Annotated in this window: 29 protein-coding genes and 1 pseudogene; 22 read left to right on the top strand and 8 right to left on the bottom strand. The window is 67.0% G+C overall.

The features are described from left to right. Positions 1-291: 291 nt before the first annotated feature. Positions 292-2,307, bottom strand: coding sequence for a TonB-dependent receptor domain-containing protein (locus AB6730_RS18090; protein WP_371024987.1), 2,016 nt, complete (start codon positions 2,305-2,307; stop codon positions 292-294). 85 nt (positions 2,308-2,392) lie between these two features. On the opposite strand from AB6730_RS18090, the gene AB6730_RS18085 reads away from it, so the two are divergent. The 3 genes and pseudogenes from AB6730_RS18085 to AB6730_RS18075 all read left to right on the top strand — a co-directional run. Beyond that, the gene (locus AB6730_RS18085) at positions 2,393-2,839 is read left to right on the top strand and encodes a MerC domain-containing protein (protein ID WP_371024986.1); all 447 of its coding nucleotides are present in this window, start codon (positions 2,393-2,395) and stop codon (positions 2,837-2,839) included. Positions 2,840-2,876: 37 nt separating this feature from the next. Next, positions 2,877-3,836: a cation diffusion facilitator family transporter gene (locus tag AB6730_RS18080; protein WP_371024985.1), complete on the top strand. Its 960-nt coding sequence runs from the start codon at positions 2,877-2,879 to the stop codon at positions 3,834-3,836. A gap of 81 nt (positions 3,837-3,917) precedes the next feature. Beyond that, positions 3,918-3,986: pseudogene (locus AB6730_RS18075) on the top strand (30S ribosomal protein THX); the annotation flags it as partial. Between the two features lie 144 nt (positions 3,987-4,130). Here the strand turns inward: AB6730_RS18075 and AB6730_RS18070 are convergent. From AB6730_RS18070 to AB6730_RS18050, 5 genes are all read right to left on the bottom strand, one after another. Beyond that, on the bottom strand, positions 4,131-4,886 hold the full coding sequence (locus AB6730_RS18070) for a hypothetical protein (RefSeq protein ID WP_371024984.1): 756 nt from the start codon (positions 4,884-4,886) through the stop codon (positions 4,131-4,133). Positions 4,887-4,902: 16 nt separating this feature from the next. Next, on the bottom strand, positions 4,903-6,615 hold the full coding sequence (locus AB6730_RS18065) for a hypothetical protein (RefSeq protein WP_371024983.1): 1,713 nt from the start codon (positions 6,613-6,615) through the stop codon (positions 4,903-4,905). A gap of 144 nt (positions 6,616-6,759) precedes the next feature. Next, entirely contained in the window at positions 6,760-7,998 is a 1,239-nt protein-coding gene (gene hutI / locus AB6730_RS18060) for an imidazolonepropionase (protein ID WP_371024982.1), read from the bottom strand. Beyond that, positions 7,995-9,428: a chloride channel protein gene (locus AB6730_RS18055; protein WP_371024981.1), complete on the bottom strand. Its 1,434-nt coding sequence runs from the start codon at positions 9,426-9,428 to the stop codon at positions 7,995-7,997. Before AB6730_RS18055 ends, hutI begins: the two co-directional genes overlap by 4 nt. Beyond that, entirely contained in the window at positions 9,425-10,996 is a 1,572-nt protein-coding gene (locus AB6730_RS18050) for a GNAT family N-acetyltransferase (protein ID WP_371024980.1), read from the bottom strand. Before AB6730_RS18050 ends, AB6730_RS18055 begins: the two co-directional genes overlap by 4 nt. 88 nt (positions 10,997-11,084) lie before the next feature. Here AB6730_RS18050 and AB6730_RS18045 point away from each other — a divergent pair, with 88 nt between their 5' ends. Next, positions 11,085-12,440 (top strand): formimidoylglutamate deiminase, encoded by a 1,356-nt coding sequence (locus tag AB6730_RS18045; protein ID WP_371024979.1) that lies wholly within the window; start codon positions 11,085-11,087, stop codon positions 12,438-12,440. On the opposite strand, the gene AB6730_RS18040 is transcribed toward AB6730_RS18045, so the two are convergent. After that, on the bottom strand, positions 12,404-12,832 hold the full coding sequence (locus AB6730_RS18040) for a hypothetical protein (RefSeq protein ID WP_371024978.1): 429 nt from the start codon (positions 12,830-12,832) through the stop codon (positions 12,404-12,406). The two genes, AB6730_RS18045 and AB6730_RS18040, sit on opposite strands and share 37 nt — an antisense overlap. A 361-nt stretch (positions 12,833-13,193) precedes the next feature. Here AB6730_RS18040 and asnB point away from each other — a divergent pair, with 361 nt between their 5' ends. The 15 genes from asnB to treY all read left to right on the top strand — a co-directional run bounded on the left by asnB (position 13,194) and on the right by treY (position 41,380). Then, positions 13,194-14,864 (top strand): asparagine synthase B, encoded by a 1,671-nt coding sequence (gene asnB / locus AB6730_RS18035; protein ID WP_371024977.1) that lies wholly within the window; start codon positions 13,194-13,196, stop codon positions 14,862-14,864. 164 nt (positions 14,865-15,028) lie between these two features. Next, a protein-coding gene (prfB, locus tag AB6730_RS18030; protein WP_371024976.1) for a peptide chain release factor 2 occupies positions 15,029-16,154 on the top strand; the annotation gives its coding sequence in 2 pieces (ribosomal slippage) (positions 15,029-15,103 and positions 15,105-16,154; 1,125 coding nt in all). Between the two features lie 59 nt (positions 16,155-16,213). Next, positions 16,214-17,746 carry a lysine--tRNA ligase gene (gene lysS / locus AB6730_RS18025; protein WP_371024975.1) on the top strand — a complete coding sequence of 511 codons (1,533 nt, stop codon included), beginning with the start codon at positions 16,214-16,216 and terminating at the stop codon, positions 17,744-17,746. 26 nt (positions 17,747-17,772) lie between these two features. Further along, positions 17,773-18,072, top strand: coding sequence for a YciI family protein (locus AB6730_RS18020; RefSeq protein WP_371024974.1), 300 nt, complete (start codon positions 17,773-17,775; stop codon positions 18,070-18,072). Positions 18,073-18,074: 2 nt separating this feature from the next. Further along, entirely contained in the window at positions 18,075-18,335 is a 261-nt protein-coding gene (locus AB6730_RS18015) for a BolA family transcriptional regulator (RefSeq protein ID WP_306847959.1), read from the top strand. Positions 18,336-18,699: 364 nt separating this feature from the next. Beyond that, positions 18,700-22,200: a chromosome segregation protein SMC gene (smc, locus tag AB6730_RS18010; RefSeq protein WP_371024973.1), complete on the top strand. Its 3,501-nt coding sequence runs from the start codon at positions 18,700-18,702 to the stop codon at positions 22,198-22,200. A 23-nt stretch (positions 22,201-22,223) separates the two neighbouring features. Then, positions 22,224-23,225 carry a cell division protein ZipA gene (gene zipA, locus AB6730_RS18005; protein ID WP_371024972.1) on the top strand — a complete coding sequence of 334 codons (1,002 nt, stop codon included), beginning with the start codon at positions 22,224-22,226 and terminating at the stop codon, positions 23,223-23,225. Between the two features lie 2 nt (positions 23,226-23,227). Beyond that, positions 23,228-23,863 carry an FMN-binding negative transcriptional regulator gene (locus tag AB6730_RS18000; RefSeq protein WP_371024971.1) on the top strand — a complete coding sequence of 212 codons (636 nt, stop codon included), beginning with the start codon at positions 23,228-23,230 and terminating at the stop codon, positions 23,861-23,863. Positions 23,864-24,023: 160 nt separating this feature from the next. Beyond that, positions 24,024-27,296: a maltotransferase domain-containing protein gene (locus AB6730_RS17995; RefSeq protein ID WP_371024970.1), complete on the top strand. Its 3,273-nt coding sequence runs from the start codon at positions 24,024-24,026 to the stop codon at positions 27,294-27,296. A 3-nt stretch (positions 27,297-27,299) separates the two neighbouring features. Next, a complete protein-coding gene (treS, locus tag AB6730_RS17990) occupies positions 27,300-30,617 on the top strand; it encodes a maltose alpha-D-glucosyltransferase (RefSeq protein WP_371024969.1) in 3,318 nt (1,105 codons plus the stop codon). Continuing rightward, on the top strand, positions 30,539-32,797 hold the full coding sequence (gene glgB / locus AB6730_RS17985; protein WP_371024968.1) for a 1,4-alpha-glucan branching protein GlgB: 2,259 nt from the start codon (positions 30,539-30,541) through the stop codon (positions 32,795-32,797). The genes treS and glgB overlap by 79 nt, the downstream gene beginning before the upstream one ends. Positions 32,798-32,808: 11 nt before the next feature. After that, entirely contained in the window at positions 32,809-34,917 is a 2,109-nt protein-coding gene (gene glgX / locus AB6730_RS17980) for a glycogen debranching protein GlgX (RefSeq protein ID WP_371024967.1), read from the top strand. Next, on the top strand, positions 34,914-36,665 hold the full coding sequence (gene treZ, locus AB6730_RS17975; protein ID WP_371024966.1) for a malto-oligosyltrehalose trehalohydrolase: 1,752 nt from the start codon (positions 34,914-34,916) through the stop codon (positions 36,663-36,665). Before glgX ends, treZ begins: the two co-directional genes overlap by 4 nt. Before the next feature lie 3 nt (positions 36,666-36,668). Next, positions 36,669-38,747, top strand: coding sequence for a 4-alpha-glucanotransferase (gene malQ, locus AB6730_RS17970; RefSeq protein WP_371024965.1), 2,079 nt, complete (start codon positions 36,669-36,671; stop codon positions 38,745-38,747). Beyond that, a complete protein-coding gene (gene treY / locus AB6730_RS17965; protein ID WP_371024964.1) occupies positions 38,744-41,380 on the top strand; it encodes a malto-oligosyltrehalose synthase in 2,637 nt (878 codons plus the stop codon). The genes malQ and treY overlap by 4 nt, the downstream gene beginning before the upstream one ends. Positions 41,381-41,726: 346 nt before the next feature. On the opposite strand, the gene AB6730_RS17960 is transcribed toward treY, so the two are convergent. Beyond that, positions 41,727-41,987: an acyl-CoA-binding protein gene (locus AB6730_RS17960; protein WP_371024963.1), complete on the bottom strand. Its 261-nt coding sequence runs from the start codon at positions 41,985-41,987 to the stop codon at positions 41,727-41,729. A gap of 125 nt (positions 41,988-42,112) precedes the next feature. Between AB6730_RS17960 and cmk the strand changes: the two genes are divergently transcribed. From cmk to AB6730_RS17945, 3 genes are all read left to right on the top strand, one after another. Next, a complete protein-coding gene (cmk, locus tag AB6730_RS17955) occupies positions 42,113-42,793 on the top strand; it encodes a (d)CMP kinase (protein WP_371024962.1) in 681 nt (226 codons plus the stop codon). A 173-nt stretch (positions 42,794-42,966) separates the two neighbouring features. Then, positions 42,967-44,640 carry a 30S ribosomal protein S1 gene (gene rpsA / locus AB6730_RS17950; RefSeq protein ID WP_371024961.1) on the top strand — a complete coding sequence of 558 codons (1,674 nt, stop codon included), beginning with the start codon at positions 42,967-42,969 and terminating at the stop codon, positions 44,638-44,640. Positions 44,641-44,721: 81 nt separating this feature from the next. Continuing rightward, positions 44,722-45,024 carry an integration host factor subunit beta gene (locus AB6730_RS17945; RefSeq protein WP_306847660.1) on the top strand — a complete coding sequence of 101 codons (303 nt, stop codon included), beginning with the start codon at positions 44,722-44,724 and terminating at the stop codon, positions 45,022-45,024. Positions 45,025-45,295: the final 271 nt, after the last annotated feature.

Raw genomic sequence — 45,295 nt, 5'->3', positions numbered from 1 at the left:
GCCGGGTGCGGGGGTCTCACATGAAGGCGGCTTTCCTTTCCCGAGCGACGGTGTAACCGGAGCGACGAGGGTGGCGGTCGACGGCTCTGCCTCGCACCGCCAAGCGCGAGGGCGACGCCGAGCCGTGCAGAAGATACTGGCCCGCTGCCGCGGGATGGCCGCTGAAGCGGCTCCCACCAGGGGCGGCTCCGCCGGGTCGGCTACCACGAGAAAACGTGGGGCGCCCGGGTGGGCGCCCCACTTCGCTACCGGCCGCCCCGGGGAGGGAGGAGGGGCAGGGAGGCCGGGAACTCAGAAGTAGGCGCGGACGCCTACCGAAACGTTGCGACCGGGGAGCGGCGCGACGTCCTTGAACAACGACGTGGCGGGGCGCGCGGTCTGGTTGGTGAGGTTGTTGCCGTCGACGAAGGCTTCCCACTGGCTGCGGTCGTCGTTGACGAAGGTCCAGGCGAAGTGCGCGTTGACCAGCGTGTAGCCCGCCGTGTCCGTTTCGAACGCGGCGATCTTGTCCTGCTTCATGTAACGCACCGCGCCGAGGCTGGCGCGCAGGCTGTCGGCGCTCCAGCTCAGCGTGGAGCCGACGCGGCCGGCCGGGATGCGCGGCACGTTGCCGCCGCCGTCCGCGAGCGTCGCGCGCACGGTGTCGCCGAAGACGCGCAGGTCCCAGTTGCCGGAGGTGCCTTTCGACAAGTGGAAGGTGGCCTCGGCTTCCGCACCGCGGAACGTCGCATCGTTCTGCGACCAGAGGCGCACGGGCAGATCGTCTTCCACGTCGCCCGTGTCGGCCAGGTAGATGAAGTTCTTGTACTTGTTGTAGTACACGGCGACCTTGCCTTCGACGACATCGCCATGGAAGTGCAGGCCGAGTTCCGCCTGGTTGGACTTTTCCTTGCCGAGGTCGCTGCCGATCTCGAACGTATTGGATGCCGCGTGCGGCCCGTTGGCGAAGAGTTCTTCCTCGGACGGTGCGCGCTCGGCGTGGTCGAGGTTCAACGACAGGTGCCACTGTTCGGCGAAACGCCAGGCGACGCCGGCGGAGAAACTGTTCGGACTGAAGTCGCGCTTCGGCCCGTTCTCCGGATCGACGCTCTGTTTGTCGTGGCGCGCACCGAGTTCGATCTTCACCGGGCCGAACTCGCGTTGTTCGGTGAGGAAGACGCCGACGCCATCGGTGACCGTGGGCGGGACGAAGGTTTCCTCGCCGACGGCGGAGAATTGCCGGTGCTGGGTCTGCACGCCGAACGCGCCTTCCCATCCGCCGAGTGGATCGTGCGTGACGACGAGACGACCCTGGTTGCTGTCGGTCGAAAACGTGGTGCCCGGCACGTCGCCTTCGAATTCCACGTGCTGGTAGGCGCCGTGGCCGAGACTGAATTCGACCTTGCTGATGCCATCGATGGGCTGCACGAGGCCACCTTTCAGGGTGTAGTTCGTCTGCGCCATCTTGATGTGGACGGGATCTTCGCCTTCGGCCGGATCGCCCGGTTCGGCGGGGCTGCCGTAAAGATCCATGAAGCGCGAGACGGACAGGCCGACGTAACCCCACGAGCCGAGCAAGGATGCGCCGACCGAGCCGGAGGTGGTCTTCACCGCGCTATTGGCGAGGGTGCCGCCGGGGATGTCGTAATCCTCGTTGTCCCGGCGCATGCCGTCGACATGGATGGCGAAGGTGTCGTTGCCCGCATCGAGGCGGAGCAGACCGGTATGACCATCGGAGACGGAGTCGTGGCGCACTTCGGCGCGGCCCGCGAAACCATTGTCCGGCGCCTTCTCCGGAATGCGGCCATCGACGACGTTCACGACGCCGCCGATCGCGCCCGAGCCGTAGAGCAGGGTGGCGGGGCCTTTCAGCACCTCGATCTGGTCGGCGAGGAACGGTTCCAGTGTCACCGCGTGGTCCTGGCTCACGTTGGAGACGTCCTGCGACGACAGGCCGTTCTCGAGAACCGCGACGCGAGGGCCGTCCAGGCCACGGATCACCGGGCGGCCCACGGCCGTTCCCAGCGCGGAACTCTGCACGCCCGGAATGGAGGAAACCGTTTCGCCCAGCGAGACACCCTTGGCGTCGTCGAGCGCCGAACCCGCCAGCACGGCCACGGGCGCCACGATCTGGTCCGCGTTCTGGCCCAGCGGCACGGCGTTGACCACGATGCCGTCGAGCTTCTCGGCGTTCTTGCGGCTCTTGCCCGGGGCCTCCTTGGCGTCCGCGGCGGGGGCCGTGGCGTCCTGGGTCGTGTCGTCGGCCATGGCGGGCAGGGCCGCACCGCAGGTGGCGGCGATGGTCAGGGCGAGGAAGGTTCGGCGCATCGGGTGGAACTCCGTTTGGGTTTCGCAATGTTATAAAGTATCATCGCTTGCCTCGACCTGTGCAACTAGTCACGCTATGTCCCCCATGACCGATCCGTCCGTCACCCCTGAAGTCCCCCGCCGTTGGTGGCACGCCGCCGATCGCCTCGGCGCGACGGCCTCTTTCCTCTGCGCGATCCATTGCGCGGCGCTGCCCTTCGTCATCGCGTTGCTGCCGGTGCTGGGGCTGTCGTTCCTGGCCGACCATCGCTTCGAAGCGGGCTTCGTCGTCTTCGCCTGCCTGCTGGCCAGCGTGGCGCTCGTTTCCGGATTTCGCCGCCATCGCCGGCGCTTGCCGCTGGTCCTGGCCGTGCCGGGTCTCGTGCTCCTGCTGCTCGGTGTCACGTTCCTGCATGGCAATTCGTTGTTCGTGCACAGCGTGCTGGTGACCTGCGGCGGGTTCCTCGTCGCCGCCGCGCATTTCGTCAACCTGAAGGTCGATCGCAGTGGCCATGCGGGGCACATCCATGGGCCGTCCTGCGCGCACCCGTGATTGTGTAACCGCCGCCGGATTACCTAGCCTTCGCCCCATGTCACACGACCACGCCCATTCGCACGTCCATGCCCATGGACACGTGCACGATCACGCCGAGGGCGGGAACGAGCGCAAGCTGCTGTTCGCCTTCGTACTGACCACCGTGATGCTGATCGCCGAGGCGGTCGGCGGCGTGTGGTCGGGTTCACTGGCGCTGCTGGCGGATTCCGGACACATGCTGGTCGACGCGCTGGCGCTGTTGCTGGCCTTCCTCGGTGCCAGGTTCGCGGCGCGCCCGGCCGATGCGCGCCGTACCTACGGTTACGGGCGCATCGAGGTGCTGGCCGGCTTCGTCAACGCGCTCACCCAGTTCGCCCTGGTCGCCTTCATCGTGTTCGAAGCGATCCAGCGGTTGTTTTCGCCGCAGCCGATCCTGTCCGGCGTGATGCTGGTGGTGGCCGTGTTGGGCCTGGTCGCCAACGTCGTGGTGTTGCGCACCTTGCATGGCCACGATCCGGACGACGTGAACATCGCCGGCGCCAGCCTGCACGTGCTGGGCGACCTGCTCGGCTCGGTGGCCGCGGTACTGGCCGCGCTGGCGGTGCGTTGGCTCGACTGGAACTGGGCGGACCCGCTGCTTTCGGTACTCGTTTCGCTCCTGATCCTTCGCAGCGCGTGGTCGTTGGTGCGCCGTTCGGGACATATCCTGCTGGAGGGCATTCCCGAGGGCATCGATCTTGCCGATGTGCAGCGCGAGTTGCATTCGGCCGATCCGGGCATCGTCAACATCCACCACCTGCACGTCTGGCAGGTGACCGCCGGTTCGCGCATGGCCACCTTGCACGCGGAACTGACGCCCGGAACCGGCCAGTCCGACCAGGCCCGGGTGCTGGGCGCGATCAAGGCCATGCTCAGCGAGCGCTGGCGCGTCGAACACGCCACCGTCCAGTTCGATCCGGGTCCCTGTCCCGACGAGCGGGAAGGATGCGGCAAGGGCGGCCGCCACGTTCACTGAACGGGCACCCTTGCGCTTTACGCGGCCGCTGCTACGATGATCGGCCGTTTCTCTCCCTCATTACGAATCAAGGAGTTTCCCATGGGCAAGGGCGACCGCCGCACCCGTCGCGGCAAGATCTACCGTTCCAGCTATGGCAAAGCCCGTCCGCACGTCGATGTCGTGACTGGCGTCGCCGTGGCCAAGCCGGCCGCTGCCAAGCCCGCCGCCGCCAAGAAGGCCGCGCCGCGCAAGAAGGCCTGAGTCTTCGGTAGCGTGAGACGAGAAGCCCCGCCATGCGGGGCTTTTTCGTCGTTACAGTTCCAGCCGTTCCGCGAACTCGAAGCGGCTGTCGGCCGGTGCGGCTACGACGTTCTGCTGGACCAGGCCCGGGAAGATGTTCGCATCCACGCCGGCATGGTTGTCCGCATTGTACAGGTAGGGCACGTGCGACCACGCGCGGTAACCCAGCGCCTTGATCGCCGCGACTTCGGCCTCGGCGGTGTCCATGCCTGAAAGGCGTGCATAGACCAGCGGGCGATGCGTGCGCAGCGTCTCGGTGGCGCCCGCGAGGACGTCGGCCAAAGCGTTTGGCTGGTTCACCTTGAGCAGGTGCAGCGCGTCGAGCCGCAGGCTGTCGATGGTCGCCATGCGAACCTTTTCGTCGGCGTCCTTGCGTGTGCCGGGCACCAGGCTGCCCAGCGACGACGACCCTTTGCCACGGCCCAGCCACACCGCGTGGGTGAAGACGTTGTCGAGGCCGTTGATCGCCACGTTCGCGCAAACCTGCTGGAAGTGGATGCGGCGTGGTTCCGCTACGTGCACCTGGCCGAGCGGACCGACCGCCTGCGCCATCCACAACGCGTGCGCGGCGAAGTCGCCGCCGAATTCGAGCACCGTCTGGCCTTCCTCGATCAGCCCGCTCAGCAGCATGGCCTCGTGTTCGGCCCATTCACCGTAGAGCTGCAGCGATCGTGCCACCGCGTTGTTCGCCGTGACCGCGGTGGCGAGGCCGTAGCGGGTCTGCCAGAAAGGCAGGATCGGGTCGTTCGTGGCGTGCTTCATGCTCATGGGGACTCGTGTGGATTCAGAGGGTGGAACGGGCGATGGCCAATTGGCGAAGCGACTGCGCGAGCGCGGCGGCGTCATGGTCGAGGTCGTCGGCCCAGCGGCGGCAGGCGTCTTGCCAGAGCCGGACGACACGATCCTCGGCGGCATCCGCGCGGCAGATGGCCTCGCACCACGCGGCGGCGCCGGCGTGGTCGCCGCCGCGCAACCGTGCTTCGGCGACGGCGGTGCGCGCGGTCGAGGGCACGGGCCCCGCGGCTTCGAGGCTAAGGCCGAGTGCGGCGGTGACGCTTGCCTGCGCGGCGTGTTCGGGCAGGGCGTCATAGGTCAGCTGGATGTCCAGGCGGCAGGCCAGCGCGTCGACGCGCCACGCCGGGTCGTGTTCCGCCAGGAAGGCGTGGAGCAGGGCGTGCGAACAGGCCGCGGCCGCTTCCTCCGCGACAAGCAGGCGCGCCCGTTGTTGCGCGGTGCGCGCGACGAGCAAGGCGGTTTCCGCTTCGGCACGACGCGCATGCGCGTCGTCGAGCAATGATTGCGCGCGTTCGAGGTCGGGCAGGCGCTCCGCGGGCTTGCGTGTGCTCGCGCGGTGCAGCCATGTCTCGCCGCGCCGGCGCAGAGCGCGCATCGCCGCATCCGGGCCGATGGCGGCGAGACGGTCGCAATAGCGTTCGGCTTCGTCGAGGCGCGTTGCCGCGGCCGCGCCGAACAGCCACGACGCCCAGGCGAGTTGGACGTCGATGCAGGCATCGAGGGCCAGCGGATGATCGCAGCGGGGATCGTGTGCGAGGCGCGCCAGCAGGTCTCGCGAGGCGAACAGGCGGTTGGCGCCGGACAGGCGTCCGATGCATGCCAACCGGAACCGGATCGAGCGCGCGAAGCCATGCGGTTCTTCCCCGGCGTCTTTCTCGATCGTGATAAGCAGGCGTTCCGCGTCGCGCTGTGGCAAGTCGCGTGCACGATGCATGCGCAAGGCGGGGAGCAACCAGCGCGCCAGCCGCGCGTCCTCGTCGTCATGGTGTGCCTGGGCAACGAGGATGTCTTCCCAGGCTTGCTCCGCGACGCTCGTCGTTCCGCTGCAACGGAGGTCGGGAAAGCGCTCGTCGCCCACCAGGTGCAACGTGGCCAGCGGGTCCGCTGTGGAGAGCCGTTCGCGCAAATCACCTCGTGGACCGATGGATGCGGGCATCGGGGCGTCGATGGCCGGGCCGTCATCTGGCGGAGGCGGCACGAGCAGGTCCACCGGTTGGCCGGTCATGTGCAGGTCCGGCGTTTCATACGCGGATCGCTTGTACACCCAAGCCGGCGACGCGGGCGGACGGTCGGCGAAATGGTCGGCTATGGACGGAGCATCCTCGACGGTACGTCGCCGTGCGCGCCGTCGCGACATGGTCAGCAACAGCATGGCGGCCGTGCCGGTGCCCACCCCGCCGAGGGCGATGAATGGCCAGCCGGCGATGGCCCAGGCGGCGGGGGCAGGGGGTTCGGTGTGCACGTACGGCGTCGCGATGCGCCGGGTGGTCTTCGGACGGTCGGGGGCGGGTGCCTCCATGATCGTCGCAAAATCGACCGGTTGGGATGCTTCCATGGCATCGAGCATGCGCGCGACGTCGCGCATCTGCCGCGCATGCCGGGAACGCTGTTCTTCCTCTTCGCGCGTGTCGCCACAGGCACCGGTGACGGATGCCAGGAGCACGAGGCATGCGATGCGCGCGACGACGAGGCGATCCCGCAAGCGGGATGACGGTGAACCCTTCAACGATGTTCCTGACAATCCTTGGATGCCCGCGCGGCTAGCGCCAAGGCAACATCGATGATAGGTGCCGGGTCCTTCCGGCGCGATGGAAGTTTTCGGAAACTTGCGACGAATGTGCGCCGGCTATCCGCGTGTGCTGCGTTCGCCGGCGATCCATGTCTCCCTGAGGAGGCCTCCGCCGATCCAGTAGCACAATTCGGCGAGGTGGCCGATGTTCCATATAGCGAGATCGGCGCGCTGTCCCACCGCGAGGCGGCCTCGATCGTCGAGGCCGAGGGCACGCGCGGCGTTCACGGTCGCACCGCGCAGTGCCTCCTCCGGCGTGAGGCGGAAGAGGGTGCAGGCCATCCCCATCGCCATGCGCAGCGAAAGAAGCGGCGAGGTCCCGGGGTTGAGGTCGGTGGCGACGGCCATGGCCACGCCATGGTGGCGGAAGGCGTCGATCGGTGGTGGGCGGGTGTCGCGCAAGGCGTAATACGCGCCGGGCAGCAGCACGGCCACGGTGCCGGCATCGGCCATGGCACGCACGCCGTCTTCGCTGATCCATTCGAGGTGGTCGGCGGAAAGTCCTCCGTGGCGTGCGACCAGCGCCGCGCCGCCGAGGTCGGATAGCTGCTCGGCGTGCAGCTTCACCGGCAAACCGAGTGCCGTGGCTTTCTCGAACAGCCGCCGCGTTTCCTCATGGGTGAAACCGATGCCCTCGCAGAAGGCGTCCACGGCATCGACCAATTCCTCTTCGGCGAGCGAAGGCAGCATGATGTCGCAGACCAGCGCGACGTATTCGTCGCGGCGGCCGGCGTACTCCGGCGGCAACGCGTGCAGGCCGAGGAAGCTGGTGCGCACATCCACGCCGAGTGCCTCGCCGATGCGCCGGGCCACGCGGAGCATGCGCCGCTCGGTCTCGGGCTCCAGGCCGTAGCCGGATTTGATCTCCAGCGTGGTGACCCCGTCGGCCAGCAGCGCGCGCGCCCTGGGCAGCGACTGGCGCAGCAGGTCGTCCTCGCTGGCGGCGCGTGTGGCGCGCACGCTGGAGACGATGCCACCACCGGCGCGCGCGATCTCTTCATAGGTCGCGCCTTCCAATCGCCGTTCGAATTCTTGCGCGCGGTCACCGCCGAACACGAGGTGCGTGTGGCAGTCGATGAGCCCGGGAGTCACCCACGTCCCGGGCAAGGATTCCACGCGGTGCGCGAGGGCGTGCGGCTCGCCCGGCAGATCCTGGCGCGGGCCGGCGAAAACGATCCGGCCGTCGTGCCAGGCGATGGCACCGTTGTCGATGGCGCCATAGGGCACGCCGTTATCGGCCAGCGTGGCGAGGCCGACATCGAGCAGGAGATGGTCCCAACGGTGATCGGGCGTCATGGCGTGTGCGGTTCCACGGGAAGGGGCTCGACGTCGGCGGTCGCTGCCTTCGGGAGGGGGGCGTCCCGTCGCATCCGTTCTTCCTCGTATTGCGCGATGAGGTTCTCGGCGAGCGCCTTGTAGACCGGCACCCTGCACACGAGGCTGGAGAGCGCGCGGGCGAGCAGGCACGCGGCCATGATCGGCAAGGCCATCTGCCGGTTGGCGGTCAGTTCCAGGGAGATGACCGCCGCGGTGAGCGGTGCCTGGGTCACGCCGGCCAGATAGGCCGCCATGCCGAGCAGGACCACCGACGAGACATCCGAGCCGGGCAGGAAGTGGGCGATGTTGCTGCCAAGGCCGGCCCCGACGGCGAGCGCCGGCGAGAAGATGCCGCCCGGTATGCCGGCCCACGACGAGGCGATGTTGCCGAGGAACTTCAGCACGCCGAAGAACGGCCCGGTATCACCGTGGCCCTGCAGGATGTCGCGCGCCTGGGCGTAGCCGGTGCCGTAGAGGCCGTTCGCGCTGAGCAGGCTGAGCAGCACCAGCGCGAGGCCGCAGGCGGCGGCGAACACTACCGGTTGACGCGCCCGCATGCGGCCCATCACGCCACGGAATCCTCCCGCGGCCGGCACGATCAGGCGCGCGAAGAGCCCACCCGCCAGGCCGCCGACGATGCCTGTCAGCAGCACCGCGATCCATGCGCGGCCGAGCGGAAGCGTCGCGGTGATGTCGCCGAAATAGGCATAGTTTCCGACGATGCCGAGCGAGACCACGCCTGCCACGATCACGGCCGTGAGCAAGGTGCCGCTCATGCGATGTTCGAACGTGCCCGACATTTCCTCGATGGCGAACACCACGCCCGCCAGCGGCGTGTTGAAGGCGGCGGCCAGGCCGGCGGCCGATCCGGCAAGGATGAAACGTCCCGCGGCCGTGGGATCGGCGAAGCCGAAACGCCGTCCCATCGAGTACAACAGCCCCGCGCCGACGTGGACGGTGGGGCCTTCGCGTCCCACGGAGGCGCCGCCGAGCAAGGCGGCCAACGTGAGTGCCATCTTGCCCAGCGCGACCTTCAACGAAAGGATGCGCGAACGGAAGGCTTCGTCTTCCACTTTCAGGGCGGCTATCGCCTGCGGGATGCCGGAGCCGCGCGTGGCCTTCAGCGCGCCCTGGGTCAGCCAGCACAGCAGGGCGAACATCGCCGGCGTCACCAGCAACGGCACCCACCATCCGTGCGACGCGACGCGGCGGAACAGTTCGAAGGCGTAGTCGGCCGCCTTGGCGAAGAGCACCGCGGAGAGGCCCACGACGATGGCGCCCGCCCAGAACAGGATGCGCCGGCGCCATTGCCGTGGCGACAGCCACTCGTGCCGGCCCAGTTCCCGAAGTCGGTCCAGCGGTGAGTTCGCGCCCCGCGGCGGCGGGGCATCAGGCGGTGGGGTATTCATCGGCTTTCCGTCGAGCGCGTCCAGCGCACCTGGTAGAGGTCGTAGCGGCGATCCTTCAGGTTCTGCACCGCGCCGGAGTTGCGCGCGCGGGCGAGGTTCTCCAGTCGCAGGTCGGCGAACAGCACCGTTTCGATGTTCGGCGTGGAATCGGCGGCGATGCCGTCGCGGGCGAAGGGGAAGTCGCTCGGCGTGAGGATGCAGCTCTGGCCGTACTGGATGTCGAAGTTGTTCACGCCGGGCAGGTTGCCGACGTTGCCGGAGAGGACCACGTAGCACTGGTTCTCGATCGCGCGGGCCTGCGAGCAGTAGCGTACGCGCAGGTAACCTTCGCGCACGTCGGTGCAGAACGGCACGAACAGGATCAACGCGCCCTGGTCGGTCAGGTGGCGTGCCACCTCGGGGAACTCCGAGTCGTAGCAGATCATCACGCCGATCGGGCCACAGTCGGTCTGGATCGTGGCGGCCGAATCGCCGCCGGTGATGTTCCAGACATTGCGTTCGCTGGGTGTGGGATGAAGCTTCTCGCGCTCGTGGATCGAGCCATCGCGCAGGCAGACGTAGCAGACGTTGTGGATGTCGCCGTTGGGCTGGCGCGTGGGATGCGAACCACCGACGATGTTGATGTTGTAGTGGACGGCGAGGCGGTGGAACAGCGCCTTGACCTCGTCGGTGTACTCGGAAAGACGGCGGATCGAATCCACCGGCGACAGTTCCGCGTTCTCGATCGAGAGCAATTGCAGCGTGATCAGCTCGGGGAAGGCGACGAAATCGGCGTCGTAGTCCGCGGCGATGTCGACGAAGTACTCGACCTGCGTCGCGAATTCCTCGAACGAGCGGATGCGCCGCTGCTGGTATTGCACCGAGGCCACGCGCACCGAATCCGGCAGGCGGTGGCTCTGCGACACGCGTGGCATGTCGGGCTGGTCGAGCAGGTGCGGATTGCGCCACACGAGGTGCGCGGCATACCCCAGCGATTCATGGTCGGATGGCACGTATTCGCGGAGCAGTCCGATGACCTCGAAGCCGTTGCGTAGCTGGAAACTCAGTGTCGGGTCGCGCCGGCTGCCGTCGACCACGGCCTGCACATAGGCTTCGGCACTGCCGTAGCGGCCGATCGCGCGCGCGAGGCCGGGCATGCGGCCACCGAAGACGATGCCGCGAAGTTTCAGATCGGTGCACAGCCGCTTGCGCGCCAGATACAACCGCTGGCCGATGCGCATGCCGCGGTAGTCGGGATGGACCACCACTTCCATGCCATAGAGCCAATCGCCCTTGGGGTCGTGACGCGAGGCGAAGCCCCCACCGGTGATCTGCATCCAGGTGTGCGGCGCGAGCGCCAGCGCCTCGTTGATGCGGAACGTGGCGCAGAAACCGACGATCTTTCCCTCGTACTCGACCACGAACTGGCCTTCGGGAAAGTGCGTCTGCTGGCCCTGCAGCATTTCCGCCGAATGGCCCCATTCCGCGGTGTACACCCGGGCGGTGAGGGCGACCAGTTCGGGCACGTCGCTGGGGCGCGCCAGGCGAAGCAGCAGCTTCGGGGGGTGTGCGGCGTTCGTCTCGTTCATCCACCCATTATGCCCCGCCATGCACTGGTGGGAGCCGACCCTGTCGGCGATTGGTACCATGCAGGGCATCCCACCCCAAGGACACGCCATGTCGACCACCGCCCTCAGCGCCGACTTCTTCTGGCAGGAAGGCGCATGGCGCACCGGGGACGCGCCGCTGGCCGTGTCCGGGCGGCGCTTCGCCGTGGCCACCGGCGGGGCCGAGCATGTGGGGCGCTTCGTGCTCCCCGGCATGCCCAACCTCCACTCGCATGCGTTCCAGCGCGCCATGGCCGGCCTGGCCGAGCGCCGCGGTCCTGGCGAGGACAGTTTCTGGACGTGGCGCGAGACGATGTACGCGTTCGCCGAAGCGATCGATCCCGACGACCTCAAGGTCATCGCGACGCAGCTTTACGTGGAAATGGTGAAGGCCGGTTACACCCAGGTCTGCGAATTCCACTACCTGCACCACGGGCCGCGCGGCGTGCCCTATGCCGATCCGGCGGCGATGTCGCTGGCCCTTATCGAAGCGGCCAAGGAAGCGGGCATCGGCCTGACGCTGTTGCCGGTGCTTTACATGACCGGTGGCTTCGACGGCCGTCCCCTGAACGAGCGGCAGCAACGCTTCCGCCACGACGTGGGCGGATTCGTCAACCTTCTCGAACGGCTGGCGCCGATGCAGGACGACATGTTCACCCTGGGTATCGCGCTGCATTCGTTGCGCGCGGTGCCGGAGGACGCCATGCGCGCGTTGCTTGCCACCGGCATCGCACGTGGCCTTCCCGTGCATATCCACATCGCCGAACAGATCGGCGAGGTGCAGGACTGCCTGGCCGTGCGTGGCGCGCGCCCGGTCGAGTGGCTGCTCGACCACGCCGACATCGATCCGCGCTGGACGCTCGTGCATGCGACTCACCTCACCGCGCACGAAACCGATCGGCTCGCCAAGAGCGGCGCGGTCGCCGGGCTCTGCCCCACGACCGAAGCCAACCTCGGCGACGGCTTGTTTCCACTGGCGGCATTCATCGATGCGGGCGGTACCTTCGGCATCGGCTCCGACTCGCATATATCGGTGTCGCCGGTGGAGGAACTGCGCTGGCTCGAATACGGTCAGCGCCTGATCACGAGGCATCGCAACGTCGCGGCGCGGCGTCCCGAGGAAAGCGTGGGCACGGCGTTGTGGCAGCGTGCCTTGCATGGCGGCGCACGCGCCGCGGGTGCCGATGTCGGGAGGTTGCAGCCGGGCGCGCGCGCCGATCTGCTCGTCCTCGACGACCGCTCGCCGCTACTCGCCGCGCGCGAGGAAGCGGACGTCGTGGACAGCTTCCTGTTCGCCGGGAACACGCCGCTGGTGCGTGACGTGATGGTGGGCGGACAGTGGCGCGTGCGTGACTTCGCGCATGCGGCGGAGACATCCGCCGCGCAGGCTTACCGGATCGTTGTCGAGAGGTTGGCGGCGGCCTGACCGGCGGGGCCCGAGGGGCACTTGGGCTTGCCGTAGAGGCCTTCCGCCGCTGGTGTGTTCTTCTTCGCCGCGTCGGGCGAGGCGTAGATGCTCACCCCGAGGTCGCAACGATTCTCGCGCAGGGTGAAGCGCAGCGTGTCCATGCGCGTGGGCGGTTCGTCGTCGAGCGAACACGTGCTGCCGGGGGCCAGGCGTACCGTCACGCTGTTGGCCTCGGACTCCAGCACGTCGAAGTGGACGTCCTTGCAGCCTTTCCAGCTCAAGCTGTCCTTGCCGATGCTGAGCATGCGCAGGCCGACGAAGGCGTTGCTGTAGGGCTCCCAGTCACCGGCGAGCCAGGCGGGCGCGGGTTGGGTGGTGGAGAGGAGGGCGAGGGCTAGCAGGGTGTTCATTTGGCTCGTTGCCTTTTGCTTCGACCGATATCGCCGCTGAAGCGGCTCCCACAGGATATGCGAGCAGCTCCCACAGGATATGCATGCGGCTCCCACAGGAAATATATGCGGCTCCCATAGGGGTATGCGGTCTGTGTGGGAGCCGCTTCAGCGGCGATGGGTGCTTGCATCACGCTCCATATCATGCTCTAGTCGAACCATGATTCGCCTCACCGCCAATAACGCCAATACCAATAATGCCCGGAACCTCGGGAGGGTCGGCGTGTAGGCGGTTGCAAGTGAAACCACCGATACACCAAAGGCCCGCCCTCACCAGGCGGGCCTTTTTCTTTGCGCGTTTTCCTCATCGGGAGTGTGGTCCATGTGTTCGATCTTCGGGATGTTCGGCCTCGCCGCCGGCGACGACCTGGTCGCCCTGCGTACGCGGGCGATGGAGCTTTCGCAACGGCAGCGCCATCGCGGGCCGGACTGGAGCGGCGTGTATGTCGACGACGGCGCGATCCTCGTTCATGAGCGCCTCGCCATCGTCGATCCCGCCAGTGGCGCGCAGCCGCTGCGTTCGCCCGAAGGCGATCTCGCGCTGGCCGTGAACGGAGAGATCTACAACCACCGCGAACTGCGTGCGGCCAGCGATTACGCCTTCACCACCGGCTCGGATTGTGAAGTGATCAACGCGCTCTACCGCGAGCACGGTGCCGGCTTCCTCGACAAGCTCAACGGCATCTTCGCCTTCGCGCTATGGGACGCCGGCAAGCGCCGCTTCCTCATCGCCCGCGATCCGGTCGGTGTTTGTCCCCTGTACTGGGGCCATGACAGGGAAGGGCGGCTGTGCGTCGCCTCCGAGATGAAATCGCTGGTCGGCGTGTGCGCGGACGTGGCGCCGTTCCCGCCGGGGCACGTGTACGACAGCGAGCGCGGGGAGGCGGTGGCGTACTGGACACCGCGCTGGCGCGATTACGATGCGACCCGTGGCACGTCGATCGAGCCGGCGGCCTTGCGCGCCGCGTTCGAGGCGGCCGTGCACCGTCAGATGATGACCGACGTGCCTTATGGCGTGCTGCTTTCGGGAGGCCTTGATTCCTCGCTCGTCGCCGCCGTGGCCGCGGGGTTCGCGCGCCGTCGCATCGAGGAGGACGACCGGGGCGAGGCGTGGTGGCCGCGCCTGCATTCCTTCGCGATCGGCCTGGAGGGGTCGCCCGACCTGAAAGCCGCCGAGATCGCCGCCGAGGCCCTCGGCACCGTGCACCACGGGTTCCGCTATACCTTCGAGGAAGGTCTCGACGCGCTGCCGGAAGTGATCCGCCACATCGAGACCTACGATGTCACCACGATCCGCGCTTCCACGCCCATGTTCCTGCTCGCACGGCGGATCAAGGCGATGGGCGTGAAGATGGTGCTCTCCGGCGAAGGTTCGGACGAGGTGTTCGGTGGCTACCTGTATTTCCACAAGGCGCCCTCGGCGCGCGCGTTCCACGAGGAGACGATCCGCAAGCTCGACGCGTTGCATTATTACGATTGCCTGCGTGCGAACAAGTCGATGTCGGCGTGGGGCGTCGAGGCGCGCGTGCCTTTCCTCGACACCGAGTTCCTGGAGACCGCCATGTCCTTCGACGCGGAAGCGAAGATGGTGGCGCGCAAGGGCATCGAGAAGGGCATCCTGCGCGAGGCCTTCCAGGGTGCGCTGCCGGAATCGATCCTCTGGCGGCAGAAGGAGCAATTCAGCGACGGCGTGGGCTATGGCTGGATCGACGGGTTGAAGGCACACGCGGAAACGATGGTCTCCGATCGCGAATTCGCCGCGGCCGCCGCCCGTTTCCCGCTCAACACGCCGGCCACCAAGGAAGCCTTCTTCTACCGCACCCTGTTCGAGAAGCACTTCCCCGGTGAGGCCTGCGCGGCCACGGTGCCCGGTGGCAAGTCGATCGCCTGTTCGTCACCGGCGGCCCTGGCCTGGGACCCCGCCTTCGCGGCGGCGGCCGATCCCTCCGGCCGCGCCGTCCGCGGCGTACACCAGGAGGCCCTCCCAGCCTGACCCAAGCCCTGGTGAAAGCCCGACCCAAGGCCTGGTGGGAGCCGACCCTGTCGGCGATGGGTGCTCGCCGAAGCACCCCCAACCATGCGGTGAACGCCTCGATTTGTTAGAATTCACCGCTTTAGCCGGCGCGCCCCGCGCCCGCACCACCAGGCATGCCAACCATGATCGAGACCAATCCGATCCTCGCGCAGATCGCGGACCTCCGGGGCCGCGTCGAGTCGCTTAGGGGGTACCTTTGACTACCCTGTCAAGAAAGAACGCCTAGAAGAAGTCAATCGCGAACTGGAAAGCCCCACCGTCTGGGACGACCCCAAGCGCGCGCAGGATCTCGGCCGCGAGCGCGCCCAGCTCGATGGCATCGTCACCGGCATCGACGAGATGACCGGCACCCTCGACGACTCGAAAGAACTGCTCGAGATGGCCGCCGCCGATGGCGACGAGGCCACGGTGCAGTCGATCGTCGCCGACCTGAACAAGGTCGAAGCCCGCGTGGGCAAGCTGGAATTCCAGCGCATGTTCTCCGGCGAACTCGACTCGGCGGCCGCCTTCGTCGACGTGCAGGCCGGTGCCGGAGGCACGGAAGCGCAGGACTGGGCCGAAATGTTGCTGCGCATGTACCTGCGCTGGGCCGAGTCGCGCGGCTGGAAAACCGAATTGATGGAAGTCAGCGCGGGTGAAGTCGCGGGCATCAAGTCCGCCACGTTCCGCGTGGAGGGCGACTACGCCTATGGCTGGCTCAAGACCGAGATCGGCGTGCATCGCCTGGTCCGCAAGAGCCCGTTCGACTCCGACAACCGCCGGCACACCAGCTTCACCTCGGTGTTCGTCTCCCCGGAAGTCGACGACGACATCGAGATCGACATCAATCCCGCCGATCTCAGGACCGACGTCTACCGCTCGTCCGGTGCCGGCGGCCAGCACGTGAACAAGACCGAATCGGCGGTGCGTATCACGCACGTGCCGACCAACACGGTCGTGGCCTGCCAGACCGAACGCAGCCAGCATGCCAACCGCGACCGCGCGATGAAGATGCTCAAGGCCAAGCTGTACGAGCTCGAAGTGCAGAAGCGCAATGCCGAGAAGGACGCACTGGAAGCGACCAAGTCCGACATCGGCTGGGGCAGCCAGATCCGCAACTACGTGCTCGACCAGTCCCGCATCAAGGACCTGCGCACGGGCATCGAACGTTCCGATACGCAGAAGGTGCTCGACGGCGACCTCGACGAATTCGTCGAAGCGAGCCTCAAGGCCGGCCTCGAAGCCGGTTCGAAACGCCTCGACGCCTGATCCACGCCGGGGCGCGACCGCGCCCCCGTTTCCTACCCAAGAAGCCGCCAATCCACGCCATGACCGAAAACGCCAACGCAGAAGCCTCCGCCATCGCCGCCGACGAGAACCGCCTCATCGCCGAGCGACGCGAGAAACTGAAAGCGCTGCGCGCGCAGGGCATCGCCTATCCGAACGACTTCAAGGTCGACAGCTTCGCGGGCGACCTCCAGGCCGAATTCGCCGACAAGGACACCTGGACCGCGGAGGCCATCGAGGCCTCGCCCCGTCGCGTGGCCGTCGCCGGCCGCATCATCCTCATGCGCGGGCAGGGCAAGGTCAGCTTCGTGCAGATGCAGGACGGCACGGGCCGCATCCAGTTGTTCGTCCACCAGGGCACGCTGGGCGAGGACGCTTACGAGACCTTCAAGCGCTGGGACCTCGGCGACATCGTCGGTGCCACGGGCGTGCTCATGCGCACCAAGACCGGCGAACTCTCGGTCAAGGTGGACACCATCCGCCTGCTGACGAAGTCGCTGCGCGGCCTGCCCGACAAGCACCACGGCCTGGCCGACGTGGAGCAGCGCTACCGCCAGCGCTACGTCGACCTCATCGTCACCGAGGAATCGCGCCGTACCTTCGCGCTGCGCTCCAGGATCATCAGCCACGTGCGCCGCTGGCTCGAGGCCGAGCCGCGCCGCTTCATGGAAGTGGAAACGCCGATGATGCACGTCATCCCCGGCGGCGCCACGGCGCGTCCGTTCACCACCCACCACAACGCGCTGGACATCCCGTTGTTCCTGCGCGTGGCGCCGGAGCTTTATCTCAAGCGCCTCGTCGTCGGCGGCTTCGACCGCGTCTACGAAATCAACCGCAACTTCCGCAACGAGGGCGTGTCCACGCGGCACAACCCCGAGTTCACGATGCTCGAGCTGTACCAGGCCTATGCCACGTACCACGAGATCATGGACATCACCGAGGGCATGATCCGTTCCGCGGCCACCGACGTGGTCGGCGACACGGTCATCGAATGGGATGGCGCCACGGTCGACCTCGGTCCCGCGTTCCGCCGCTGGCGCATGGAAGACGCCGTGCTCGAGCTCAACCCCGAGATCAAACCGGGCGACCTGCGCGACCGCGAAGCCATGGCCGCGCACGCGAAGCGCCTGGGCATCCACGTGAAGCCGTCGTACGGATGGGGAAAGCTGCTGCTGGAGATCTTCGAGGCCACCGTCGAGCACACCCTGATCCAGCCCACCTTCATCACCGACCATCCGGTCGAGGTTTCGCCGCTGGCGCGCGAGAGCGATACGGACAAGGGCATCACCGACCGCTTCGAGTTGTTCATCAACGGCAAGGAGATCGCCAACGGCTTCTCCGAGCTCAACGATTCCGAAGACCAGGCCGCCCGCTTCCAGGCCCAGGTGGACGCCAAGGACGCCGGCGACGACGAGGCCATGCACTACGACGCCGATTACATCCGCGCGCTCGAGGTCGGCCTGCCGCCCACCGGCGGCCTTGGCGTGGGCATCGACCGCCTCGTCATGCTGCTGACCGGCTCGTCGTCCATCCGCGACGTACTGCTGTTCCCGACCATGCGTCCCGAGGCCTGACCCGGCCTCGTTATCCGGAGACTTCCATGTTCTATGCCATCGTCGCCCTCGACCACCCGAATTCGCTGGAAAAGCGCCTAGCCGCGCGTCCTGCGCACCTCGCCCGGTTGAGGGCCCTGCTCGATGAAGGACGCCTCAAGCTGGCAGGCCCGTTTCCGGCCATCGACTCCGAGGACCCGGGCGAGGCGGGTTTCGACGGGAGCATGATCGTCGCCGAGTTCAGCGATCTGGCGACCGCGAAGAGCTGGGCCGACGCCGATCCTTATGTCGAGGCCGGCGTCTATCGCGACGTGACGGTCCGCCCGTTCCGCGTGACCCTGCCATGACGATCGAGAAAGTCGAACGCATCCGCACTCTGCTGACCGAGGCCCTGGCCCCGGTCCAGTTGGATGTCATCGACGAAGGTCACAAGCACGCGGGCCACTCGGGCGAGGGCAAGGGCCATTTCCTCGCCCGGATCGTCAGCCCGGCGTTCGCCGGCAAGAACCCGATCCAGCGGCACCGCATGGTCTACGCGGCCCTGGCCGAGATGATGCCCGATGGCATCCACGCCCTGGCCATCGAGGCGAAAGCCCCCGGCGAGCCATGATCTGGCGGAGCCAAACCCTTGTGGGGGCTATATGCCCTGGTGAGGGGCCCAACCTTTGGTGAGGGCCATACCCTTGGTGAGGCCCAAACCCTTGGTGAGTGCCATACCCTGGTGGGAGCCGCTTCAGCGGCGATCCCGCGGCAGCGGGCCAGGTCGCCGGCGAGCACCCATCGCCGCTGAAGCGGCTCCCACAAAGGCTGTGCTCATCAACTCATCAGGTGTTCGTCAGAAAAACAACGGGTTAGCGCTTTAACCTCATGCTGCTTCGTGTATTGCGCACCCCGTCCCCCTTTGGCAAAGTGATCGATCAGCCAGGGGGAGGCTCCGAACGGGAGCCCACGGCCGCGTCCCAACGGAAAACATAATGCGTCTGACCACGATCAAGCTGGCGGGATTCAAGTCCTTCGTCGACCCCACCACGCTGCACCTGCCCACCAACATGACCGGCGTCGTCGGCCCGAACGGCTGCGGCAAGTCGAACATCATCGACGCCATTCGATGGGTGATGGGTGAATCGGCCGCCAGCCGCCTGCGTGGCGATTCGCTCACCGACGTCATCTTCTCCGGGTCGAGCGCGCGCAAGCCCGTCGGCCAGGCCGCGGTCGAGCTGATCTTCGATAACAGCGACGCGACGATCCAGGGCGAATACGCCAGCTTCGCCGAGATCTCGGTGAAGCGCGTGGTCAGCCGCGACGGCCAGTCCGCCTATTTCCTCAACGGTGCGCGTTGCCGCCGGCGCGACATCACCGACCTCTTCCTTGGTACGGGCCTTGGCCCGCGTTCCTACTCGATCATCGAGCAGGGCATGATCAGCCAGATCATCGAGGCCGCCCCCGAGGAACTGCGCACCCACCTGGAGGAAGCCGCCGGCATCTCCAAGTACAAGGAGCGCCGCAAGGAAACCGAGAGCCGCATCAAGTCCACGCGCGAGAACCTCGACCGCGTGCGCGACGTGCGCGACGAGGTCGAGAAACAGCTCGACCACCTGAATCGCCAGGCCCGCGCCGCCGAGCGCTGGAAGGCCTTCAAGGAAGAACACACCCGCCGCGAGGCCGAGTTGCGCGCGCTGGAGTACCGCACGCTGCATCGCCGCCACGAAGGCGAGGGCTCGGGCCTGCGCGAGGCCGAGCTGGAAATCGAGAAGCATCTCGCCACGCAGCGCCAGGTCGAGGCGCAGCTGGAGAGCGTACGCGAGCGCCACCAGGGCGCCAGCGAACACATGAACCAGGTGCAGGCCGAGGTGTACAAGGTCGGCGCCGAGATCGCACGCGTCGAGCAACAGGTGCGGCACAACCGCGACCTCAACGAGCGCCTCACGCGTTCGCGTGCCGATGCCGAGCGGGAATACGAGGAACTGCAGGGCCATATCGGTGCCGATCGCGAGCAGATCGAGGCCTTGCGCATGGCGCTGGCCGAAGGCGAGCCGAAGCTGGAAGCGTTGCAGCAGATCCAGGACGAGACGGGCGAGGCGCAGCGCGCGACGGAATCCAAGCTCGCCGACTGGCAGCAGCGCTGGGACACGCATACGCGTGGCGCTTCCGAATCCAGCCGCGCCGCGGAAGTGGAGCGCACCAAGCTGGCCTACCTCGACCGCCAGGCGGTCGACCTGTCCAAGCGCCGCGAGGCGCTCGAAGCCGAACAGCGCGCCACCGATGTCGCCGCGCTCGACACGGCCGCCGAACAACTGGACACCGAACACGAGACCCAGCGCGAGCGCGTGGAGCAGCTCGGCGGCGTACTCGACCAGCACAAGGTCGCCTACGAGGGCGTGCTCGACGAAGAACGCCAGGTGCAGTCGGCGTTGAACGACGCCCGCCAGCAACTGCAGACCGCGCGCGGCCGGCAGGCCTCGCTCGAAGCGCTGCAAAGCGCGGCGCTGGGCCAGGAAGAAACCGCCGCCAGCGGCTGGCTGGCCCGCCTGGGCCTGGACCGCTCGCGCCGCCTCGGTGAATCCCTGCAAGTGGATACCGGCTACGAATCCGCCGTGGAAACCGTGCTGGCCGGCGTGCTCGACGGCGTGCTGGTCGACGCCCCGGACGCGCTGACGCCGGAATTCGAGGCGCTGGGCCAGGCCGACGTCGCCTTGTTCGCGCGCGAGCAGGGCGGACCCGGCAACGCCGGTACGCTGGCCGCCCATGTGCGTGGGCCGCTGGCCGCGGTGAACCTGCTGGGTCATGTCTTCGTGGCCGGTTCGGTCGAGGAAGCCGCCTCGCGGCTCGCCTCGCTGGCGCCGCATCAGTCGGTCATCACCCGTGACGGCGCCTGGATGGGCCCGGGCTGGGCCCGCGTGCTGCGTGCGCAGGGCAACCAGGTGGGCGTGCTCGCCCGCGAGCGCGACATCCGCCAACTCGCCGAACAGATCGAAATGCTCGAGGCCTCCATCGAGGAGCGTACCGAGCAACTCGAAACCCTGCGCACCCGCAAGTTCGAGACCGAGCGCCTGCGCGACGATGCGCAGCGCGACCTCTACGCGGCGCACCGCCGCCTGTCCGAGTTGGCCGGCCAGTTGCAGAGCCATCGCGGCAAGATGGAAACGGCGCGAGCCCGGGCCGAAAAGGTCGGCGGCGAAATCTCGGTCATCGTCGAGCAGCTCGACGAACTCGAAGGACAGACCCGTGAAGCCCGTGCCCGCCTCGACGAGGCGGTGGGCCACATGGGAGACCGGGAAGACGAGCGCCGTGGCCTGGAAAACGAACGCCGCGAATTGCTCGAAGCACGTGAGGAGGCGCGCATCAACGCGCGCGAAGCCGCCGACCAGGCCCACCAGCTCGCGCTGAGCATGGAGTCCAAGCGTTCCGCGCTGGGTTCGCTGGAACAGGCGCTGGGCCGTCTCGACACACAGCTTCGCCAGGTGGTGGCGCGTCGTGACGAGATCGACCAGCAGCTTGCCGCAGGCTCCGACCCCATCGCCGAGCTCGAGGCCGAGCGGCAGACCTACCTCGACCAGCGCCTGCTGGTCGACAAGCAGCTGGTGGAAGCGCGCCGCGCCCTGGAAGATTGCGACGCCGAATTCCGCCGCCTGGAGCAGGAGCGCCAGCGTATCGAGCACGTGCTCAACCAGGTGCGCGAAAGCGTGTCGGAGAAGCGGCTCGCCGCGCAGGCCCTGCAATTGCGCGCGGAACAGCTCGCCGAGGCCATCGCCACCTCCGGACTCGAACTGGAAGCCTTGCTCACCGAACTCGCCGAGGACGCCGAGCCGGAGCGCTGGCAGCAGCAGTTGACCGAACTGTCGCAAAAGATCGCACGCCTGGAGCCGGTCAACCTCGCCGCGATCCAGGAGCACGCCGAGCAATCGCAGCGCAAGGAATACCTCGATGCGCAGCTGACCGATCTCGCCAGCGCGTTGGAGACGCTCGAAGGGGCGATCAAGAAGATCGACCGCGAAACCCGCCAACGTTTCAAGGAAACGTTCGATCGGGTCAACGCGGGCGTGCAGGAGCTTTTCCCCCGCCTGTTCGGTGGCGGCCACGCCTATCTCGAACTCACCGGCGAAGACCTGCTCGATACCGGCGTGGCGATCATGGCGCGGCCCCCCGGCAAGCGCGTGTCGAATATCACGCTGCTTTCCGGCGGCGAGAAGGCGCTCACCGCCGTATCGCTGGTGTTCGCCATCTTCGGCCTGAATCCCGCGCCGTTCTGCCTCCTTGACGAGGTGGACGCGCCGCTGGACGAAGCCAACGTCGGCCGCTTCTCGGCCATGGTCCGGGAGATGAGCGAGAAGGTGCAGTTCATCTTCGTGAGCCACAACAAGGCCACGATGGAAGCCGCACACCAGCTCTGCGGCGTTACCATGCGCGAACCGGGCGTGTCGCGTCTCGTCCAGGTCGACCTGGCCGAGGCAAGCAAGCTCGTCGGCGTCGCCTAAGCATCACATCCAAGGAATCGACCATGAACCCCGTCATCGGCCTCGCCTGGAATCCCGCGGTAGGCATCCCGATGCTCTTCGTCGGCATCGTCGTGCTCGTGCTGCTCTGGCTGTTCGGCCAGCCACGCAAGGAGCAAGGGCGCCGAAAGCCCGTGCAGGAACAGCCCGAACGTGCGCGCGAGCGCCGCGAGCCGGTGTTCGGCGACGAGCGTGACGAACTGGACGCCGAGGCGCAGGAATCCTTCAGCGCGCGTGACGAAGACGCTGGCGATCCGCTGTTCAGTCCGAAGCCGGCGCAGGGCGAACTCGATGTCGACCTGCGTGCCGAGCTGGAGCGCCTTGGCGCCTCGCTGGCGGGCGAACGGACGGCGTCGGCCGCCCCCGTCATCAAGGAAGAACCCGCCCCCCGTGGCCCGTCGTCCCGTGTCGACCCACGCATCGACCTGCCGTTCGAGGTCGACGAACCCACGCTCCACGCCTCCGCGCCAGTCCCGGCCCCGGCTCCCGCCCCCGCAGCGCCCCCGGCACCGCCCAAGGCCCCGCCCCGGTCCGATCTGGGCCGCCGCCCGCCGCACGCGCCGGTGGAGCGCATCGTCAGCCTGTATGTCGTCTCCCGCGAGGGCAGCAAGTTCAACGGTTCCGACCTCGTGGTGGCCGCGGAAAAAGCGGGCCTCGAGTTCGGCGACATGGGCATCTACCATCGTCTCGTCGACGGCCATCCGGAACAGGGCCCCATCTTCAGCGTGGCCAACCTGGTCAAGCCGGGCAATTTCGACATGGCGCGCATCGCGACGCTGCAAACCCCGGGCCTGTCGTTCTTCATGGCCTTGCCGGGCCCGGTGTCGGCACTGGACGCCTGGGACGCGATGCTGCCCACGGCCCAGCGCCTCGCCGAACTGCTCGATGGCCTGGTCCTGGACGAGGAACGCAACGCCCTCGGCCGCCAGCGCATCGCGCACATGCGCGACGAACTGCGTGGCTGGGATCGCGGCCACGAAGGCGAAGAGATCAAGTTCGGCCAATAACCATGTACACGCCGAAGGCCTTCCGCGAAGAACGTCTGCCGACGCTGCACGAGGCGATCCGCGAGATCGCCTTCGGCACGCTGGTGACGTCGGGCGAGGGTGGCATCGAGGCTTCGCACCTGCCTTTCGTGCTGGCACCGGACGAGGGGCCGCTGGGCACGCTCTACGCCCACGTGGCGAAAGGCAACGACCATGTCGCCCGGCACGCTGGCGAGGCCCTGTCGATCTTCGCCGGCCCGCATGCCTATATCTCGCCGAACGGCTATCCCGGCAAGGCCACGCATCATCGCGAAGTGCCTACCTGGAACTACATCGCGGTACACGCCTACGGCGTGCCGGAGACCTTCGCCGACCCGGCCCGCCTCCGCGCCTTGCTGGTACACCTGACCGGCCAATCCGAAAAGGATGCGGCGCAACCGCGGCCGTGGCAGGTGGACGACGCACCGGCCGATTATGTCGCGAGCATGCTCAAGGGCATCGTCGGCATCCGCATTCCCCTCGATCGCATCGAGGGCAAGTGGAAGCTGGGCCAGAACCGCACCGAGGAGGACCGCCGTGGCGCGGCGGCACTGCTTGCCGAACGGTCCGGTGACGACGAACAAGCCATCGCCAGGGCCATGCGTTCGTTCGTCGCCTAGCGGCACCTCCGTTCCGTCCGGGCCGCCCTTGCGGCGTGCATTCACACTGTCGCAACACCCCTCTGCGTCACTGTCGTGGTCTTCGCGTGCCCGGGTCATTGGCACGATGCATACATCCGGCCCGGCATGCTCGTCCCCATCGTCGAGGAACGCGAGTCACATGTCGGCCAGCCCGTGTGCGCCATTTCGCATTTATTACCTGCACCCGCTGCTGGCGGGGCCGCTGACCGCCTGGAACGCGTGGATCGAACACGCGGCGGCGCTCGGCTTTCGCCAATTGCTGGTCGCTCCGCCGTTCGAGCCATCGGCGTGTGGCGACGTCTTCGTGACCCGCGATTTCGACCGGCTGCATCCCGCCCTCGGCGCGGACGGCGACGCGACGACGCGACTGGCGCAGATCGCCAAGGCGTGCCGCGCGCACGATCTCGAACTCTGGCTGGACCTTCCCCTCGACGAACTGGCCGCGGATGCGCCCGTGCGCCAGGAGCACCCGGCGTGGTTTCGCGCGGTGGCCGCGCAACATGGCACGCCCGACCCCCGCTGGACCCCGAGCGAAAGCGATAGCGCGCGCTGGCGGTTCAACGATCCCGACGTGGTCGATGCGGCCTGCCAGTGGTGGATCGACCGCTTGCGCCGTTGGACGGCGGCGGGTGTGTCGGGCTTTCGCCTGGTTCATCCGCAGCGCCTGGGTGCGGCGGTGTGGAAGACGCTGTTCGATGCCGTGCGGGTGGACGCGCCCCGGACGGCGTTCCTGGCCTGGACACCCGGCCTGACGCCGGATGAGGTGGCCGCCTTGCGTGGCGCGGACTTCGATGCCGTCGTCTCCTCGGCCAGCTGGTGGGACTTCCGTTCCTCGTGGTTCGTGGAAGAGGCCGGACGCCTCGACGCGTTGGCGCCCGTCCTCGCCTGCACCGAGGCGCCGTTCTCGACACGGTTGGGGGATGAACTGGGCGAGGAGAACCAGCTCGACCACGCGTACCGCCGCGCCATCGCCTTCAGCGCCACGTCGCCTGCCGGATGGATGATGCCGCTCGGGTTCGAGTACGCCCTGCACGATGCGCTGGACCCTCGCCGCGGAAACCCGGTGACACCGGCAGCGCTGGCCAGGGACGCGGTGCTGGATGTCACGGAGACGGTGAAGGCGGCGAACGCGTCGGTGGGGGAACACATGCCGGGTCCACCGCTGATCCGGACGGGCCATGGCGTGGCGACGTTCCTCACGGTCGACGGCGCGGACCCGCGCACCGCCGGACGCGCCACGCTGACGCTGGTGAATGCTTCCCTGGATCGGGAGGTCGCGTTGGGCGCGGCGGAGGCACTGGCCGGAGCGGCGACCCATTTCGGTCCCTGGACCACGCCCGATGGCCGCAAGATCTTCGACCAGGGCGACGGAGTCGTCCTGGAGCCCGGTGCCGTGCTGACGCTGCGGGGCACGCAGGCGGTGCCGGCGAAGTGGAAGCTCGGAGCCGTGGCCCAGAGGGAATTCCTGCAAGCATCCACCCGCGCGCCGCGGGTGATCATCGAGGTCGTGACGCCGACGGTGGATGCGGGGCGGTTTCCCGCAAAATGCATCGTCGGCCAACCGGTAGCGGTCACGGCGGACATCTTCATGGATGGCCACGATGTGCTTTCCGCACGGCTGCGATATCGCGCGCAGGACGAAAAGACCTGGCGCGAAACGACGATGGCCTTCGTCGATAACGACGTCCATGCCGCCACGTTCACACCGACGCGCATCGGCCGCCATGAATTCCAGATCGAGGCGTGGCGCGACCCGTTCGCGACCTACCGGCATGAAATCGAGCTGAAGCATGCGGCGAATGTGCCCATCGCCGTGGAACTGGAAGAGGGCAGGTTGCTGGTGGAAGCGCGCGCGAAGGATGCCGCCGGCCCGAAGGCGAAGGCCTTGCGCAACCTCGCCGCGGCCGTGGCCAAGGCCGAAGGCGATGACCGCCTGGAGATCCTGCTCGCCGAGAGCACGCTCGACCTGATGACCGCGACCGATCCGCGCGAGCGGTCGAGCGTGGCGGGGCCCTACCTGCTCGAGGTGGACCGGCGCGAGGCCGGGTTCGCGAGCTGGTACGAGTTGTTCCCTCGTTCGATGACCGAGGCCAAGGAAAAGCACGGCACGTTCCGCGACACGATCGCACGCCTTCCGGCGATCCGCGAGATGGGTTTCGACGTGTTGTACTTCCCACCGATCCACCCGATCGGCACGGCGTTCCGCAAGGGACCGAACAACACGCTCAGCCCGGGGCCGGACGATCCGGGCAGCCCTTATGCCATCGGGTCGCCGGAAGGCGGCCATACCGCGATCCATCCCCAACTGGGAACGCTCGAGGACTTTCGCGCGTTGCGTGACGCCGCCCATGCGCACGGGCTTGAACTGGCCCTGGACTTCGCTATCCAGTGCTCACCCGACCATCCGTGGTTGAAGGAGCACCCGGAGTGGTTCGACTGGCGCCCCGACGGCAGCATCAAGTACGCGGAAAACCCGCCGAAGAAATACCAGGACATCGTCAATGTCGACTTCTACGCCGATGGCGCGATTCCCTCGCTCTGGCAGGCCCTATGCGACGTGGTGCTGTTCTGGGCCGCCGAGGGCGTGCGTACGTTCCGTGTCGACAACCCGCACACGAAACCCTTCCCCTTCTGGGAATGGATGATCGCGCGGGTTCGCGCGAAGTATCCCGACGTGCTGTTCCTTTCCGAGGCCTTCACGCGTCCCAAGCCGATGTATCGCCTGGCCAAGGCCGGCTTCAGCCAGTCGTACACCTATTTCACGTGGCGCCATTCCAAACAGGAGTTCATCGATTACCTGACCGAGCTGACCACCACGCCGCCGAAGGATTTCTTCCGGCCGAACTTCTTCGTCAACACGCCGGACATCAACCCGTACTTCCTGCAGACCTCCGGACGCCCGGGCTTCCTGATCCGCGCCGCGCTGGCGACGACGCTGTCGGGATTGTGGGGCATGTACTCCGGTTTCGAGATCTGCGAATCCGCACCGATTCCCGGGAAGGAGGAGTACCTCGATTCGGAGAAGTACGAGATACGCATCCGCGATTTCGATGCGCCCGGCAACATCGTGGCCGAGATCACCCGGCTGAACCGGATCAGGCGCGCGCATCCGGCCTTGCAGACGCACCTGGGCGTGCGCTTCCTGCCGGCGAACAACGACCAGGTACTGTTCTTCGAGAAGCGCGCGGGGGACGACCTCGTCCTCGTGGCGATCAGCATGGACCCGCACAACGCCCAGGCGGCGGACCTGAGCCTTCCACTCGGCGACTGGGGACTATCGGCGGATGCCCCGCTCGACATACACGACCTCCTGCACGACCAATCCACCACCTGGCGCGGGTCCACCCAGCATGTATGGCTCGGCCTCGGCCAGCCCTACGCGGTGTGGCACGTGCGGCTTCCGGGAGTCTGATCCATGGCTATGCGCGGCAAGGGAAAGAAGCAGGCGGTCGTTCCCGATTTCTCGAGCGATCCGCTCTGGTACAAGGACGCGATCATCTACCAGGTGCACGTGAAGTCGTTCTTCGACGCCAACGACGATGGCGTGGGCGATTTCCAGGGCCTGATCGACAAGCTCGACTACATCGCCGAGCTGGGCGTGAACACGCTGTGGCTGCTGCCGTTCTATCCGAGCCCGCGGCGTGACGACGGTTACGACATCTCCGAATACAAGGCGGTACACCCCGACTACGGCAAGTTGTCCGACGCCCGGCGTTTCATCGCCGAGGCCCACGCGCGAGGATTGCGCGTCATCACCGAGCTGGTCATCAACCATACCTCGGACCAGCACCCCTGGTTCCAGCGTGCGCGCAAGGCGAAGAAAGGTTCCGCCGCGCGTGATTTCTACGTCTGGTCGGATACCGACCAGGCCTATGACGGCACGCGCATCATCTTCATCGATACCGAGAAATCGAACTGGACATGGGACCCCGTGGCCGGCCAGTACTTCTGGCACCGCTTCTTCTCACACCAGCCGGACCTGAATTTCGACAATCCGGCGGTGCTCAAGGCGGTGCTCGACGTGATGCGCTTCTGGCTGGACCTGGGCGTGGACGGCCTGCGCCTGGACGCGGTGCCGTACCTGATCGAGCGCGAGGGCACCAACAACGAGAACCTGCCCGAGACGCATGCGATCCTCAAGCTGATCCGCGCCGAGATCGACCAGCACTACCCGGACCGCATGCTCCTGGCCGAGGCCAATCAATGGCCCGAGGACACCCAGGATTATTTCGGCAACGGCGACGAATGCCATATGGCCTTCCATTTCCCGCTGATGCCGCGCATGTACATGGCGATCGCCCGCGAGGACCGCTTCCCGATCACGGACATCATGCGGCAGACCCCGGCGATCCCGGACAACTGCCAGTGGGCGATCTTCCTGCGCAACCACGACGAGCTGACCCTCGAGATGGTGACCGACAACGAGCGCGATTACCTTTGGCAAACCTATGCCGCGGATCGCCGCGCGCGCATCAACCTGGGCATTCGCCGCCGCCTCGCGCCCTTGCTCGAACGCGACCGCCGCCGTATCGAACTGATGAACGCGCTGCTGTTGTCGATGCCGGGAACGCCGGTGTTGTATTACGGCGACGAGATCGGCATGGGCGACAACATCCACCTGGGCGATCGCGACGGCGTGCGCACGCCGATGCAATGGTCGGTGGATCGCAACGGCGGATTCTCGCGCGCCGATCCGGCGAGCCTCGTCCTTCCGCCGATCATGGACCCGCTGTATGGCTTCCAGGCCATCAACGTGGAAGCGCAGGCGCGCGATCCGCATTCCCTGCTCAACTGGACCCGACGCATGCTCGCCGTGCGCAAGCGCTACAAGGCGTTCGGGCGTGGCAGCCTGAAGTTCCTCTATCCCGGTAACCGCAAGGTGCTGGCCTACCTGCGCGAATACGAAGGTGAGCACGTGCTGTGCGTGGCGAACATGTCGCGCTCGTTGCAGGCGGTGGAACTGGACCTCGCCACGTTCGACGGACAGGTGCCCATCGAGATCATGGGCGGTTCCTCGTTCCCGCCGGTGGGACAGTTGCCTTACCTGCTCACCGTGCCGCCCTATGGTTTCTATGCGTTCCAGATCTGCCCGAACGCGCAGATGCCGGTGTGGCACGAGGTACCCGCCGAACCGATGCCCGACTACGAGACGCTCGTGCTGCGCGGCGCCCTGGTCGAGGGTCCGGTGATGGCCCATCACCGCGGCGTGATCGAGAAACAGGTGCTGCCGAACTACCTCGCCGTGCGCCGATGGTTCGCGGCCAAGGACCGTGGCATCGAGTCGGTGAAGATCCTCTACGGCGCCGCCTGGCCCGACCGTGGCGACGACCTCATCCTCACCGAGGTGGAAGCCACGCTGTCGGATGGGGGCAAGGAACGCTACAGTCTTCCGGTGGGCATCGTCTGGGAAGACGAGAACCCGACCGCGCGGGCGCAACAACTGGCCCTGGCACGCGTCCGCCGTGGGCGCCGGATCGGCCTGCTCACGGACGGTTTCGCGCTCGAAGCGTTCGCCAGCGGTCTCCTCATAGGCTTGCGCAACAGCGTGGAACTGGCGACGCAAGGTGGTGTCGTGCGCTTCGAACCCACCGTCGCCTTTGCCGGTATCACATTCGACGCGGCCATCGAGAATCGCTGGCTTTCCGCCGAGCAATCGAACAGCTCGATGATCCTGCACGACGCCGGGGTGGTGAAGCTGTTCCGGCGCACTTCGGCCGGCGTCAATCCCGAAGTGGAAATGAGCCGCTTCCTCACCGAGAACGGCTACGCGAATACCGCGCCGCTATTGGGTGAGGTGGTACGCCTGGGCGAACATGGCGAGCGGACCACGCTGGCGGTCCTGCAGGGTTTCCTGCGCAACCAGGGCGATGCGTGGGCGTGGACGCTGGATTACCTGCGCCGCAGCTACGACGAATTCAGCCATTCAGGCGAGGAGGAACGCAAGGCGGAGATCGAGGGTGGCTACGACGCATTCGCGACGGCCGTCGGTACACGGCTGGCCGAACTGCATGCGTTGCTGGCGGAACCGAGCGAACTCCCGGCATTTTCACCCGAGTCGGCGAGCGAGGGCACGGTGCGAGCCTGGCGTGAAAGCGTGCGCGGCCAGGTGGAGCGCGCCTTGCTGTCGGTGGATGCGGAGGCGGAACTGCCACCGAGCCTGGTCGCCGACGTGGACGCGTTGCGCGGCCTCGCGCACGCACTGGACGAGCGCATCGGCACGCTGGCCGCGGCCGGTCACGGTGCATTGGCCACGCGCACCCATGGCGATTTCCACCTGGGCCAGGTGCTGGTCGTGCAGGACGACGCCTACATCATCGACTTCGAAGGCGAGCCGGCGCGCACGCTCGACGAGCGCCGCAGCAAGAGTTCGCCGCTGAGGGATGTCGCCGGTTTCCTCCGCTCGCTCGACTACGCCGCGGCGATGGCCCGGCGCGGCGAAGACGGCCTGGCGCCGGTCGAGGACGAAGGATTCGGCGATTACCTGGCCCGCTTCCGCGAGCGTTCGGCGAAGGTATTCCTCGACGCGTACCGCGGCGTGCTCGATGCCGCGCCCGTGCGCTGGATCGCGCCCGGGGCGCTGGCGCCCGTGCTCGAACTCTTCGTCATCGAGAAGGCCGCCTATGAAGTCGCCTACGAGGCGGCGAACCGCCCGGGATGGCTCGACGTACCGCTGCGTGGATTGCTGCAGATCGCGCGTGGCGGGATGGCGAACGAACTGAAGGAGGATACGTGACCGATCCCCGTACCTACGGCCTGGCCGATCCCGCCGCGGTCGACGCGCTGGTCGAGGGCCGGCACGGCGATCCGTTCGCGCTGCTCGGCCCCCACGCGGTGGATGGGCGCCGCGTGGTCCGCGCCCTGCAACCCGGCGCCCAAGGCGTCGAGTTGATCGATGCCCAGGGCCACGCGATCGGCGAACTGGCGCGGGTCCATCCGGGAGGGCTGTTCGCGGGCTTCGTCGAGGCCCCCGCGTACCGGTTGCGCGTGCATTGGCCGGCGGCCACGCAGGACACCCACGATCCCTACGCCTTCGGCAGCTTGCTCGGCGAGGACGATCTGCGCAGGCTTTCCGACGGCAGCCACATCGAGTTGTTCCGTTGCCTGGGTGCCCATCCGGTCACCGTCGACGGCGTGCACGGGGTGCGTTTCGCGGTATGGGCACCGAATGCGAAGCGTGTCAGCGTCGTGGGCGACTTCGACAGCTGGGACGGGCGCCGTCACCCGATGCGCAAGCGCGTGCCGGCGGGTGTCTGGGAACTGTTCGTACCCGGCCTGCTCGCGGGGGCGCGCTACAAATACGAGATTTGGGGTGCGGACGGTTCGTTGACCCAGCGTGCCGACCCGGTGGCGCTGGCCGCCGAACTGCCGCCCGCGACGGCTTCGATCGTGGCCGACCCCACGGCCTTCCACTGGACCGACGATGCCTGGCTGCGCCGGCGCGGGGCGCTGCATCATGCGGGCTCGCCGCTGACCATCTACGAGTTGCACGCCGGGTCGTGGCTGCGCGGAAAGGATGGCGGCGAACTGCATTGGGACGAGCTCGGCGAACGCCTGATTCCCTACGTCGCCGGGATGGGTTTTTCGCATATCGAATTGCTCCCGGTCTCCGAACATCCATTCGGTGGATCGTGGGGTTACCAGCCGCTGGGGCAGTTCGCGCCGACCTCGCGCTTCGGTACGCCGGAGGCGTTCGCGCGCTTCGTCGATCGCTGCCACGAGGCAGGCATCGGCGTGATCGTCGATTGGGTGCCTGCGCATTTCCCGACGGACATCCACGGCCTGGCGCACTTCGACGGCACGCCGTTGTATGAACACGCCGATCCGCGCGAGGGTTTCCACCAGGACTGGAATACGCTGATCTTCAACCTCGGCCGTAACGAGGTGTCGGCTTTCCTGGTCGCCAGCGCGCTGGCATGGCTCGAACGCTTCCACGTCGATGGCCTGCGCGTGGATGCGGTGGCGTCGATGCTTTATCGCGATTACTCGCGCAAGCAGGGCGAATGGGTGCCGAACATGTATGGCGGTCGCGAGAACCTGGAATCCATCGCCTTCCTGCGTCGTGTCAACCAGCTGGTGGCGGAGCGCCATCCGGACTGCATGACCATCGCCGAGGAATCCACTGCGTGGCCCGGCGTCACCCAGCCGGTGGAACAGGGCGGCCTGGGCTTCACCTTCAAGTGGAACATGGGCTGGATGCACGATTCGCTGGAGTACATGTCGCGCGATCCGGTCCACCGCCGCTGGCACCACGGCGAGATGACCTTCAGCATGGTCTACGCGTATTCCGAGAAGTTCGTGTTGCCGCTGTCCCATGACGAGGTGGTGCACGGCAAGCGCTCGTTACTTGGCCGCATGCCTGGCGACGAATGGCAGCGCTTCGCGAACCTGCGCGCGTACTACGGTTTCATGTGGGGACATCCCGGCAAGAAGTTGCTGTTCACGGGGGGTGAAATCGCACAGCCCCATGAATGGAACCACGACGCCCAGATCGCCTGGGACCTGCTCGACCATCCCTTGCACCTGGGCGTGCAGACGCTCGTCCGCGACCTGAACCTGCTCTATGCCGCTACGCCCGCCTTGCATGCCTGGGACACGGACCCGCGCGGGTTCCGATGGGTGATCGGTGACGACGCCGCGCAGAGCGTCTTCGCCTGGCTGCGCATGGCCGATGGCGGACGCCCCGCCCTGGTCGTCAGCAACATGACCCCGACGCCTCGCCACGGCTTCCGCATCGGCGTGCCGGAAGGAGGGCGCTGGCGTGAGGCGATCAATTCCGATGCGGCGGACTATGGTGGGTCCGGCGTGGGCAACGAGGGCGAGCGATACGCGCAAGACGTTCCCGCGCACGGCTTCGACCGCTCGCTGGTGATCAGCCTGCCGCCCCTATCCACGGTCATCTTCGTGGCCGACTGACGAGGAATCCGATGCCCGCTCTTCCCGAACGCATGCAGCCCGGAATGCCGTACCCGCTCGGTGCCACGTGTGACGGCATGGGAACCAACTTCGCCGTGTTCTCCGCCCATGCCGAGCGCATCGAGCTATGTCTTTTCGATCCCTCGGGCAAGCGTGAAATCGCACGCTACGAACTGCCCGAATGCACCGACGAAATCTGGCACGGTTACCTGCCACGCGTCCGCGGCGGCACGTTGTACGGTTTCCGCGCCTATGGTCCCTATGCTCCCGAGGAAGGGCATCGCTTCAATCCCAACAAGCTGCTGCTCGACCCGTATGCGCGCCTGCTGCACGGACAGGTGCGCTGGTCGGATGCCTTGCACGGTTACCGGGTTTCCTCGCCACGCGCCGACCTCTCGTTCGACCGGCGCGACAGCGCGGCGGCGATGCCCAAGGCCGTGGTCGTCGACGAACCGATGCACTGGACCCACGGCAACCGGCCGCACACGCCGTGGAACGAGACGGTGATCTACGAGACCCACCTGAAGGGTTTCACACGCACCCTGAAGCGTATCCGCCAGCACGAGCGCGGTACTTTCATCGCGCTGGCCGATCCCTACGTGATCGACTACCTGGTGAAGCTCGGCGTCACCGCCGTGGAACTCCTGCCCGTGCATGCCTTCCTGCAGGACCGCCGCCTCACGGAGATGAAGCTGCGCAACTACTGGGGCTACAACACGCTGGCCTTCTTCGCCCCCGAGCCCGCCTATCTCGCCGAGGGCGCGCTGAACGAGATTCGCGCGGCGGTGCAGGCGCTGCACGCGGCAGGCATCGAGGTGATCCTCGACGTGGTCTACAACCACACCTGCGAGGGAAGCGAACTAGGCACCACCATGTCGTTCCGGGGTCTCGACAACAAGAGCTACTACCGCTTGATGCCGGACAACCCCCGCTATTGCATCAACGATACCGGCACCGGCAACACCGTGAACACCGCGCATCCGCGGGTGCTCCAGCTGGTGATGGATTCCTTGCGCTATTGGGTGCAGACCTTCCATGTGGACGGTTTCCGCTTCGACCTGGGGGTGAGCCTCGGCCGTGAGGAGCATGGCTTCGATCCCTGTTGCGGGTTGTTCGACGCCATGCGCCAGGACCCGGTGCTGGCGAACGTGAAGCTGATTTCCGAGCCTTGGGACATCGGGCCAGGCGGTTACCAGCTGGGCAACCATCCGGCCGGCTTCGCCGAATGGAACGGCCAGTTCCGCGACGACGTCCGCAAGTTCTGGAAAGGCGACTCGAACATGCGCGGCGTGCTCGCCGGACGCCTGCAAGCCTCGGGCGAACTGTTCGACCATCATCGGCGCAAACCCTGGGCGTCGGTGAATTTCCTCACCGCGCATGACGGCTTCACGCTGGAAGACTTGGTCAGCTACAACGACAAGCACAACGAAGCCAACGGCGAGGACAACCGTGACGGTGGCAACGACAACGAAAGCTACAATTACGGAGTGGAAGGACCCACTGACGATCCCGCTATCCGCACCGCGCGCGATCGCGCCAAGCGCGCCATGCTTTCCACGCTTTTCTTTTCCCACGGCACGCCCATGCTGCTGGGTGGCGACGAGTTCGGCCGCACGCAGCAGGGCAACAACAACGCGTACTGCCAGGATAACGAACTGTCCTGGTATGACTGGAAACTGGCCACCGATGAACGGGGCAGGGAACTGACCGACTTCGTCGCAAGGCTCATCCGTCTTCGCGAAAAGCATCCGACGCTGAGGGCCGCGCACTTCCTGCGTGGGGACACGGAGGTGGCCCCTGGCATGCGCGAGGTGACCTGGTTCGACGAAAGCGGCACGGAGATGACCCTGGAAACCTGGGGATACACCGAAGGCCGCCTGCTGGCGCTTCGCCGCGCGCAGGCGTACGGCGAAAAGCGCGCCGACGTGACCCTGGTGCTGATCAACGCGACGCCCGAGAAGCACGTGTTCCACCTTCCCCAACCGGTGGTGAACTGGCGGATGAGCTGCAACAGCGCCATGCCGGCCGCGCCGGAAACGCCTTGGAGCGAACCGTCGATCGAGGTGGAAGGGCGCAGCGTGATCCTTCTGGCCGCGTCGGTGAGGACGGAACCCGCATGAGCGACACCTTCGTCTACCCGATGCCGTATGGCGCCAGGTACCTGGGCGACGGCCGCACCCGTTTCCGGCTCTGGGCTCCCGACGTGGACACGGTGTCGATCGAATGCGACGACGGTCATGTCTCACCAATGCGAGCGCTGGACGACGGCTGGTTCGAATGCGTGTGTCCCGCCGAGGTGGGTCGCGGTTATCGCTTTCGCATCCGCGACGGCGTGGCGGTGCCCGATCCCGCTTCGCGCCGGCAGGTCGGTGGCGACGTGCACGGTTTCAGCAGGGTCACCGATCCCGCGGCGTACGCATGGCGGCACGCCGGCTGGCGCGGCCGGCCGTGGCATGAAACCGTGATCTACGAATTGCATGTAGGCGCGCTCGGCGGGTTCCATGGCGTGGAGATGGTCTTGCCGCACCTCGCTTCATTGGGTATCACCGCTGTCCAGCTGATGCCGGTCGCCGAGTTCGCGGGCGAACGCAACTGGGGTTATGACGGCGTGTTGCCCTTCGCCCCGGCGGACGCCTATGGCTCGCCCGACGACCTCAAGTCGCTGGTCGACACGGCGCACGGGCTCGGGCTGATGATCTTCCTCGACGTGGTCTACAACCATTTCGGACCGGAGGGCAACTACCTCGGCGCGTATGCGTCGCCGTTCTTCGACGAATCGACGCACACGCCGTGGGGTGCGGCCATCGGCGTGGCGACGCCGCAGGTGGGCGATTACTTCGTGCACAACGCGCTGTACTGGCTGCAGGAGTTCCGTTTCGACGGCCTGCGCTTCGATGCGGTGCACGCGATCGGCAATGCCGGTTGGCTGGTGACGTTGGCGGACCGCGTGCACGCCACCGTGGAACCGGGACGTCACGTCCACCTCGTTATGGAGAACGAAGCCAACCAGGCCAACCTGCTCGGCCGCGGACGGTTCGACGCGCAGTGGAACGACGATTTCCACAATGCGCTGCACGTGCTGCTCACAGGCGAGAAAGAGGGTTATTACGCGCACTACCACCCGCCGATGGACAAGCTGCTGCGCAGCCTGCGTGAAGGCTTCGCCTTCCAGGGCGAGCCGATGGGCGGCCGCCGTCGCGGCGAGCCCAGCGCCCACCTGCCGCCATCGCGGTTCGTGAATTTCCTGCAGAACCACGACCAGGTGGGCAACCGGGCACTCGGCGACAGGCTGAGCACGCTCGTTTCCCCGGAGATCCTGGAGGCCGCGCTCGCGCTGCTGCTGCTGTCGCCTTTCGTACCCATGTTGTTCATGGGCGAGGAATGGGCCAGCCGGACACCCTTCCTGTTCTTCACCGACTTTCCCGATGAAGACCTGCGCAAGGCCGTGCGCGATGGCCGGCGCAAGGAGTTCGACGCCTTCACCGGATTCTCCGGCGAGGACATTCCCGATCCCAATGAATACGCCACGTTTACCGCGTCCATTCCCGTGAGGGATCGCGAACGTGGCGATGTGCGCCGGACGCTCGTTCGTGACCTGATCGCGGCGCGGCAGAAGCACGTTTCCCCGTATATCGAGCAAGCGCGGAGCCTGGACGCCGAGCCAGTGGGCGAACGCGCCTTCGTCGTGTCCTGGTCGTTGGGCGGTTCGTCGCTCACGTTGTTCGTCAATGTCGGCGACGCCGACGTCACTTTCGCGAAGCCACCATCACCGTCTGCGGCCTGGTTGCACGGCGATGCCGCCGATGTCGCTTCCGTTTCTCGTGGCCTGCTTCCCGCCCGCCGCACGCTTGCCTGCCTGGAGTCCTGATTCGTGAACGAGCCCCTCGACGACCGCCTCGCGTTACTGGCCGAACAGGCCGGGGTCGACGTGAACTGGCGCGACGCACTCGACCGGCCGCAATCGACCCCGGCCCGGACGGTGCGGGCCGTCCTGCAGGCCCTGGGGCTGCCTGCGGACAACGCGGACGATGTCGAGGCGAGCTTGCGGCGCATCGAGGAAGAGCGCAGCGGCAAACAGCCGCCGAGGCTGCTGACCGCGGACGCGGGTGGACGCGTCGAACTGCCGGCGGCGGCACGCGGCCGCTCGTGGAAGATCGTGACGGACGAAGGCGGTCCGATCAGCGAGGGCGCCTTGCCTTCCGGCGAACGGCTAGTCGACGCGCCGGCCATGCCGGGGTACTACACGTTGTTGATCGACGAGGAGCCGATCACCCTCGCCGTCGCTCCACCGCGCGCTTTCGGCATCGGCGACATCGCTTCCGCCCATCGGCCTTGGGGTATCGCCGTGCAGATGTCCAGCCTGCGCCGCCCGGGCGACGGCGGCATCGGCGATTTCACGGCGTTGGAACTGTGTGCGAAAGCGGCCGCGGAGAAGGGCGCGGATGCGCTTGCGATCAGCCCGCTGCATGCCTTGTTCGCGGCCGCTCCCGAACGCTACAGCCCCTATGCGCCGTCGAGCCGCCTGTTCCTCAACGGCCTGTACATCGACCCGGTGCGGACCAGTGGCGAACAGACCGTGCGCGCGGTGATCGATACCCATAACCTGCGCCAGGAACTGGCCGAACTCGAATGGCTCGAGTTGATCGACTGGCCGCGCGCCGCGCGTGCGCGGATGACGATCCTTCGTTCCGTGTTCGAGTGGGCGTCGGTGGACATCGTGCACTCGGAGCGATTCGCCGCGTTCCGGCGCGAGCAAGGCGAGCCGCTGGAGCGTCACGCACGTTTCGAAGCCTTGCACGCCGACTTCACCGCGCACGGGCGCGCGGGCGGATGGCAGGGCTGGCCGGAGGCGTTCCATGATCCGGCGAGCTCCGACGTGGCGGCCTTCGCTCGCGAGCACGCCCGCGAAGTATCGTTTCACGCGTGGCTGCAATGGCTCGCCACACAGGGGTTGGAGGGAGCGCAGAAGGCGGCGCGCGACGCGGGCATGGCCATCGGCCTGGTGGCCGACCTGGCGGTGGGTGCCGACGCGGGCGGCAGCCATGCCTGGGCACACCAGAAGGAAGTGCTCAACGGCCTGTCCGTGGGGGCACCCCCAGATGCGCTCAACCGGCTGGGTCAGGATTGGGGTCTCACCACGTTCTCGCCGCGAGGCTTGCGCGAGACCGGCTTCAAGGGATTCATCGGCATGCTGCGCGCGGCGCTGGCGCACGCAGGCGGCGTGCGTATCGACCACGTGCTGGGATTGAAGCGCCTGTGGATGGTGCCCCATGGCGCGGGTGCGACCGAAGGCGCCTACGTACGCTATCCGCTCGGCGACATGTTGCGGCTGATCGCGCTGGAATCGCATCTGCATCGTGCCATCGTCATCGGCGAAGACCTGGGCACCGTGCCGGCCGATTTTCGTCAGACGATCGCCGACAAGGGTGTCCTTGGTATCCGCGTGCTCTGGTTCGAGCGTGCCGCGGACGGCGGCTTCATCGCGCCGGCGGAATGGTCCGGCAAGGCCATGGCGACGACCAGCACGCACGACGTGCCGACAGTGGCGGGATGGTGGAGCGGACGCGACGTGGAGTGGCGAAAACGCACCGGGCTCGACAATCCCGATGTCGACGAGGCAGCGCAGCGCGAGGTCGAGCGGGTGATGCTCTGGCGGGCGTTGTTCGCGTCCGGTTCCGCATGGAACGAAGATCCCCCGCCCGCGCCGGACGATATCTCCCCCGTGGTCGTCGCGGCGGCCCGGCACGTATCGCTGGCACCCGCGCCCCTGGCGATCTTCCCCGTGGAAGATGTGCTCGGCCTGCACGAACAGCCGAACCTGCCCGGTCCCACCGACGCGGTCCATCCGAACTGGCGCCGGCGCATGCCCGATTCGTCGTCACGCCTGTTCGATGGCCCGATCGCCCACGCCGTATGCGCCGCGATCGACCAGACCCGGCATCGCGCGTGAGCGCTCCGCGTGCGCTCGCGCGCCTGCAGTTCCATGCGGGCTTCACCCTCGACGATGCGATCGACGTCGTCGGCTATTACGCGCGCCTCGGGGTGAGTCATCTGTATGCCTCGCCGATCCTGCGCGCGCGGGCTGGTTCGACCCACGGCTACGACGTCGTCGATTGCCACCAGGTGAACCCGGAAATCGGTGGGGAGGAAGCCTTGCGCCGTCTCGTCGCGAGCCTGCGCTCCCACGGCATGGGCCTGATCGTCGACATCGTGCCCAACCACATGGGCGTGGGCGTCGAGAACGCGTGGTGGGTGGACGTGCTCCGGCATGGGCGGGAAAGCCGCTACGCGGGATATTTCGATATCGAGTGGCAGGCGCCCGATCCGTTGCTGAAGGGGCGCCTGTTGTTGCCGATCCTCGGCGCGGGTTATGAGCAGACCCTGCGCGAAGGCCATGTACGGTTGGCGCGGCGGCGCGACGAGTGGATGCTGCGGGTCTATGACGATCACTTGCCGCTTTCGCCGGCTACCTCGGCGGCGTTGGGCGAGGAAGCGCAGGCCGTGCACGACCCCGGGACGGACGAGGGCAGGGCGGCACTGCATGCGTTGATCGAACGGCAGCACTATCGCCTGGCGTTCTGGAAGCTCGCCAGCGACATGGTCAACTACCGCCGCTTCTTCGACATCAACGAGCTGGCTGGTTTGCGCATCGAACGGACGGCGGTCTTCGAAGACACGCACAAGACGATTTTCCGGCTGTACGCGGAGGGCCTGATCGACGGCGTGCGCTGCGACCACGTCGATGGGTTGGCCGACCCGCGCCGTTACTGCCGCCAGTTGCGTCACCGGCTGGAGACACTGCGTGCGAGGCGTCCGCCGGAGGCTCCGCACGGTGCGGCCTACCTGGTGGTGGAGAAGATCCTCGCGCCGGACGAGGGCCTGCGCCTCGATTGGCGCACCGATGGCACCACCGGCTACGAATTCATGGACCAGGTGTCGGCCGTACTGCACGACGAGAACGGCGAGGCGCCGCTGACCGGCCTATGGCGCAAGCTCACGGGCGAGAGCACGGACTTCGGGACGCAAGCGGTGCGTGCGCGAAGGCAGATCCTCGTGGACAGTTTCGAAGCGGAACTGGACCGCACGGCGCGAGCCCTTTTCGCCGCCGCGCGTGCCGATATCGCGACGCGGGATGTGTCGCTGGCCGCCATTCGCCGCGTGCTGGTGGAACTGCTCGTGCATTTCCCGGTGTATCGCACCTATGCGGGGGGCGTTGGCCGCGATGCCTATGACGAAGCGGTGTTCGCGCGGGCCGTCGAGGGTGCCCTGCGTACCATTCGTCTCGAAGACAGCGAGTTGCTGCATCTCGTCGCCCGATGGCTCGGCGGCGAGGCGCCGCGCTCGTTGCCGCCGGGGCCGGTGCGCCGCGCCCGCGAAAGGGCGATGGCGATGTTTCAGCAGGCCACGTCGCCCGTGGCCGCCAAGGCCGTGGAAGACACCGCCGGCTATCGCTATGGCCGTCTGCTGTCGCGTAACGAGGTGGGCGTCGATGCGGCGAAGCTGTCTATCGCTCCGGAACATTTCCACCGTCACTGCGCGGAGCGCGCCGCCACCCTGCCGTACAACCTGCTGGCCACCGCCACCCACGATCACAAGCGGGGCGAAGACCTTCGCGCGCGCCTGGCCGTGCTCTCCGAAATACCCCAACGATGGATCGTGACGGTGGACCGCTGGCGCGCCCGCCACGCGGCGTTCCGCCAACGCGCGGAAGGGCGGATGGCGCCATCCGCCGCGGATGAGCTGATCCTCTACCAGATGCTGGTCGGCGCATGGCCACCTGGACTGTCGCCGGACGACGTGGACGGCGTGGAACGCTTCGCCACGCGCATCGCCGCGTGGCAACGCAAGGCCTTGCGCGAAGCGAAGCGCTGGACCCGCTGGACCTCGCCGAACGAGCCGTACGAGGACGCCTGCGAGGATTTCCTGCGCAGCGTGCTCTCGGGTGAATCGGCGGCGGAAGTGGCGGCCTTCGCGGATTACATCGCCGTCCCCGGGGCGGCCAACGGGCTGGCCCAGGCCGTCCTGCGGCTGACGACGCCGGGCGTGCCCGATCTCTACCAGGGCACCGATTACTGGGATTTCAGCCTAGTCGACCCCGACAACCGCCGCCCCGTCGATTTCCTCGCCCGGGCCGCCTCGCTCGAACGCGATGCCGCGCCTTCGGACCTGTTGCCGGTGTGGAGGAATGGCGCGATCAAGCAGGCGGTGATCGCCCGTTTGCTACGGCTGCGCCAGGCGCACCCCGACCTGTTCGCGCGGGGGAGTTACCGGCCGCTCATGGCGGAGGGCCCCGCGGCCGGCCACGTGCTGGCCTTCGTCCGCGAATGGCGGGGCCAGCGGCTGGCGGTCGCCGTGGCGCGGCACACCGCCGGGTGGCTGGGTGGGGCGGAGACGCCTGTGATTCCCGGCGAACGGTGGGAGGGGACGTCGTTGCGCTTGCCGGAGGGCCGGTGGACCGGGGTGCTGGCCGATGGCGGTGGCCGGCTGGAAGCGCCGGCGCCCGGACGGGGCGGCTCGGTCGAAGCCGCAGCCGTGTTCGGCGGATTGCCGGTCGCCGCCTGGATATCGCTCCGCGCTTCGTAGGATCGCCGATGAATCGGCTCCCACAAGAGCGCCCCGCCGCGGACTGACCGTGAAGGGGATCTATCCCGTGTTTCCGGTGTTTCCGGTGGGGCCGCCTCTCTGGTGTTTCCGTTGAGGCCGCCTATCTGGTGTTTCCGTTGAGGTCACCTATCTGGTGGGAGCCGACCTTGTCGGCGATCCCGCGGCAGCGGGCCAAGTTACGACAACCTGGTGGGAGCCGACTTTGTCGGCGATCCCGCGGCAGCGGGCCAGGTTACGGCAAGCACCCATCGCCGACAGGGTCGGCTCCCACCAAGCTTGCTCCCTGTCCCCACCAAGCTGCCGCCTCTCCCACCGAACGGGGCCCTCAACCGCCCAGGGATTTCACCAGTTCGATGTAGTCGCGCATCGCCTCTTCCCGTGGCACGCCCTTCAGCGCCGCCCAGGCCTCGTACTTCGCGGTGCCCACGAAATCGAAGAAACCGGGCTTGTCGCCGCTGACGTCGCCCTCGGAACCCTGTTTGTAAAGGGCATAGATACGCAGGAGGGTGTCGTTGTCGGGCCGTTGGCCAAGACGGGTGAGGTCCAGGTAAGCCTGCTCGAACTGGCTCTGGAGGTGGTCGGACATGGAGCGCTTCAACCCGTGGCGCATAGAGGTTGGGGGCTTGTAGCACGGCCCCCGGGGGCTGTCCATGGGCCGGTTTCGGGCGGCCGACGCGATATCATGCGCGTTTCGCGAACGAGGTTGATCCCATGGCCCATCCGGCTGCCGTCCCCGTGCTGACCATCGACGGCCCGTCCGGCTCGGGCAAGGGCACCATCAGCCGGCTGGTGGCCGAACGCCTCGGCTGGCGCCTGCTCGATTCCGGCGCCCTTTACCGCGCCGTGGGCTATGCGGCGGGGGAGGAGGGCATCGACCTCTCCGACGCCGAGGCCGTCACCCGCTGCGCGCAGACCGTGAAGATCCGCTTCCAGGCCAGCCCGGACGGCGGCGAGACCCGGGTGCTGGTGAACGGCCACGACGCCACGGACGAACTACGCACGGAAACGGCAGGGGCGGCGGCCTCGGCCATCGCCGTCATCCCGTCGGTCCGCCAGGCCCTGGTGGACCTCCAGCACGGTTTCCGCAAGGCGCCGGGCCTGGTGGCGGACGGGCGGGACATGGGGACGGTGATTTTCCCCGATGCCGCCCATAAGTTCTTCCTCACGGCCAGTGCCGCCGAGCGCGCGAAAAGGCGCTATAAGCAGTTGAAGGATAAGGGGCTGAGCGTTACACTTACCATTCTCCAACGAGAGATCGAGGCACGTGACGAAAGGGATGCGTCGCGGCCGGTCGCCCCGTTGAAGCCCGCCGAGGGCGCCGTGGTGATCGATACCACCGGCATGCCGATCGAGACGGTGGTGGAAAAAGTATTCGCCGTGGTGCGCCCTTAGGCGCATCCGGCACAACCCCCGCGCACGCTGTGTGCTCGGGATATTGGCAACGGTGCAGGGCGGTTTCCCAACAGGCTTCCCCCATGCGCCCACGACCGGTGGGTCCCCCGTCCGCTTGCGCTCGAGAACCGAGGCAGACGCCGGGTACGACCTTTCATAACCCTGGAATCAACATGACTGAAAGTTTTGCCGAACTGTTTGAACAGAGCCAGCAGGCCATTTCCAAGCTGAAGCCCGGCTCCATCGTCACCGGTATCGTTGTGGAAATCCGCAACGACGTGGTGGTGATCAACGCCGGCCTGAAGAGCGAAGGCATCGTCCCCATCGAGCAGTTCAAGGACGAGTCCGGCGCGCTGGAAGTGGAAGTGGGCGACGAGGTCAAGGTCGCGCTCGACGCGCTCGAAGACGGCTTCGGCGAGACCAAGCTCTCCCGTGAGAAGGCCAAGCGTTCGATGGTGTGGGACGACCTCGAGCAGGCGTTCGACAAGGAAGAGACCATCACCGGCAAGATCTCCGGCAAGGTCAAGGGCGGCTTCACGGTCGACATCAAGGACGTCCGCGCATTCCTGCCGGGCTCCCTGGTCGACGTGCGTCCGGTCCGCGATCCGGTCTACCTCGAGGGCAAGGATCTCGAGTTCAAGATCATCAAGCTCGATCGCAAGCGCAACAACGTCGTCGTCAGCCGCCGCGCGGTCGTCGAGACGGAGTTCTCGGAAGAGCGCGAGAAGCTGCTCGAACGCCTGACGGAAGGCGCGGTCGTGAAGGGTGTGGTGAAGAACCTCACCGATTACGGCGCGTTCGTCGACCTCGGCGGCATCGATGGCCTGCTGCACATCACCGACATGGCGTGGAAGCGCGTGCGTCACCCGTCCGAAGTCGTCAACGTCGGCGACGAGCTGGACGTCCGCGTGCTCAAGTACGACCGCGAGCGCAACCGCGTGTCGCTCGGCCTCAAGCAGCTCGGTGACGACCCGTGGGTCGCCATCGCCCGCCGCTACCCGGTCGGCAGCCGCCTGTTCGGCAAGGTCTCCAACGTCACCGATTACGGCTGCTTCGTCGAGATCGAGCCGGGCGTCGAAGGCCTCGTGCACGTCTCCGAAATGGACTGGACCAACAAGAACGTCAACCCGGCCAAGGTCGTGCAGGTCGGTGACGAGACGGAAGTCATGGTCCTCGACGTGGATGAAGAGCGTCGCCGTATCTCCCTCGGTATCAAGCAGACCCGCTCGAACCCGTGGGAAGCGTTCGCCGCCATGCACAAGAAGGGCGACAAGGTGTCCGGCCAGATCAAGTCGATCACCGACTTCGGCATCTTCATCGGCCTGGAAGGCGGTATCGACGGTCTCGTCCACCTGTCCGACATCTCGTGGCAGGCATCGGGTGAAGACCTCGTGCGCAACTTCAAGAAGGGCGACGAAGTCGAGGCCGTGGTCCTGGCCGTCGATCCGGAGCGTGAGCGCATCTCCCTCGGCATCAAGCAGATGGAGCAGGATCCGTTCGGCCAGTTCATGGCCACGAATCCGCGCGGCACGGTCCTGACCGGCACGGTCCGCGAAGTCGACGCCAAGGGTGCGATCGTGGATCTCGGCGAAGGCGTCGAGGGCTACATTCGCGCGAACGATATCGCCAAGGAGCGCGTGGACGATGCCACGCAGTACCTGAAGGTCGGCGATGCGGTCGAGGCGAAGTTCACCGGCATGGATCGCAAGGGCCGTCAGCTCCAGCTGTCGATCCGCGCGAAGGACGAGGAAGATCTGGCCGATACGATGGCCGACTACCAGTCCGCTGCTGGTGGCACGACCAAGCTCGGCGCGCTCCTCAAGGAGCAGATGAACAAGGCCGACTAACCGTCGGGCGAGGGGCGGCCGTGCCGCCCCTCGCTGTTGTTTGACAGATTTGCGTCAGCTTCGAGAACCACCAGGGGACCCATGACAAAGTCGGAACTGATCGAGGCGCTGGCGCGGCGCCAGACCCACCTTGCCTTCAGCGACGTGGAACTTGCCGTCAAGAGTGTGCTCGAGCAGATGAGCCACGCCTTGTCCACGGGTGAACGTATCGAAATCCGCGGCTTCGGCAGTTTTGCATTGCACTTCCGCCCACCGCGCATGGGGCGTAACCCCAAGACCGGCGAAGCGGTCGCTCTGCCGGGCAAGCACGTACCTCATTTCAAACCCGGCAAGGAATTACGCGAACGCGTAAACCTTATCGAGGAAACCGACGCCGCGCAGTGACGCGGCGTTTTTTTTGGCGTTTGTCCGGCTCGGCTTCGCCTCGCGTTGGGGTGTGCGAGGCAGAGCCGTCGGCCGCCACCCTCGTCGCTCCGGTTACACCGTCGCTCGGGAAAGGATGCCGCTGCGCGGCCGTGTTCTATGGCTGGCGCCCCGTCGCGCCCGTCGCGCCGGGCGGGGTTTCCGATTCGCCCTCCGGCGATCTCAATCGGTCGATGCAACAGTTTGATTGAGTACCTCGGCAGGGCTCTGGAAGTCCAGCGTCTGCCGAGGT

The organism is Luteibacter sp. RCC_6_2, assembly GCF_041360655.1.
GTDB lineage: Bacteria > Pseudomonadota > Gammaproteobacteria > Xanthomonadales > Rhodanobacteraceae > Luteibacter.
The sequence above is the reverse complement of the archived record's forward strand: the minus strand, read 5'-3'. Positions and strand labels throughout refer to the sequence as shown.

Bases quoted from the DNA above. Each gene is read 5' to 3' on its own strand.
- AB6730_RS18090 (WP_371024987.1), bottom strand. From the start codon at position 2,307: ATGCGCCGAACCTTCCTCGCCCTGACCATCGCCGCCACCTGCGGTGCG.
- AB6730_RS18085 (WP_371024986.1), top strand. From the start codon at position 2,393: ATGACCGATCCGTCCGTCACCCCTGAAGTCCCCCGCCGTTGGTGGCAC.
- AB6730_RS18080 (WP_371024985.1), top strand. From the start codon at position 2,877: ATGTCACACGACCACGCCCATTCGCACGTCCATGCCCATGGACACGTG.
- AB6730_RS18070 (WP_371024984.1), bottom strand. From the start codon at position 4,886: ATGAGCATGAAGCACGCCACGAACGACCCGATCCTGCCTTTCTGGCAG.
- hutI (WP_371024982.1), bottom strand. From the start codon at position 7,998: ATGACGCCCGATCACCGTTGGGACCATCTCCTGCTCGATGTCGGCCTC.
- AB6730_RS18055 (WP_371024981.1), bottom strand. From the start codon at position 9,428: ATGAATACCCCACCGCCTGATGCCCCGCCGCCGCGGGGCGCGAACTCA.
- AB6730_RS18050 (WP_371024980.1), bottom strand. From the start codon at position 10,996: ATGAACGAGACGAACGCCGCACACCCCCCGAAGCTGCTGCTTCGCCTG.
- AB6730_RS18045 (WP_371024979.1), top strand. From the start codon at position 11,085: ATGTCGACCACCGCCCTCAGCGCCGACTTCTTCTGGCAGGAAGGCGCA.
- AB6730_RS18040 (WP_371024978.1), bottom strand. From the start codon at position 12,832: ATGAACACCCTGCTAGCCCTCGCCCTCCTCTCCACCACCCAACCCGCG.
- asnB (WP_371024977.1), top strand. From the start codon at position 13,194: ATGTGTTCGATCTTCGGGATGTTCGGCCTCGCCGCCGGCGACGACCTG.
- lysS (WP_371024975.1), top strand. From the start codon at position 16,214: ATGACCGAAAACGCCAACGCAGAAGCCTCCGCCATCGCCGCCGACGAG.
- AB6730_RS18020 (WP_371024974.1), top strand. From the start codon at position 17,773: ATGTTCTATGCCATCGTCGCCCTCGACCACCCGAATTCGCTGGAAAAG.
- smc (WP_371024973.1), top strand. From the start codon at position 18,700: ATGCGTCTGACCACGATCAAGCTGGCGGGATTCAAGTCCTTCGTCGAC.
- zipA (WP_371024972.1), top strand. From the start codon at position 22,224: ATGAACCCCGTCATCGGCCTCGCCTGGAATCCCGCGGTAGGCATCCCG.
- AB6730_RS18000 (WP_371024971.1), top strand. From the start codon at position 23,228: ATGTACACGCCGAAGGCCTTCCGCGAAGAACGTCTGCCGACGCTGCAC.
- AB6730_RS17995 (WP_371024970.1), top strand. From the start codon at position 24,024: ATGTCGGCCAGCCCGTGTGCGCCATTTCGCATTTATTACCTGCACCCG.
- treS (WP_371024969.1), top strand. From the start codon at position 27,300: ATGGCTATGCGCGGCAAGGGAAAGAAGCAGGCGGTCGTTCCCGATTTC.
- glgB (WP_371024968.1), top strand. From the start codon at position 30,539: ATGGCTCGACGTACCGCTGCGTGGATTGCTGCAGATCGCGCGTGGCGG.
- glgX (WP_371024967.1), top strand. From the start codon at position 32,809: ATGCCCGCTCTTCCCGAACGCATGCAGCCCGGAATGCCGTACCCGCTC.
- treZ (WP_371024966.1), top strand. From the start codon at position 34,914: ATGAGCGACACCTTCGTCTACCCGATGCCGTATGGCGCCAGGTACCTG.
- AB6730_RS17960 (WP_371024963.1), bottom strand. From the start codon at position 41,987: ATGTCCGACCACCTCCAGAGCCAGTTCGAGCAGGCTTACCTGGACCTC.
- cmk (WP_371024962.1), top strand. From the start codon at position 42,113: ATGGCCCATCCGGCTGCCGTCCCCGTGCTGACCATCGACGGCCCGTCC.
- rpsA (WP_371024961.1), top strand. From the start codon at position 42,967: ATGACTGAAAGTTTTGCCGAACTGTTTGAACAGAGCCAGCAGGCCATT.
- AB6730_RS17945 (WP_306847660.1), top strand. From the start codon at position 44,722: ATGACAAAGTCGGAACTGATCGAGGCGCTGGCGCGGCGCCAGACCCAC.